At 62.4% G+C, this 54,936-nt stretch carries 55 protein-coding genes (2 of these 55 cut by a window edge); 20 read left to right on the forward strand and 35 right to left on the reverse strand.

Features of this window, described 5'->3' with window-relative positions:
- Both AB4037_RS28325 and AB4037_RS28330 read right to left on the reverse strand, forming a co-directional pair.
- Positions 1–256: the 5' portion of a YciI family protein gene (locus AB4037_RS28325; RefSeq protein ID WP_434955624.1), read on the reverse strand. The gene continues 134 nt to the left of window position 1, outside the view; 256 of the gene's 390 nt are visible here — the first part of the coding sequence; it begins with the start codon at positions 254–256; its stop codon lies beyond the left edge, outside the window.
- 147 nt (positions 257–403) lie between these two features.
- On the reverse strand, positions 404–1,390 hold the full coding sequence (locus tag AB4037_RS28330; protein ID WP_434955625.1) for a LysR substrate-binding domain-containing protein: 987 nt from the start codon (positions 1,388–1,390) through the stop codon (positions 404–406).
- A 191-nt stretch (positions 1,391–1,581) separates the two neighbouring features.
- On the opposite strand from AB4037_RS28330, the gene AB4037_RS28335 reads away from it, so the two are divergent.
- On the forward strand, positions 1,582–2,169 hold the full coding sequence (locus tag AB4037_RS28335) for a L,D-transpeptidase (protein WP_441773764.1): 588 nt from the start codon (positions 1,582–1,584) through the stop codon (positions 2,167–2,169).
- 8 nt (positions 2,170–2,177) lie between these two features.
- On the opposite strand, the gene AB4037_RS28340 is transcribed toward AB4037_RS28335, so the two are convergent.
- The gene (locus tag AB4037_RS28340; protein ID WP_441773765.1) at positions 2,178–2,834 is read right to left on the reverse strand and encodes a TetR/AcrR family transcriptional regulator; all 657 of its coding nucleotides are present in this window, start codon (positions 2,832–2,834) and stop codon (positions 2,178–2,180) included.
- Positions 2,835–2,918: 84 nt separating this feature from the next.
- Positions 2,919–3,437: a DUF1176 domain-containing protein gene (locus AB4037_RS28345; protein WP_441773766.1), complete on the reverse strand. Its 519-nt coding sequence runs from the start codon at positions 3,435–3,437 to the stop codon at positions 2,919–2,921.
- Positions 3,438–3,843: 406 nt separating this feature from the next.
- On the opposite strand from AB4037_RS28345, the gene AB4037_RS28350 reads away from it, so the two are divergent.
- The gene (locus tag AB4037_RS28350; protein WP_434955629.1) at positions 3,844–4,194 is read left to right on the forward strand and encodes a hypothetical protein; all 351 of its coding nucleotides are present in this window, start codon (positions 3,844–3,846) and stop codon (positions 4,192–4,194) included.
- Positions 4,195–4,340: 146 nt separating this feature from the next.
- On the opposite strand, the gene AB4037_RS28355 is transcribed toward AB4037_RS28350, so the two are convergent.
- From AB4037_RS28355 to AB4037_RS28375, 5 genes are all read right to left on the reverse strand, one after another.
- Positions 4,341–5,453, reverse strand: a complete 1,113-nt coding sequence (locus AB4037_RS28355) for an ABC transporter ATP-binding protein (protein WP_434959609.1) — start codon at positions 5,451–5,453, stop codon at positions 4,341–4,343.
- A 158-nt stretch (positions 5,454–5,611) separates the two neighbouring features.
- On the reverse strand, positions 5,612–6,436 hold the full coding sequence (locus AB4037_RS28360) for a sugar phosphate isomerase/epimerase family protein (protein WP_441773767.1): 825 nt from the start codon (positions 6,434–6,436) through the stop codon (positions 5,612–5,614).
- A 21-nt stretch (positions 6,437–6,457) separates the two neighbouring features.
- Positions 6,458–7,291 carry a carbohydrate ABC transporter permease gene (locus tag AB4037_RS28365; RefSeq protein WP_434955631.1) on the reverse strand — a complete coding sequence of 278 codons (834 nt, stop codon included), beginning with the start codon at positions 7,289–7,291 and terminating at the stop codon, positions 6,458–6,460.
- Positions 7,288–8,211 (reverse strand): carbohydrate ABC transporter permease, encoded by a 924-nt coding sequence (locus tag AB4037_RS28370; RefSeq protein WP_434955632.1) that lies wholly within the window; start codon positions 8,209–8,211, stop codon positions 7,288–7,290. Before AB4037_RS28370 ends, AB4037_RS28365 begins: the two co-directional genes overlap by 4 nt.
- Positions 8,212–8,215: 4 nt before the next feature.
- Positions 8,216–9,556: an ABC transporter substrate-binding protein gene (locus AB4037_RS28375; protein ID WP_441773768.1), complete on the reverse strand. Its 1,341-nt coding sequence runs from the start codon at positions 9,554–9,556 to the stop codon at positions 8,216–8,218.
- 192 nt (positions 9,557–9,748) lie between these two features.
- On the opposite strand from AB4037_RS28375, the gene AB4037_RS28380 reads away from it, so the two are divergent.
- Entirely contained in the window at positions 9,749–10,888 is a 1,140-nt protein-coding gene (locus AB4037_RS28380; RefSeq protein ID WP_441773769.1) for a Gfo/Idh/MocA family protein, read from the forward strand.
- Between the two features lie 20 nt (positions 10,889–10,908).
- Here the strand turns inward: AB4037_RS28380 and AB4037_RS28385 are convergent, their stop codons facing one another.
- Positions 10,909–11,658 (reverse strand): SDR family oxidoreductase, encoded by a 750-nt coding sequence (locus AB4037_RS28385; protein WP_441773770.1) that lies wholly within the window; start codon positions 11,656–11,658, stop codon positions 10,909–10,911.
- Between the two features lie 111 nt (positions 11,659–11,769).
- Here AB4037_RS28385 and AB4037_RS28390 point away from each other — a divergent pair, with 111 nt between their 5' ends.
- Both AB4037_RS28390 and AB4037_RS28395 read left to right on the forward strand, forming a co-directional pair.
- Positions 11,770–12,705 (forward strand): LysR family transcriptional regulator, encoded by a 936-nt coding sequence (locus tag AB4037_RS28390; RefSeq protein ID WP_441773771.1) that lies wholly within the window; start codon positions 11,770–11,772, stop codon positions 12,703–12,705.
- 119 nt (positions 12,706–12,824) lie between these two features.
- Complete coding sequence (locus AB4037_RS28395) at positions 12,825–13,733, forward strand: aldo/keto reductase (RefSeq protein WP_441773772.1); 909 nt, start codon at positions 12,825–12,827, stop codon at positions 13,731–13,733.
- 6 nt (positions 13,734–13,739) lie between these two features.
- Here AB4037_RS28395 and AB4037_RS28400 read toward each other — a convergent pair whose 3' ends face one another.
- Entirely contained in the window at positions 13,740–14,573 is an 834-nt protein-coding gene (locus AB4037_RS28400) for an aminoglycoside phosphotransferase family protein (protein ID WP_441773773.1), read from the reverse strand.
- A 254-nt stretch (positions 14,574–14,827) separates the two neighbouring features.
- Between AB4037_RS28400 and AB4037_RS28405 the strand changes: the two genes are divergently transcribed.
- The 5 genes from AB4037_RS28405 (at position 14,828) to AB4037_RS28425 (ending at position 24,361) form a co-directional block, all read left to right on the forward strand.
- Positions 14,828–18,844, forward strand: a complete 4,017-nt coding sequence (locus tag AB4037_RS28405; RefSeq protein WP_441773774.1) for a PAS domain-containing protein — start codon at positions 14,828–14,830, stop codon at positions 18,842–18,844.
- A gap of 307 nt (positions 18,845–19,151) precedes the next feature.
- Entirely contained in the window at positions 19,152–20,402 is a 1,251-nt protein-coding gene (locus AB4037_RS28410) for a sarcosine oxidase subunit beta family protein (protein ID WP_441773775.1), read from the forward strand.
- 110 nt (positions 20,403–20,512) lie between these two features.
- Positions 20,513–20,791: a sarcosine oxidase subunit delta gene (locus tag AB4037_RS28415; RefSeq protein WP_149251521.1), complete on the forward strand. Its 279-nt coding sequence runs from the start codon at positions 20,513–20,515 to the stop codon at positions 20,789–20,791.
- Complete coding sequence (locus AB4037_RS28420; RefSeq protein ID WP_441773776.1) at positions 20,788–23,769, forward strand: sarcosine oxidase subunit alpha family protein; 2,982 nt, start codon at positions 20,788–20,790, stop codon at positions 23,767–23,769. Before AB4037_RS28415 ends, AB4037_RS28420 begins: the two co-directional genes overlap by 4 nt.
- A complete protein-coding gene (locus tag AB4037_RS28425; protein WP_434955642.1) occupies positions 23,762–24,361 on the forward strand; it encodes a sarcosine oxidase subunit gamma in 600 nt (199 codons plus the stop codon). The genes AB4037_RS28420 and AB4037_RS28425 overlap by 8 nt, the downstream gene beginning before the upstream one ends.
- Positions 24,362–24,435: 74 nt before the next feature.
- Here the strand turns inward: AB4037_RS28425 and AB4037_RS28430 are convergent, their stop codons facing one another.
- The 3 genes from AB4037_RS28430 to AB4037_RS28440 form a co-directional block, all read right to left on the reverse strand.
- Positions 24,436–26,034, reverse strand: coding sequence for a peptide ABC transporter substrate-binding protein (locus AB4037_RS28430; RefSeq protein WP_441773777.1), 1,599 nt, complete (start codon positions 26,032–26,034; stop codon positions 24,436–24,438).
- Between the two features lie 123 nt (positions 26,035–26,157).
- Positions 26,158–27,030 (reverse strand): DMT family transporter, encoded by an 873-nt coding sequence (locus AB4037_RS28435; RefSeq protein ID WP_441773778.1) that lies wholly within the window; start codon positions 27,028–27,030, stop codon positions 26,158–26,160.
- A gap of 8 nt (positions 27,031–27,038) precedes the next feature.
- Positions 27,039–27,944 carry an SDR family oxidoreductase gene (locus tag AB4037_RS28440; RefSeq protein WP_441773779.1) on the reverse strand — a complete coding sequence of 302 codons (906 nt, stop codon included), beginning with the start codon at positions 27,942–27,944 and terminating at the stop codon, positions 27,039–27,041.
- Positions 27,945–28,036: 92 nt separating this feature from the next.
- On the opposite strand from AB4037_RS28440, the gene AB4037_RS28445 reads away from it, so the two are divergent.
- A complete protein-coding gene (locus tag AB4037_RS28445) occupies positions 28,037–28,612 on the forward strand; it encodes a TetR/AcrR family transcriptional regulator (RefSeq protein ID WP_441773805.1) in 576 nt (191 codons plus the stop codon).
- Between the two features lie 46 nt (positions 28,613–28,658).
- On the opposite strand, the gene AB4037_RS28450 is transcribed toward AB4037_RS28445, so the two are convergent.
- From AB4037_RS28450 to AB4037_RS28465, 4 genes are all read right to left on the reverse strand, one after another.
- Positions 28,659–28,994: an ArsR/SmtB family transcription factor gene (locus AB4037_RS28450; RefSeq protein ID WP_441773780.1), complete on the reverse strand. Its 336-nt coding sequence runs from the start codon at positions 28,992–28,994 to the stop codon at positions 28,659–28,661.
- Positions 28,995–29,770: 776 nt separating this feature from the next.
- Positions 29,771–30,085, reverse strand: coding sequence for a hypothetical protein (locus tag AB4037_RS28455; RefSeq protein WP_441773781.1), 315 nt, complete (start codon positions 30,083–30,085; stop codon positions 29,771–29,773).
- Positions 30,049–30,264, reverse strand: a complete 216-nt coding sequence (locus AB4037_RS28460; RefSeq protein ID WP_441773782.1) for a hypothetical protein — start codon at positions 30,262–30,264, stop codon at positions 30,049–30,051. The genes AB4037_RS28455 and AB4037_RS28460 overlap by 37 nt, the downstream gene beginning before the upstream one ends.
- 655 nt (positions 30,265–30,919) lie before the next feature.
- Positions 30,920–32,065, reverse strand: coding sequence for a DegT/DnrJ/EryC1/StrS family aminotransferase (locus tag AB4037_RS28465; protein ID WP_434955648.1), 1,146 nt, complete (start codon positions 32,063–32,065; stop codon positions 30,920–30,922).
- Between the two features lie 162 nt (positions 32,066–32,227).
- On the opposite strand from AB4037_RS28465, the gene AB4037_RS28470 reads away from it, so the two are divergent.
- Positions 32,228–33,106, forward strand: a complete 879-nt coding sequence (locus tag AB4037_RS28470) for a glycosyltransferase family 2 protein (RefSeq protein ID WP_441773783.1) — start codon at positions 32,228–32,230, stop codon at positions 33,104–33,106.
- A gap of 25 nt (positions 33,107–33,131) precedes the next feature.
- Here AB4037_RS28470 and AB4037_RS28475 read toward each other — a convergent pair whose 3' ends face one another.
- The 8 genes from AB4037_RS28475 to AB4037_RS28510 all read right to left on the reverse strand — a co-directional run bounded on the left by AB4037_RS28475 (position 33,132) and on the right by AB4037_RS28510 (position 39,279).
- Positions 33,132–33,722 carry a GNAT family N-acetyltransferase gene (locus AB4037_RS28475; protein WP_441773784.1) on the reverse strand — a complete coding sequence of 197 codons (591 nt, stop codon included), beginning with the start codon at positions 33,720–33,722 and terminating at the stop codon, positions 33,132–33,134.
- 45 nt (positions 33,723–33,767) lie between these two features.
- Positions 33,768–34,103 carry a WbqC family protein gene (locus AB4037_RS28480; RefSeq protein ID WP_441773785.1) on the reverse strand — a complete coding sequence of 112 codons (336 nt, stop codon included), beginning with the start codon at positions 34,101–34,103 and terminating at the stop codon, positions 33,768–33,770.
- A gap of 20 nt (positions 34,104–34,123) precedes the next feature.
- On the reverse strand, positions 34,124–34,813 hold the full coding sequence (locus AB4037_RS28485; protein WP_441773786.1) for a CatB-related O-acetyltransferase: 690 nt from the start codon (positions 34,811–34,813) through the stop codon (positions 34,124–34,126).
- A gap of 260 nt (positions 34,814–35,073) precedes the next feature.
- A complete protein-coding gene (locus AB4037_RS28490) occupies positions 35,074–35,901 on the reverse strand; it encodes a transporter substrate-binding domain-containing protein (protein WP_441773787.1) in 828 nt (275 codons plus the stop codon).
- Positions 35,902–35,929: 28 nt separating this feature from the next.
- Positions 35,930–36,580, reverse strand: coding sequence for an amino acid ABC transporter permease (locus AB4037_RS28495; RefSeq protein WP_434955654.1), 651 nt, complete (start codon positions 36,578–36,580; stop codon positions 35,930–35,932).
- Between the two features lie 8 nt (positions 36,581–36,588).
- Positions 36,589–37,260: an amino acid ABC transporter permease gene (locus tag AB4037_RS28500; protein WP_441773788.1), complete on the reverse strand. Its 672-nt coding sequence runs from the start codon at positions 37,258–37,260 to the stop codon at positions 36,589–36,591.
- A 196-nt stretch (positions 37,261–37,456) separates the two neighbouring features.
- Positions 37,457–38,095: a hypothetical protein gene (locus AB4037_RS28505; RefSeq protein WP_441773789.1), complete on the reverse strand. Its 639-nt coding sequence runs from the start codon at positions 38,093–38,095 to the stop codon at positions 37,457–37,459.
- A gap of 107 nt (positions 38,096–38,202) precedes the next feature.
- Complete coding sequence (locus tag AB4037_RS28510) at positions 38,203–39,279, reverse strand: substrate-binding domain-containing protein (protein ID WP_434955657.1); 1,077 nt, start codon at positions 39,277–39,279, stop codon at positions 38,203–38,205.
- Positions 39,280–39,519: 240 nt separating this feature from the next.
- Between AB4037_RS28510 and AB4037_RS28515 the strand changes: the two genes are divergently transcribed.
- Positions 39,520–40,974 (forward strand): aldehyde dehydrogenase family protein, encoded by a 1,455-nt coding sequence (locus AB4037_RS28515; RefSeq protein WP_441773790.1) that lies wholly within the window; start codon positions 39,520–39,522, stop codon positions 40,972–40,974.
- A gap of 202 nt (positions 40,975–41,176) precedes the next feature.
- A complete protein-coding gene (locus AB4037_RS28520) occupies positions 41,177–42,142 on the forward strand; it encodes a methionyl-tRNA formyltransferase (protein ID WP_434955659.1) in 966 nt (321 codons plus the stop codon).
- Between the two features lie 61 nt (positions 42,143–42,203).
- Here AB4037_RS28520 and hppD read toward each other — a convergent pair whose 3' ends face one another.
- Entirely contained in the window at positions 42,204–43,307 is a 1,104-nt protein-coding gene (gene hppD / locus AB4037_RS28525) for a 4-hydroxyphenylpyruvate dioxygenase (protein ID WP_441773791.1), read from the reverse strand.
- 243 nt (positions 43,308–43,550) lie between these two features.
- Between hppD and AB4037_RS28530 the strand changes: the two genes are divergently transcribed.
- A complete protein-coding gene (locus AB4037_RS28530; protein WP_434959612.1) occupies positions 43,551–44,033 on the forward strand; it encodes an Lrp/AsnC family transcriptional regulator in 483 nt (160 codons plus the stop codon).
- Positions 44,034–44,048: 15 nt separating this feature from the next.
- On the opposite strand, the gene AB4037_RS28535 is transcribed toward AB4037_RS28530, so the two are convergent.
- On the reverse strand, positions 44,049–44,906 hold the full coding sequence (locus AB4037_RS28535) for a LysR family transcriptional regulator (RefSeq protein WP_434955661.1): 858 nt from the start codon (positions 44,904–44,906) through the stop codon (positions 44,049–44,051).
- A gap of 151 nt (positions 44,907–45,057) precedes the next feature.
- Here AB4037_RS28535 and AB4037_RS28540 point away from each other — a divergent pair, with 151 nt between their 5' ends.
- Positions 45,058–46,632: an MFS transporter gene (locus AB4037_RS28540; protein ID WP_434955662.1), complete on the forward strand. Its 1,575-nt coding sequence runs from the start codon at positions 45,058–45,060 to the stop codon at positions 46,630–46,632.
- 219 nt (positions 46,633–46,851) lie between these two features.
- Here the strand turns inward: AB4037_RS28540 and AB4037_RS28545 are convergent, their stop codons facing one another.
- On the reverse strand, positions 46,852–47,283 hold the full coding sequence (locus tag AB4037_RS28545) for a winged helix-turn-helix transcriptional regulator (protein WP_434955663.1): 432 nt from the start codon (positions 47,281–47,283) through the stop codon (positions 46,852–46,854).
- An 89-nt stretch (positions 47,284–47,372) separates the two neighbouring features.
- Between AB4037_RS28545 and AB4037_RS28550 the strand changes: the two genes are divergently transcribed.
- From AB4037_RS28550 to AB4037_RS28560, 3 genes are read left to right on the forward strand one after another with little or no spacing between them, the layout of a single operon-like run.
- The gene (locus AB4037_RS28550) at positions 47,373–48,188 is read left to right on the forward strand and encodes an oxidoreductase (protein WP_441773792.1); all 816 of its coding nucleotides are present in this window, start codon (positions 47,373–47,375) and stop codon (positions 48,186–48,188) included.
- Positions 48,189–48,236: 48 nt separating this feature from the next.
- Complete coding sequence (locus tag AB4037_RS28555) at positions 48,237–49,238, forward strand: NADP-dependent oxidoreductase (RefSeq protein WP_441773793.1); 1,002 nt, start codon at positions 48,237–48,239, stop codon at positions 49,236–49,238.
- 47 nt (positions 49,239–49,285) lie between these two features.
- Positions 49,286–49,894 carry an HAD-IA family hydrolase gene (locus AB4037_RS28560; RefSeq protein WP_441773794.1) on the forward strand — a complete coding sequence of 203 codons (609 nt, stop codon included), beginning with the start codon at positions 49,286–49,288 and terminating at the stop codon, positions 49,892–49,894.
- On the opposite strand, the gene AB4037_RS28565 is transcribed toward AB4037_RS28560, so the two are convergent.
- The 3 genes from AB4037_RS28565 to AB4037_RS28575 are packed head-to-tail and all read right to left on the reverse strand — an operon-like array spanning position 49,891 to position 51,277.
- Positions 49,891–50,157, reverse strand: a complete 267-nt coding sequence (locus AB4037_RS28565) for a hypothetical protein (protein WP_441773795.1) — start codon at positions 50,155–50,157, stop codon at positions 49,891–49,893. The genes AB4037_RS28560 and AB4037_RS28565 overlap by 4 nt on opposite strands.
- Positions 50,158–50,183: 26 nt before the next feature.
- Entirely contained in the window at positions 50,184–50,714 is a 531-nt protein-coding gene (locus AB4037_RS28570; protein ID WP_434955668.1) for a chromate transporter, read from the reverse strand.
- A complete protein-coding gene (locus tag AB4037_RS28575; protein ID WP_434955669.1) occupies positions 50,714–51,277 on the reverse strand; it encodes a chromate transporter in 564 nt (187 codons plus the stop codon). The genes AB4037_RS28570 and AB4037_RS28575 overlap by 1 nt, the downstream gene beginning before the upstream one ends.
- A gap of 104 nt (positions 51,278–51,381) precedes the next feature.
- On the opposite strand from AB4037_RS28575, the gene AB4037_RS28580 reads away from it, so the two are divergent.
- Entirely contained in the window at positions 51,382–52,284 is a 903-nt protein-coding gene (locus AB4037_RS28580; protein ID WP_434955670.1) for a LysR family transcriptional regulator, read from the forward strand.
- Positions 52,285–52,301: 17 nt separating this feature from the next.
- Here the strand turns inward: AB4037_RS28580 and AB4037_RS28585 are convergent, their stop codons facing one another.
- The 3 genes from AB4037_RS28585 to AB4037_RS28595 all read right to left on the reverse strand — a co-directional run.
- Complete coding sequence (locus AB4037_RS28585; protein WP_434955671.1) at positions 52,302–53,045, reverse strand: SDR family oxidoreductase; 744 nt, start codon at positions 53,043–53,045, stop codon at positions 52,302–52,304.
- Positions 53,046–53,165: 120 nt separating this feature from the next.
- Positions 53,166–54,437 carry a sugar ABC transporter permease gene (locus tag AB4037_RS28590; protein WP_441773796.1) on the reverse strand — a complete coding sequence of 424 codons (1,272 nt, stop codon included), beginning with the start codon at positions 54,435–54,437 and terminating at the stop codon, positions 53,166–53,168.
- On the reverse strand, positions 54,434–54,936 hold the 3' portion of the coding sequence (locus AB4037_RS28595; protein WP_434955673.1) for an ATP-binding cassette domain-containing protein. Its footprint extends 349 nt past the window's final position; only the last 503 of its 852 coding nucleotides appear in the window; the start codon falls outside the window, past its right edge; its stop codon occupies positions 54,434–54,436. The genes AB4037_RS28590 and AB4037_RS28595 overlap by 4 nt, the downstream gene beginning before the upstream one ends.

Consider the following 54,936-nt stretch of genomic DNA (forward strand, 5'->3'; position numbering starts at 1 on the left):
AGTCGACCACGTAGAAGCCCAGTAGTTGTTCCTTGGTCTCGGCGAAGGGGCCGTCGATCACCAGGGGTTCGCCACCCGTCTTGCGCAACGTGGTGGCGGCGGTGGTTGGAAGCAGTCGCACCACCGGGCCGAGCTTGCCAGCTGCCGCGACCTTTTCGTGCACCTTGTGCAGACGTGCCATCACGGCATCGTCCTCCTCCTTGGTCCAGGCGCCGACGACGTCTTCGTAATTGTAGCAAAGGATCGTGTATTGCATTGTCTGCTTCCTCTTGAGCCAAGGACGAATGAGCCAAGAGGTATCCGACATGAGGAAGCAGGACAATTCATACTCTCTTGTCGGCAGCAACGGACGAGATTCTGCGGGCCCTTGCGGAAACGCACCGCTCGCAATCGAGGCGCAAGCTCAGATCGCAGCCTCGCTGCCGCAGGAAGCCAGGGCCGTGTCGTCGGGACCGAGAGAGAGCTGGAACGCGTCGTTTTCTGTCGAATCGATGCCATCGATCTTGCGTAGCGCCGCAATGGTGAAGTCGGTGAAGGCGCGCACCACCGGTCGCATATAACGCACCGAGGGGAAGGCCAGGAAAGCTTCCGTAGGCCGGACGACGTAGTCGGGCAGGATACGGACCAGACGCCCCTCGGCAAGCTCGCAATTCACCAGCAATTGCTGCACCGGCCCGGCCGCGTGCCCTTGTAGCAGCGTGGCGGTGATGACCTCGGCATCATTGGTGCGCAGGATGGGCTGAACAGGCAGGTCGAGCGTTTCGCCGTTGCGATGTTGCAATGTCAGGATGTCGCGCGGCGAAAGCAGTCTGGCACTGCTCACGATGCCGATGTCCGACAGCCGTTCCGGCGTGTCGATCGGCCCGGACCGGGCGAGGAAGCTCGGTGCCGCGACCAGGATACGCCGGATCAGGCCGAGACGGCGGATGATCAGTTCTTGGCCGGCAGGACGTCCATACCTCACCGCCAGATCGAAGTTTTCATAGACAAGGTCGATATCACGGTTCTCCAGGATGAGATCGACCGTAACGGCGGGATGGCGTTTCTGGAATGCCATGACGATTGGATGCAGGTGCCTGACGCCGATGCAGGAGGGTGCATGCAGCCGGAGCGGGCCTTCGATGGCCCCCATGTCACGCCGGACTCCTTCCAGGGCCGCGTCAATGGTGGCGAGCGCGCCTCGGCTGGCTTCGTACAGGGCCTGTCCCTGTGGTGTCGGGCGTACGATGCGCGAGGATCGTTCCAGCAGCCTGGCGCCGACATGCCGTTCGAGATTGCGCAGATGTTTGGTGACGGCGGGCTGGGAGACGGCAAGGTCACGCGCCGCGGCCGTTACCGAAGCGCGCTCGACGGTGCGGACGAAAGCGCGCAAGGCGACCGCGATGTCCATTCATGCCTCATGGTTATGGCTATCATAGCATCATAACATATGGACGTCAGCGGTGTCATCGGGCTCAATCGCCTCCGTGCCGTGTCGGTGGCGTTGCGGAAGGCGTGATGATGATAAGCAGGCGTAGTTTTATGGTTGGATTGCCTTTTTTGGTGGCCGGATGCGCGCAGGACCGCACACCGGATCTGAGCATGCGGGAAGTGCCTGTCGACCCGGATCAGGCCTTGCTCTATGGAGCCGTCGAGTCCGAGCCCTTTGCCGTGCCTGCTGTCGACCTGCGACGGGTGAAGCCGCAATATCTGCGCCGGGAGGTCGCCTACGAGACGCAGGAGCAACCCGGCACGATCGTGGTCGATCCGGCCGAGCGTCATGCCTATCTCGTGCTGGAGCATGGCAGAGCCCTGCGTTACGGCGTGGGTGTGGGCAAGGAAGAGGCTTTCAATTTCCAAGGCCGTGCAACCATCGCCCGCAAGGCCGAGTGGCCGCGTTGGACGCCGACGGCCAACATGATCCGGCGCCAGCCCGAACGCTATGCGAGATACGCCGCCGGGTTGCCGGGCGGAATCGGCAATCCTCTCGGCCCACGCGCGCTTTATCTGTACAAGGACGGGCGCGACACGCTGTACCGGCTGCACGGCACCATCGAGCCCTGGACGATCGGCACCATGGTGTCGTCAGGCTGCGTGCGCCTGCTTAATCAGGATATCATCGACCTCCACCGGCGCGTGCCCGTCGGGACAACCGTGGTCGTGCTCCCGGCCAGCGCCTCGACGGCTTAGAGCCTGTCTCAAAATCCCAGGCTGAGCTGCTGGGGTTTGTCCGTCTTCTTGGCCGGCTTGTCGTCGATCAGGGGCTTGAGCATCTGAGCCAGCCGCTTGGCCAGCGCCGACGGGTCGGCCTGGGCGAGGGAGGAACTGGCGATCACGTCGCGCATCAGCGCGACGCCGGCGATCAAGGCAAGGAACAGGGTGGCGCGTTCCGGCCGGTCCTTGCCGGGTAGGCTGGCGGCAAGCGGGCATTCGAATTGTTCAGTGACGACCTCACGCAGGATTTCAGCAGCCCTGGGATTGGAGGCCGAATGCAGCATCAGCCGGAACGGATCGACACCGGCGCTCTCGCCGGCAGGGTTGGCCACCATCGCCTGCGCCACGCGGTCGGCGAGGGAGGTGGCATCGCCTTCGAACAGGCTGGCATCGGCGCAGGCGATCTTGGCCGCCTCAGCGAACATCTCTTCCTTCGAACCGAAATAGCGGTTGACCAATATGGCGGTGACACCGGCTTCTCCCGCGATTTCTCGCAGGCCGACACCGTCATAGCCTGCGCGCGAGAAGGCGATCAGCGCCGATTGCAGAATAGCTTGCCGCGTCGCCGCGGCATTGCGCGGGCGCTTGGCTTGGGGGGCGGGGGTCGATTGGGAGGGAGGGGGTGTTTTCTTCCTGGCCATGCCCGCGCCTGCAATGTTTTCGGGGCCGCAGGAGTATACGTGCGTAGAGGCAGGCGCAAGTTTCTCTCTCCCGCGATCCACCGTTCATGTCGCGGGCTCGGCTGGAGGGGTGTTCTTGGCCAGGTGGTCGTCCATATAGAGCCAGGCGGCGGCAGCGCCCGCCAGCGAGACATTGACCGCCAGGCTGCCGTCTGCTGCCTGCAATTGCAGGGAGTGGTGCCGCCGCAGGGCCTGGGTCAAATATAACGTTGCGTCGGCGGGGAGGGTGGCCTCTGCCAGCCCACCTTCTTCCTCGGGATCGGAGAACGTCACTCGGCCGGCAACGTCGCCGATGGGCTTGCCGTCCGCCAGAAGGACGTAAGGGTGGCCGGCAAGGACACCGGTCGGATCGACCACCGAGAAACGGACCTCCACCGGTACCGAGGCCTCGATGCGGCGTTGGATGCTAAGATAGCCCTTCGCATCCGGGTCGCCTGCGGCCAGGCCGACGGCCTGGCATTGGCGGCTCGTATCGCAGGTCACCTGCCAGTCCTTGAAGGTCTCGGCTGTGGCCGAGCCGGCGAGCAAGGTGGTCATGACCAAGGCGATTGAAAGGCGGCGCATGGAGGCTTTTCCGGTTGTGATGACACTGACGGTATCATGCCGGCCGAGGCTTGCGTCCGGGAACGGCAAGGTCCGGTCATTGTTGGCCTTTTTGCGGGCGGGCTCGACTGTAATGTGCGGATTTGTCCGGTGGAAGGCGGCGACTCGAGACGGCGGAATTCACACCAGCTTGTTGGCCGGGAAGATGCTCATATGACGGATTTATGCAACTCTGCCCAGATTATGACTTATTTGCTCAATTTTTACGCGACGAAATACAGGTAAATGAATAAAATTTAAAAGATAAATCGATTTCTATACCTAGGTTACGACGACGATGCGCGCTATAGTTTTCGCACTGCCTTCACGGAACCATATGCACCCTGCCGCGTTCAATCGAGCGGGGTCAAAACGATAGGGTGGAGCCATGAAAGAAAGCCATGCCGCTGTCTTCTCGGTCGAGGAGCTCGAATTCCTGTGTACTCAGGCTGACGACTACGGTTGGTACATATGGACGGAACAGACCCGTCCGATGATTGAGGCCTTGTGTGCCCGTCGGTTGATGGCGGCCAATGGTGATTTCAAGGTGGTACCCAGGGATGGGCAGCACCATGCCAATCTCGAAGGACATGCTCCTCGCGCGGCCGATTCGGTGTTGCGTTATTATGAGCTGATCGGGGCGGGACGCATCGCCTACCATATGGTGCAGCATCCGCGCCCGACCATGACGGCGACGCCGCTTACGGAAGTGCGCGGTAGCCATAGCCTTCACGGTTGATCGAAGGACGATGCATTTGGATCGAGCCGGTCGTCGTCCCGGCTCCCCGGATTTCAGCGTGTATTTGCAATTGCCGGCCATACCGCCGGATTGCAAAACACAGCATTACTCATACTTGTCTTGGCGCCTCGCGAGACCTGTGCGGTCTACGCGATATTTGCGGCCAGGCGTGGCAGGGCAGTGCCATCAGGCCCGAAAACATGGGCTGAATCGCGATCGATCCGCAGGCGGACCTCAGTGTGGGCACGCACGGGGTTTTTGCCGTCGGTTTGCACCACCAGTGTCTGTCCGTCCGCGATAGCTGTATGAAACACGGTCAGCCCGCCCAGATGTTCGACGATGCTCGTCGTCCCGGCGATGGCTTCGCCTGTGTCATCCGCTCCATTCACCAGCGTGATGTGCTCGGGGCGGATGCCGAAGGTGACCTCGGAACCGACTTTCAGGCCACTGGCCGCAAAGGGCAGACGGATGCGCTTGTTCCCCGGCAGGGAAAGGCCCAAGCCTGTCGCGTCGGCTTCGACGATCCGGGCCGGCAGCGTGTTCATGCGCGGTGAGCCGATGAAGCCTGCCACGAACAGGTTGCGAGGGTGATTATAGAGCTCGAGCGGCGCGCCGATCTGCTCGATCCGCCCGCCATTCAGCACCACGATCTTGTCGGCCATGGTCATGGCCTCGACCTGGTCGTGGGTGACATAGATCATGGTGGCCTGGAGTTGCTCGTGCAGGCGCATCAGCTCGATGCGCATCTGCACGCGCAGGGCAGCATCGAGATTGGACAGCGGCTCGTCGAACAGGAAAACCTTGGGATTGCGCACGATGGCGCGGCCGATGGCGACGCGCTGGCGCTGACCACCGGAAAGCTCCTTGGGCCGGCGATGCAGCAGCGGGCCGAGCTGGAGGGTTTCGGCAGCAGCCTGCACCTTGGCGGCACGTTCGGCCCGGGGCACACCTTCGATGCGCAGGGCGAAGCCCATATTATCCGCGATGGTCATGTGGGGATAGAGCGCATAGCTCTGGAACACCATGGCGAGGCCGCGCTTGGCCGGCGCGATGTCGTTGGAAAGACGCCCGTCGATGAGGAGGTCGCCGCCGGTGATCTTCTCCAGCCCCGCGATCATGCGTAGCAGAGTCGATTTGCCGCAGCCGGAGGGGCCGACGAAGACCACGAACTCGCGATCCTCAACCTCCAGGTCGACGCCCTTGATGACCTCGACGGCGCCATAGGATTTGCGCAATCCCTTGAGATTGACGGTGGCCATCGTGGCGTTCTCCTTTGCGAGATGATGCAGGGATGGAGGGTCGATCTCCAGATCGACCATCTTGGAAACGTCGAGCGAAATAGAGAACAAAGACGGTCGATCTGGAGATCGACCCTCCATTATTCCGCGCTACTGTTCGCAAAGTGAGCGCTCATGGGTCAGATGCCGGCGCGGCGCAGCGTTTCGCGATTGACCCTGACGGCAGCTGCGGGGTCGGCGGCGGCGGTGTCGGATTCTTCCTCCAGCACCAGCCAGCCATTGAAGTTCGGCCCTGCGGCAACGATGTCGACCACGGCTCTGAGATCGCAGACGCCCTGTCCCAGCATGCGCCACTGGCCCTCGGCATCGACATCCTTCAGATGCAGATAGCGGATGCGATCCTGGTAGGTGCGCAACGTATCGAGGATGTCCTGGCCGCCGCGCAGGATGTGGCCGGTGTCGGGCACCCAGCCGACCAGGGCCGGGTCCAGAAGGGCCATGATGCGGTCATAGTCGGCTCGCGAGCTCAGCAGCGTGTCGTGATGCGAGCTCGGATGCACGGCGACATCGACGCCGACGATACGGCCGAGTTCGCCGGCGCCATTGTAGAAGCGGCCGGCAATGGCGAACTTGTCGTCGAGAGGGCCGGGACTCATGATCGTGGCGCTGCCCAGCGACAGGATGGCACCGGGGAAATGCGCGGTGAAGCGCAGGGCGCGGTCGACCATGGCGAGGTCGGCCTCGACGGCGTCGGCTTCGGTGAAACCGGAACTGCTGCCGCAGGCAAAGGCCACCAGCGTCAGGCCATGGTCTGCCAATGCTTTCGCAAAGTCCTGCGGGCGGTCGGCATAGGGCGGGATCATGGTGTCGGTGATCTCGATGCCGGCATAACCTGCCGCCGCGATGGCCGCGAGCAGGTCGTCGGCATTGCCGCTCCAGCCCTTGCCCAGCATTTCCCAGGTGAAGGTCTGGCAGCCGGCCTTCAGTTTTGCGGTCTCGTTCATGATGTCATTCCTTGGCGACGGTCATTCCTTGACCGCGCCTTGAGTCAGGCCCTCGATGATGTGGCGCTGGAAGAACAGTACCAGCGCGATCAGCGGCACGGTCACCACCACGGAGGCGGCCGCCACGTCGCCCCAGGGCACGTAATAGAGGTTGGTGAAATTGGCGATGCCGACCGGGATCGTCTGGTGCTCGATGGTCGAGGTGAAGGCCAGGGCGAACATGAATTCGTTCCAGGCAGCGATGAAGGCGAGCAGGCCGGTGGTGACGAGGCCGGGCAGCGACATCGGCAGGATGATGCGGACGAACAGACCTGTAACCCCGACTCCGTCCATGCGCGCGGCCTCGTCGATCTCGCGCGGCAGCGTGTCGAAATAGCCGAACAGCACCCAGGTCACCAGCGGCAGGCCGAGCGCCAGATAGACAATGACAAGGCCGCTATAGGTGTCGAGGAAGCCGTAATTGGAAGCGGTCAGGTAGAGCGGGCCGACGATGGCGATCTGCGGGAACATCGAGACCGAGAGCACGACCCCGAGGATGCCGAAGCGCCCCTTGACCTCCAGCCGCGACAGCGAGAAGGCGGCCAGCGCCCCGATGGCCAGGCAGAACAGGGTGGTGAGCCCCGCCACGATCACCGAGTTCAGCACATAGAGCTGGAACTTCTTGACGAAGAAGACATTCGCATAGTGTTCGAAGGTGACCGGCGAAGGCCAGAAGCTCGGTACCGGATCGGTCAGCGCCTTGTCGAGCTGCAACGAGGTGGAGAACTGCCACAGGAACGGGCCGGCCGACCACACGAGCAGCAGTGCCGCGCCGGTATAGACGACGATGAGGCGCAGGATCTCGCGGGCGTTCATCCCTGCCTCCTCAGCCGCGCCACGATGAAGATGCCGAAGCCGATGGCGATCAGGGTTTCGGTGATGAACATCGCGGTGGAGAGCGCAGAGCCATAGCCGAACTGCAGGGTGGAGAAGAGCACCTTGTAGCTCAGGGTGGACAAGGTCTCGGTGGAGTCGGCCGGGCCGCCGCCGGTGAGGACATAGACGAGGTCGAAGATGCGGAAGGCATCGAGGGCCCGAAACATGCCGGCGATCAGCAAGGTCGGCAGCAACAGGGGCAGGCGTACATGCCAGAAGATGCGCCAGGCCGAGGCACCGTCCATCTTGGCGGCCTCGGTGAGAGACCGAGGCACAGTCTGCAAGCCCGCCAGCAGCAGCAGGGCCATGAAGGGCGTGGTCTTCCAGACGTCCGCGATGATGATGGTGTCGAGGGCGTGGTCGACAGAGCCGTACCAGTTGATGTTGCCGTCGATCAGCCCGACGGATTTCAGCAGGTAGTTGATCAGCCCGTGCTGTCCGTCGAACAGCCAGCCGAACATTTTCGAGGTGACCACGGTGGGCATTGCCCAGGGCACCAGCATGGCGGCACGCACCAGGGAGCGGCCAATGAAGGGCTCGTACAGCAGCAGGGCCATGGCGAGCCCGAGCACGGTCTCGAGCGCCGTCGACACCGCCGTGAACAGCACCGTATGCCCCCAGGCGTTCCAGAAGCCGTCGTCACCGAGCAGCGTGCGATAATTGGCAAGGCCGACGAAGGCGTCTTCCTGGGTGACCAGGGAGGTATTGGTCAGCGACAGCCAGACCCCGTTGACGATGGGATAGACCGAGACCGAGCCGAGCGAGATCAGCAGCGGCAGGATCAGCAGCCAGGGCGCCAGGTCCAGGGACCGCAGGCCAGCCCCGAGGGGAGGGCTGGCCGCGGAGGCTTGCACGCTCATCGCGTCATCCTGCGACGATCGAATTGATCTTGGTGCTGGCGGCCTCCAACTCTGCCTTGATGTTGCCGCTGACCAGCGCCTTGGAGACGCCCGACTGGATGGCGAGGGTGACCTGGGCATATTTCGGGGTGACGGGGCGCGGCGTCGCGCCGGTGAACACCGATTTGAGCTGCTTCATGAAAGGCTGCTCCTTGCCGAGTTGGGCATCTTCGAACACTTCGGGGCGTGTAGGGGCGATCCCGAGCTGCAGGGCGAACTGGAGCTGGGTTGATGGCGAGGACATCCAGGTCAGGAATTCGATGGCCGCCTCCCGGTTCTTGGTGTTGGCGTTGACGCCATATTGATAGCCGCCGAGGCAGGCCGCGCTCTTGCCACCGGCGAAATGGGGCAGTGGCACCACGCCAACCTTGTCGACCACCGAAGATGCCGCCTTGTCCTGCGCGATGGCATAGACATAGGACCAGTTGCGCAGGAAGGGGGCGCGGCCCGCCGTGAAGGGCTGGCGCGAGGGTTCTTCGTCCCAGCTCAGGACATCGGAAGGGCTGATCTTCGTCTTGTTGATGGTGTCATAGAGGAATTGGACGGCCGCCACCGCCTTGTCGTCGCTGAGCGTCGAGGATTTGCCGTCGGGGGCGAGGATCGAGCCGCCATTGGAGGCAATCGCCTCCACGAGATCGCAGACCAGCACTTCAGCCTGCTTGCCTTGCCAGAGATAGCCGAAATCGGCCTTGCCGGATTTCTGGATCTCTTGGGCGGCGGCGGCCAGTTCGTCCCAGGTCTGCGGCGGCTTGGCACCAATGCCTTCGAGCAGGTCCTTGCGATAAAACAGCATGCCTGAATCGACATACCAGGGCAGGGCGGTGAGCTTGTTGTTGTACGTGCAGGCCGCCACCAGACCGGGGAAGAATTGGCTCTGCACCGAGGCATTGAAATATTCGTCCAGCGGCAAGGCCCAGCCGGCACCCGCGAATTCGGCGATCCAGACCACGTCTTGGGTGAAGACGTCGGGCGTGCCCGTGCGACGGGCGAGCTGCTGCACCAGGGCCGTGTGCACTTCGGTGGAGGAACTGGGCGGCGGCAGCTCGACATAAGTGACGTGGATCTTGCCCTGCGATTGGTTATAGGCGTCCACCACCTGCGCCATGGTCTGCTTGCCGAAGAATTTGGCGCTGGCGAAGGTGATCTCGGTGCGGTCCGCGGCATGGGCGCGCCGGGGCAGGCCGAGCGCCAGAGCACCTGCGGCAAGGCCGGCGCCCTGCAGGAAGGTGCGCCGGCTCGGCACTGCTGCCGACCCGGATTGCGAAGCCCCGGCAACCGGGGTCGAGCGTGACTGAACGTCCGACATCACAAGTCCTCCCTTTATGGTGAATGCTCACCTTGATTTTCGGGTCATGCTTGGCCTGAGGCCGCGTGCTGTCAAGGATAAATTGTCATTTTCGTTCAAAAAATTTCATTCAAACACAACGCTTCTCGTGTTTACTTTCTAAATTAATGCAAAAATGAGCAACCAAGCTGACTGGGATGGCGGAGGACGCGCATGGGTAAACTCGGCATCGGCGTGATCGGATGCGGCAATATCTCGATGACCTATCTGCGCAATGCTGCGCTTTTCTCCGGCGTGGAATTGAAAGCCTGTGCCGATATCTCGGCGGAAGCCGCCAAGGTCAGAGCCCGGGAATACGGCATTCGGGCACTCGGCGTGGAAGAACTGCTTGGCGATGACGAAATCGACCTCGTTCTCAACCTGACCATTCCAGCCGTCCATTTCGAGGTATCGATGGCGGCTCTTGCCGCCGGCAAGCACGTCTTCACCGAAAAGCCTCTCGCCGTTACGGCGGCGGAGGGCCGGAGGCTGGTCGAGGAGGCGCGTCGGCATAAGCTGGCGATCGGCTCCGCCCCCGATACTTTTCTCGGTGCGGCGGGGCGGACGGCCCGCCGCCTGATGGAAGAGGGAGCGATCGGCCGTCCGACCACCGGCACCGCCTTCATGATGACCCGCGGCATGGAGCATTGGCATCCCAATCCCCAATTCTATTATCAGCCCGGCGGTGGGCCGGTTCTCGACATGGGCCCCTATTACCTGACCATGCTGGTCAATTTGCTGGGGCCGGCGCGCCAGGTTGCGGCGATGGCGACGACCGGGCAGGCGGAACGGCTGATCACTGCGCCCGGGCCGAACCAGGGCACGAGCTTTGCCGTCGGCACGCCCACGACCTTGATGGCGCTGGTCGAGTTCGCCGGGGGCGCCATCGTCAATGTCGGCATGAGCTGGGACGTGTTCCGCCATTCCAACCAGCCCATCGAACTGCATGGCAGCCAAGGCTCGCTCAGCCTGCCCGATCCGGACACCTTCGGCGGCACCCTCGCCCTCAGCCGCAAGGGCGAGCCCTGGCAGGACATCGATACGGCGGCCATGACCTATGGCGGCCTGAACTGGCCCTATGCCGCGCCCGATCGCGCCAACTATCGGATGCTCGGAGTGGCCGACCTAGCCCGCAGCCTCGAGGAGGGGCGACGGTCGCGGGCTTCCGGCGAACTCGCGCTGCATGTGCTCGAGATCATGGAAGGCATCCTGGAAGCCGCGCGCCTGGGGCGGACGGTGTCGATCGAGCCTCGGGACGTACAGCCCTCGGCCCTGTCGGAAGACGAGGCGGCGAGCCTCGGCAGCACCGGATAGGAGCAGGTGTTCGGGAAGCCCTAAAGCGTGCCCATGCCACCGTCGATCATGAGCTCGCTGCCGACGGTATAGGTCGCTTCGTCGGAAGCCAGGAACACCACGGCCTTGGCGATTTCGCTGGCCTCGCCGAAGCGGCCGGCGGGCACTAGTCCCTTGATGCTATCGGCGACGCTCTTCAGGTCCTGCTCCGAGAAGCCGAGCTTGCCATAGAGCGGCGTGGCAATCGGGCCGGGGCTGACGGCGTTCAGGCGGATGCCCCGCCCGATCAATTCGCCCGACAAGGTGCGGATCAGCGATTGCAACGCGGCCTTCGACGCGGCGTAGACGCTGGAGTTCGGCATGCCGATATGGGCGTTGACCGAGGTGTTCAGCACGATCGACGCCGGATTGGCCAGGATCGGCAGCAGTGCCTGGATCAGGAAATAAGGCCCCTTCAGATTGATGTCGAAGACCTTGTCGAAATCGGCTTCGTTCCAGTCCGCCAGCGGCTTGAGCTGGGCAATGCCGGCATTGACGAAGAGGATGTCGAGCCCGCCGAAGGCTTGCGCGATGGTCTCGGCGAGCTGTTTTTGCTTGGCGATGTCGGCGGCATCCGACTGAATGACGAGGGCACCTTCGCCCAGTTCCTTGCGCGCGGCCTCCAGCGTTTGGGGATTGGTGCCCGTCACCGCGATGCGTGCGCCTTCCGCCAGGAATTGGCGGGCGGTTTCCAGGCCTATGCCGGTGGTACCGCCGGTAATGAGAGCGCGCTTGCCTGAGAGCCTTTTCATGATTGCAGTTCCTTGTTCATGGGAGACGCTTTGAATGAAGCGAATATGGCGCAGTCATCATGTTCGGGGTATCCTGCTTATATTGGATCTATCTTCCGGGATTTCCGAACAATGAAGCTGGACGGGATCGCGAGTTTCGTAGCGGTGGCAGAAGCAGGTTCGATCAGCGAGGCGGCACGCAGCCTCCGCCTGTCCAAGTCGGTGGTCAGCGAACGCCTGGGTGAACTGGAGCGGACCGTCGGTACGCGCCTGCTGCATCGTACCACCCGGCGCCTGTCGGTGACCGAGGACGGAGCTGCTTTTCTCGAGCGCGCCAGGCGGATCGTGCGCGAGGTGGAAGAGGCGGCTGCGGATCTGGCGGAGCGGCGCGGCACCCTGGCCGGCCCGATGCGGATTGCCGCGCCGATTACCTTTGGGCACATGCATCTCGGCCCGGCCCTGTTTCCGTTCCTGGCTGATCATCCGCAGGTCGAACTCATCCTGGACCTCGACGATCGCCGGGTCGACGTCGCCTCCGCTGCCTATGACGGCGTCATCCGCCACGGTGCCATTGCGGATTCACGGCTGATGGTCTGGCGCCTGGCTCCAAGCCGGCGCATTCTGGTGGCATCCGCGGACTATCTGGACCGCGAGGGCACGCCGCGTTCCATCGGCGAACTCGATCATCATAAGGGGCTGTTCTATTCGAACCGGGGGGCTGCCGATTGGCGGTTCCTCGGGCCTGACGGTGTCGAAATCGTGCGGGCGAAGGTCGCCTTGCGGGTCAACAATGGTGATATGATCCGTGACGCTGCGCTTGCCGGCCTCGGCATAGGCCTGCTGCCGACTTTCATCGCGGGCCCCGAGATCCGCGCCGGGAAGTTGAAGGTCGTCGATATCGGCGTGCGGCCGGAGCCGGAATTCATCTTCCTCGCTCATCCGGAAGGGCGCCGGCCGTCAGCCAAGCTGCGGGCACTGACCGAGCATCTGAAACGCAGCTTCGGCGACCCGCCTTATTGGGAGGAGGGGATGTCCATGGCCGCTTCCGCTTGCACGAGCGTCTTGTGATTTGATTGAATCATTTCAAATCGCAAAGACGCGTCGAACCAAAGAGTTAGAGCAAAAACCGTTCACACTTGAACGCGCTTTGCTCTAGAAGCGACGCATCGTCACTGTGAGGCCCTGAGATGAGCGATTTGCCGGCACCAGAGAAGATACGCCCCCTCGGCTGCAGCGGCATGTCGGTAAGCTCTGTCGCCTGGGGCATGTGGCGCTTCGGGGGCGAGAACCTCGCTTCGGCTCAACGACTGATCGAGACTGCGCTCGAGGCCGGGGTCACCTTGTTCGACACCGCCGACATCTATGGCCCGTCCGACCTCGGCGGCTTCGGGGTTGCCGAGAGCCAGCTCGGCCGGGTGCTCGAAGCCAGCCCCGGCTTGCGCCACCGCATGGTACTGGCAACCAAGGGCGGCATCGTCTTCGGCACCCCCTACAACTCCTCCGCCGCCTATCTTTCCTCGGCCATCGATGCGTCACTGAAGCGGATGCAGGTCGACCGCATCGATCTGTGGCAGATCCACCGGCCCGATATCCTCACCCACCCTAGCGAGATTGCCAGGGCCCTCGAAGACGCGCATCGGGCCGGCAAGATCGCTGCCATTGGCGTGTCGAATTATACGGTTGCCCAGACACAGGGATTGGCGGCTTGCCTCAGCCTGCCCATCGTCAGCCATCAGCCGGAATTTTCGGCCCTCAAGCTCGATCCGCTCGCAGACGGAATTCTGGACCAGGCGATCATGAATGACATGGCGGTGCTCGCCTGGTCGCCATTGGCCGGAGGCAGGCTGGCGCAGCCGCAGGACGAGCGGGCACGGGCGGTGGTGGCCCTGTTCGATGCCAAGGCCGCGCAGGCCGGCATTTCCCGCACCGCCGTCGCCCTGAGCTGGTTGATGGTCCATCCGGCACGGACCATCCCGATCGTGGGAACGCAGAATCTCGACCGCATCCGGGAGATCCCGCAAGCCTATCTGCCGCGCTGGAGCCGGGAGGAGTGGTATTCGGTGCTGGTGGCCTCGCGGGGAGAGCGCCTGCCCTGATGCGGCTCAGCCCTGATCGATTGCGCCGATGGCCAGCTTCATGATCGCAAAATCGATGGCGGGGCTCTCGTTGATTTCGATCTGCCATGTCGCGGACAGGCCGGTCCAAGCAATGATCCACTGCAGCATCCGCCTGCGTTCGACACGGGCATGTTCGGTCACGAGGGTCAGCCGGTGTGAAAAACGCTCGGGTGAGGAGGCGAAAGCGCCGCCGTCGCCCTTGCCGGGGTTGCAGAAGAGATTGGCATAGTCGAAGCCACGCTCGCCAAACAGGCCCTTGGGATCGATGACGAGCCAGCCGCGAGGCCCGAAATCGAGGACGTTGTCGTGATGGATGTCGCCATGCAGCACGGTCTCTTCACAGGGATCGGCCAGGAGGGCACGTGCTTCGGCGGCGCTGCGCGCCAGCAGGCCACCCTCCCGGGCCGCGGCTGGCTGCAGATCGGCAAACCAGGCCTGCAAGGGAACGAGGGAGGGAGGAGGATCGGAACGGGCTGCATGCAGCTTTGCCGCGACTTCGCAGAGAATGATCGTGGCTTCATCGTCCCGCCCGGCGGCGACCAAGGCAGAGAGCGGAGCGCCGCCGCGTTCCATCACGATGGCGTCTTCCTCGGCGGCAAAGATCTCGGCAGCGCCCTTAGCGTGCCACCAACTCATCAACAGGCCACCCTGACGCTCTTCTTCCGCCGTGGCCACTTTCAGCATGGCGGGACGTCCTTGCCAGCGCACTGGCAGCAGGCGCGCGGCATGGGTGACGATCGCCTCGCCATCCGGTGTGAGCCGCCAGCGCGCAAGCGCCTCGGCGAAAACGGCATGTTGCCGGAATTGAGACGAATGCATGGGATCTCTCAAAAATAGCTCGCCGTGGCCGCCCGGTGCCCGGAGGAAGAGCGACAGGTAGCCCGATGCCGGCGTCTGGGAAGTGTTTCCTCGGCTTACCGAATGTTCTCGGGCGCCTATTCCGGTGCGGGCGCAAATCACTGCTGAAAAAGGCAAAAATTCCTGCGACGACATTTGGCAATGACGTAGCTTCTCGGTACCATCATGGCAATTCCAATGCTGTTGATTTCGCTCGCGCAGTTGAGATCCGCCAGATGAAGATAGATGCCGGGCTGGGCTCCGATCGCTTCGATGCGGTCGTTCTTCCGGGCGATGTGGCTCTGCTTCGCCGCGTCATCGAGCAAGCCGGTGTCGCCATGGCACTGATCGGGCATGACGGCCGGTTTTGCTATGCCAATCCGGCCTTTTGTCGGCTCACCGGTTACCAGGCGGCAGACTATGTCGGCATGACTCTTGTCGACCTTGCTCATCCGGAGGACCGGGCCGGTCTTTCCTGGGATGGTTGGGACGAGGACGGTGTCAAGCGCCGCTATCGTCGCCATGACGGCACGGTCTTCACCGGCATGACCAGCCTCTCCCAACTGGCCAAGCCGGACGAGGCCTCGCCCTATGCCGCCATTGCGCAAATCGTGGCCGTGTCGGCCCAAATGCCGAACGAGACGAGCCTGGCCGAGGCGGAGTGGCGTTGGCGCCAGGCTCTGGAGGGGTCTAGGCAGGTCGTGTGGGACTTCGACGTGCCCACTGCGATGGTGTGGGTGTCGCCGCATTGGTGCACGATGCTCAACCTTCCGGACGACGAGTACGTGCTTTCGATCGGCAATTGGCAGAGCAGGATGCACCCGGACGATCTCGCCCGCACGGCGGAGGCCGCGGAGCGTGTTCGGCTCAATGGCGATCGTGATTTCGACGTCACCTACCGATTGAAGCACAGTGACGGCCATTGGATCTGGGTGATAAGCCGAGGCCGGACGGTCGAGTATGCACCCGACGGCACCGCCAGGCGCATGATCGGAACCATCACCGACATCACGCGGCAAAAGGAGATGGAGGCACGCCTTTCCACCGTCTCGGAGCGATTGGAAGTTGCCGTGCAGGCCGGTGGCATCGGCATCTTCCACGTCGATTATCCCTCGGGGCTCCGGCATTGGGATGCGCGAACCTACGCGCTTCACGGCGTCACGCCGGAGACGTTCGACAACACGATGGAAGCGTTCCGCAGCTTGCTTTCGCCCGAAGATGCTGCCCGGGTCGACCGTATCCGTCGGAGCGGTCTGCGGTCGGGCTCGCACTATCAGCTCGACTATCGCATCCGGCATCCGAAGACGGGCAGGGGGCGTCATATCCGCTCGACGGTTCGGCTGATCCGAGGAGAGGACGGCGCCCTGACGCATGGGATCGGTGTCTGCTGGGACGTCACCGACGATGTGGAACGCAATCAGAGGCTGCACGACACGCTGGTCCTGCTGCAGGCCGTGATGAACGGGACGCCCGACCTGATCTACGCCAAGGATCGCGACGGTCGCTACGCGCTGGTCAATCCCTCGGTCGAGAGGCTGATGGGGAAGACGAGCGATGAAATCCTGGGTCGATCCGACACCGAGATTTTTTCGGCCGAGGTGGCGGGCGCCCTGATCGAGAACGACCGCCACGTGATGGAGAGCGGGGAACCCTCCACCATGGAGGAAACGGCGATGCTCGAGGGCTTGCGGCGCACCTATTCCTCCACCAAGGCGCCCCGGCGCAACGAGCGTGGCGAGATTACCGGGCTGATCGGCATCTCCCGCGACATCACCGATGCCAAGGTCGCCGAGGCGGCTTTGCGGCAAAGTGAGATGCGCTGGCAGTTTGCTCTCTATGGATCGGGCGACGGGGTCTGGGACCAAAATCTCGAGACCGGGGAGGTGTTCTATTCGCATCAGTGGAAAGCAATGCTGGGCTACGGGGAGGGCGAGATCGGCACCAGCGCGAGCGAGTGGTCGGATCGCGTTCATCCCGAAGACCTGCCGTATTGCCAGGCGACTATCGAGGCGCATCTGCGTGGCGAGACGCCGGATTTCGTTTTCGAGAACCGTCTGCTCGCCAAGGATGGCAACTGGCGCTGGATCTATGACCGGGGCAAGGTGGTCGAACGGGCAGCGGACGGGCGTGCTTTGCGCATTATCGGAACCCATACCGACATCACCGCACGCAAGGAGGCCGAGAGCGCTATCCTGGCCCTCAATCAGCGGCTGCAACTGGCGATCGAGGCGGCTGGCGTCGGTGTCTTCGAGTATGATTTTGCCTCCCAGCGCTATAGCTGGGACGATCGCCTCCACCAGCTCTATGAAATGGCGCCGGGCAGCTATGACGGCAGCCGGGAGGCCTGGCTCGATCGCATTCATCCGGACGACGTCGTCGCGATCACGCGCGAATATGACAGGGCGATGCGCGAAGACTCGCTGTTCGACATGGAATTCCGCTTGCGGGTCCAGCGTTCCGGCAAGATCCGCCACATCCATTCGCTCGCCCGGGTGATCCGCGACGAGGCCGGCGCGCCTGTCCGCACGGTCGGCATGGATTGGGATGTCACCGAGCACAAGGAACTGGTGGAGGCACTGTTCGAGGAAAAGGAGCGATTGCGGATCACCCTGCATTCGATCGGGGACGCCGTGATCTCGACCGACGCTCACGCAAGGGTCACCTTCATGAACCCGGTCGCGGAAGAAATGACGGGATGGATGGGCCGGGATGCGGTCGGCAAGCGCCTGGCCGAGGTGTTTCGCATCGTCGATGAAACCACTGGCGAGATCCTTGCCGATCCGGTGGAGACCTGCCTGGCTCGGATGCGCCCCTATTATCTCAGCGACGGCGCCGTCCTGCTGCGGCGCGATGGTGAGCGACGCAGCGTGCGCGACTCGGCCGCTCCCGTGCGGACGGCCACGGGAGAAATCATCGGTGCGGTGCTGGTGTTCCAGGACGTGACAAAGGCCCGCGTCCTGCAGCAGGCACTCGAACACTCGGCCAATCACGACAGTCTGACCGGGCTTCCCAACCGGTCCGCCTTCGAGCGCGAGATCCGACTTTCGCTGGAGCGCGCGCGCCAGGGCGAACATTGGCACGTGCTGTGCTTCATCGACCTCGATCGTTTCAAGATCGTCAACGACAGTGCCGGGCATGCTGCCGGCGACGCGCTGCTGCGCGAGGTCGCCAATCTCATGCGCCGCGTCTGCCGGCCGGAGGATGTGCCGGCGCGCCTGGGCGGTGACGAGTTCGCACTGCTGCTGCGCGATTGCTCGATCGGCGACGGGGAGGCGGTTGCGCAGCGCTTTCTGCGTGGCCTGGCCGAATTGCGCTTCGCTTGGGATGGCCGGACCTATCAGATCGGGGCCAGCATGGGGCTGACCAAGATCGATGTGCACTCACCGCGGCAGGATGAGTTGATGAGCCAGGCCGACATCGCCTGCTACACGGCCAAGACCTCCGGCCGAAACCAGTTTGCGGTCTATGGTGACGGTGAGAGTGCGGCCCATCGCAATCACAGCGAGATGCGGGTGGCTGCGGGCATTCGCCATGCGATTGAAGCCAATCGCTTCCGCCTTTATGCCCAAGAGATCTTCGATCTTTCCGGACAGGGCGGCGGACAGCGGCATTTCGAGATCCTGCTCCGCATGCTCGACGATGCCGGCAACATCGTCGCGCCGGCTGCCTTCATCCCGGCCTCCGAACATTATGACCTGATGGGCAGCATCGACCGCTGGGTCATCCACACCACGTTCCGTCGCTATGGTGCCCATCTGCTGGGCGCCGACGACATCACCCTTGCCATCAATCTCTCGGCCAACTCCTTGAACGATCCCTTCCTCTGGCCGCTGCTGCAGGAGGAGTTTGCGCAATCGGGCCTGCCGCCCCGGCGGATCCATTTCGAGATTACCGAGACTGCCGTGATCAACAATCTGGCGGCCGCCCAGCAGTTTCTTTCCAGGGCGCGTGCTGCCGGCTGCGGTGTGATCCTCGACGATTTCGGCAAGGGACTGTCCTCCTTCACCTATCTCAGGCAATTCTCCGTCGACGGCCTGAAGATCGATGGCGATTTCATCCGGCAGATGACACAGAGCGAAGTCGATCGCGCCATCGTCGAATCGATCAATACGGTCGGTCATCGCCTGGGTGCCATTACGGTGGCCGAGCAGGTGGAGAATGAGGAGACTTTGGCTCTGTTGCGTGGCCTGGGCGTCGATCAGGCCCAGGGCTTCATCCTGGCTCGGCCGCAGCCGCTGGATGCCCTGTTTTGAGCCATTTGCGAGCGGTCGCTATTCGTGGTGAAACTTTTTTCCTGGCATTAAAGTAGCAAAAGATCTTGCACGCGCAGGAATAATCTTTCACTGTGGGTAACAGGCTGCTATGCCTATGAACGAGGCAGCCCATATTCGATGAGGGCAGAGGTACCCATGATTCTCGACGATAAGCGCTGATCGTGCCGGCGTGGCCTGGTCTTGGATGTGGGCGCTAGGGCAGCATGCTCTCGAATCCACCTCTCGCCAGGCGGCCAAGCGACCGGACGACCGAAGTTTTCCGAACTCTTCCCCGGCAAGAAGATCGATGCATTACTCTCTGTTCTCCCTTCTCAAGAATGCCCTGAACGGCCACCGTGGCTGGACGCCGACCTGGCGTGACGCCGAGCCGCGCCTCAACTACGACGTGATCATCATCGGCGGCGGTGGCCACGGTCTGGCCACGGCCTATTATCTCGCCAAGAATCACGGCATCACTAATGTCGCCGTGATCGAGAAGGGCTGGATCGGCGGCGGCAATGTCGGCCGCAACACCACGATCGTGCGCTCGAACTACATGTTGCAGGGCAATATTCCCTTCTACGAGCACGCCATGAAGCTGTGGGAGGGCCTGGAGCAGGATCTCAACTACAATGCGATGATGAGCCAGCGCGGCGTGCTGAACCTCTATCATTCCGACGCCCAGCGCGACGCCTTCGCCCGCCGCGGCAATGCCATGCGCCTGAACGGCGTCGATGCCGAACTGCTCGATCGCGATGGCGTGAAGGCGATGGCGCCTTTCCTCAACTTCGACAATGCCCGTTTCCCGATCCAGGGCGGCCTGCTGCAGCGGCGCGGCGGCACGGCGCGTCACGATGCGGTGGCCTGGGGCTATGCGCGTGCCGCCAGCGATCGCGGTGTCGATATCATCCAGAATTGCGAAGTGAAGGGCTTTGTCCGCGAAGGCGATGCCATCGTGGGTGTCGAGACCACCCGCGGCACCATCCGGGCCAAGAAGATCGGCATGGCGGTAGCGGGCAATACCTCCAAGGTCGGTACCATGGCGGGATTGCGCCTGCCGATCGAGAGCCATGTGCTGCAGGCCTTCGTCACCGAGGGGCTCAAGCCGCTGATCCCGGGCGTGATCACTTTCGGCGCCGGCCATTTCTATGTCAGCCAGTCCGACAAGGGCGGCCTGGTCTTCGGCGGCGACATCGATGGCTACAATTCCTATGCCCAGCGCGGCAATATGCCGGTGGTGGAGGATGTCTGCGAAGGCGGCATGGCGGTGATGCCGATGATCGGCCGTCTCAGGCTGCTGCGCAGCTGGGGCGGCATCATGGACATGTCGATGGATGGCTCGCCCATCATCGACAAGAGCGGCATCGACGGCCTCTATCTCAATTGCGGCTGGTGCTATGGCGGCTTCAAGGCGACGCCGGCTTCCGGTTGGTGCTTTGCCCATCTCATTGCCAAGGATCAGCCGCACGACGTGGCGGCGGCCTATCGGCTCAATCGCTTCGAGACAGGAGCGGTGATCGACGAAAAGGGCCAGGGCGCCCAACCCAATCTTCACTAGAGCACAACGCGGTTGGTAGAACGCGATTTTGCTCTAGCTCTTTGTTTCAACGCGTTTTTGCGATTCTTGGCGAAGCCGTCGGATCGCAAAACACTTCAAGGCACGGTTCAATGCGGATTGCCTGTCCTTATTGCGGTGCGCGCGGCGTGCACGAATTCACCTATCTCGGCGATGCCGGGCCGAGCCGTCCGGATGCCTCGGCGCCGGACGCCGGCAAGCACTTTTATGAATATGCCTACCTGCGCGACAACCCCGAGGGAGCGCATGAGGAGTTCTGGTATCACGGCTCGGGCTGCCGTTCCTGGCTCAAGGTCCGGCGCAACACCAAGACCCACGCAATCGAAAAGGCTGAACTGGTGATGCCTCAAGCTTTGGGAGCCGCATCATGAGCGAGGCCGTTTCCTTCCGTCTGCCCTCCGCCGGCCTGGTCGATCGTAACAGCACGGTGCGGTTCCGCTTCGACGGCAACAGCTATGAAGGGCTTGGTGGCGACACGCTGGCCTCGGCCCTGCTTGCCAACGGCATCCGCCTGGTCGGGCGCTCGTTCAAATATCACCGTCCACGCGGCATCTTCACCGCGGGCCCGGAGGAACCGAATGCGCTGGTGGAACTGCGCAGCGGCGCCCGACGCGAGCCCAATACCAAGGCCACTACGATCGAATTGTACGAAGGCCTGGAGGCGGCGAGCCAGAACCGTTGGCCCTCGCTGAAATTCGACCTCTTGTCGGTAAACCAGCTCGCTGGCCCGATCTTTGTCGGGGGCTTCTACTACAAGACTTTCATGTGGCCGGCGGCCCTGTGGGAGAAGCTCTATGAGCCGATGATCCGCCGTGCCGCGGGCCTCGGCAGCGCCAGTCAATTGCCGGATCCCGACACCTACGAGAAGGCCGCCGCCTTCTGCGACGTGCTGGTGATCGGTGCCGGGCCGGCTGGCCTGATGGCGGCGCTCGAGGCGGGCCGGGCCGGCGCGCGCGTGATCCTGTGCGACGATGATTTCCGGCTTGGCGGGCGGTTGTTGGCCGAGCGGCATGAGGTCGGCGGCAAGCCGGCCGCTGCCTTTGCCGCCGATATCGAGGCGGAACTCGCTTCCATGCCCGAGGTGCGCATCTTCAGACGCACCCAGGTGTTCGGCGTCTATGACACGGGTACCTATGGTGCCCTGGAGCGGGTTGCCGATCACCTGCCCGTACCGCCCGCCCATCAGCCGCGTCAGCGCCTGTGGCACATCATGGCCAAGCGCTGCATCAACGCCATGGGCGCCATCGAGCGACCCATCGTCTTCGGCGGCAATGACCGTCCGGGCGTGATGCTCGCCTCAGCAGCGCGCAGCTACCTCAACCGTTATGGCGTAGCGCCGGGCCGCCAAGCGGTGGTGTTCACCACCAGCGACGATGGCTGGCGCACGGCGGCCGATCTCGTGGCTGCCGGTGTAACCGTGGCAGCGGTCGTTGATCCGCGCCGTGAGGTCGATGCGGCGGTGTCCGGCTGGGCCGGCAAGGCGGGAACGCGCACTTTGCTCGGTGCGAGCGTGACCGACGCCAAGGGCGGCGCCCAGGGCGTCAAGTCGGTCGAGGTGATCGCCGAGCGCAAGCGCGAGACTATTCCCGCCGATTTCCTGGCGGTGTCCGGTGGCTGGAACCCGCAGGTCGCACTCACCACCCATAAGGGCGCCCGGCCGCGCTGGTCGGATGAGCTTGCGGCTTTCGTGCCGGGCGATCTGCCTGATGGCATGACGGTGGCCGGGGCCGCCAATGGCGACTTTTCCCTGGGTGCTTGCCTGCGGGCGGGCGCGCAAGCGGGCCGGGCCGCGGCTGGCGATCTCGGCTTTTCCGCCGGGCAGGCTCCGATCCCGGCCTGTGACGACGAGCCGACGGGCCTCAAGCCGCTCTGGCATGTCGCCGAGACGAAGAGCAAGGCTTTCGTCGACCAGCAGAACGACGTCACGGCCAAGGACATCGAGATCGCCCATCGCGAAGGCTTCCGCTCGGTCGAACATCTCAAGCGCTACACCACGCTCGGCATGGCGACCGACCAGGGCAAGACCTCGAACATCTCGGGCCATGCCATGATGGCGGGCCTGCTCGGCCGTTCGATGACGGAGGTCGGCACCACGGTTTCGCGTCCGCCGCATTTCCCGGTGGCGATCGGCGCTTTGGCCGGGCCACATCGCGACAAGCATTTCAAGGCAACGCGCCTTACGGCGGGTCATGAATGGGCGATGGCCAACGGCGCCACCATGGTGGAGGCCGGCCAGTGGCTGCGCCCACAATGGTTCTCACGTCCGGGCGAGAAAGACTGGCTGGAGAGCGTCTGCCGCGAGGTCAAGACCACTCGCTCGATTGTCGGCGTGTGCGATGTCTCGACCCTCGGCAAGATCGACATCAAGGGGGCCGATGCCGGCGCTTTCCTCGACCGCGTCTATATCAATACCTTCTCGACTGTTGCTGTCGGTAAATGCCGCTACGGCCTGATGCTGCGCGAAGACGGCTTCGTCATGGATGACGGCACGGCGGCCCGCTTTGCGCCCGATCATTATGTGATCTCGACCACCACGGCGAATGCCGTGAAGGTGATGCAGCATCTCGAATTTTGCCGCCAGACGCTCTGGCCCGAACTCGACGTCTCGCTATCCTCGATCACCGAGCAGTGGTCGCAATATGCGGTGGCCGGGCCGAAGGCGCGGGAACTGCTGCAGAAGCTCTACGGCGCCAGCGCCGATCTGTCGAACGAAGCCTTCCCCTATATGGGATGTGCAACGCTGCAGCTCGGCAATGTCGGCTCGCGGCTCTACCGGCTCTCCTTCTCGGGTGAACTCGCCTTTGAGATCGCGGTACCAGCCCATTACGGCCTTGCGCTGCTCCAGGCGCTGATGACCCTGGCCGAGGAAATCGGCGGCTGCGCCTACGGCACCGAGGCTCTCGGCGTCATGCGCGTGGAGAAGGGGCATGTCGCCGGCAACGAGCTCAACGGCCAGACCACGGCCCGCGATCTTGGCCTCGGCAAGATGATGTCGACCAAGAAGGACTATATCGGCCGTGTCCTGGCCCAGCGTCCGGCCTTGGTGGCGCCCGATCGTCCCGGCCTCGTCGGCGTCAAGCCGGTCAATCCGGCGGATCGGCTGCGTGCCGGCTCGCATTTCCTCAAGAAGGGGGCCGCGGCTGTCGCGGCCAACGATGAGGGCTTTGCGACTTCCGTGGTCTATTCGCCGATGCTCGAAAGCTGGATCGGCCTTGGTCTTCTTGCCAATGGCCCATCCCGCCACGGCGAGGTGATCCGGGCCTATGACCCGGTGCGCAACGGCGACATCGAGGTCGAAGTCCTCTCGCCCATCTTCTTTGATCCTGAAGGGAGCCGTCTCCATGTTTGACGCCATCAGTGCCGGGCGTTTGGAGTCCCGTAGCGCCTTTGCCGGCTTGCTGAAACCGGTGGGAACGGGGGCGGGCGTCACCGTGCAGGATCGCTCAGGCCTGGAAATCGTCACCCTGGCCGCCCGCAAGGGGCAGGAGGGAGCGCTGGCGGCCCGCATGCAGGCCGCCTATGGCCTCGGGCTGCCGAATGGGCCCAAGCGCGCCGTCGCCGGCGCGCTCGCCGCCCTGGGCATCGGGCCGTCGGCCTGGCTGGTTACGCGCGAAGCTGGCGAGGCCAATTTGCTTGTCTCGGATCTGGTCGAAGCGGTTGGCACGCTGGCGTCAGTAACCGACCAGACCTCCGGTTATGCCGCGTTGCGGGTGTCAGGTCCGCGAGCCCGCGATATGTTCGCCAAGGGGCTGGACATCGACCTGCATCCGCGCGCGTTCGCCCCGGGCGACGTCGCGGTCACCGCATGCTCGCATATCGGCGTGACGCTGTGGCAGCTCGACGAAACGCCGACCTATGAGATCGCCCTGTTTCGGAGTATGGCCGGCAGCTTTTGGCACTGGCTTGGTGACAGCGCCGCGGAATTCGGCCTGGTGGCGTAACAGGGTTTCTGTTTGGGCACGTGCTCAGCCTTACCCTGTCCTCAACGGGGAAAGGGCAAGGCTGAGAGATTTCGTCACTCTTCCTTGCTGAGGAACCGCGTCAGATGCTCGTTGGCGGCGTTGTCCTGCCATCCCTTCACCTTGTTCGAGACCAACCAGAGATCGGCATTGGAGAGTAGCGGCGCGACGGGTTGGTCGCGCGCCAGCAGCGCCTCGGCATTCTCCAGAATCTTCAGGCGCTTGGCCGGATCGGCTTCCGTATAGGATTTGGCGACCAGCGCGTCATAGTCCGGACTGGCAAAATGGGAATAGTTGAACGCCTTGTTGGCCGTCATTGGTAGCGCCAGGAAGTTTTCGGCGTCGGCATAGTCGGCCACCCAGGCCGCGCGCGCCACCTCGAAGGTGCCGCCGTCGCGCAGGAAGGCGTAGTGGGACTTGCTGTCCGAATTGAGCAGCGAGACCTCCACGCCGAGCGCTTTCCACATATCGGCCACGGCGGTGGCGATCCGGCGATTGTTGTCGTTGGTGCCGAAACGGATGGTGAGCTTCAGTGGCTTGCCGCCCTCGCCGAAGCCGGCCTGCTTGAGCAGGTCCTTGGCGGCGTCCTCGCGGTCGAGCTGGGGCATCTGCGCGAAATCAGGCTTGGCGGATGTATAGCCTGGCAGGCCCGAAGGGACAAAGCTGTAGCTGCCGACGCGTGTTCCCGAGAAGATCTTCTCGGCCAGGAAATCGCGATCGACCGCCATCGACAGAGCGCGCCGAACCCTGGCATCGTTGAAGGGCGGGGTGCGGGTGTCGAAGGCATAATACTCATTGGTCAGGTTCGGCGAGACATGCACCTGATCGCCCACCTTCTCCTTGAGAAATTTCAACTGATCGGCCGCGAACTCGAAGGTCATATCGAGCTCGCCCGCAAGAAAGCGTCGCTGGGCTGCGGCCTGGTCATCGATCGGATAGGAGATCACCTTATCGATGCGAACATTGGCGGCATCCCAGTAACGCTGGTTCTTCACCAGCGTGACATGATCATTGGCAAGGTTCTCGGTCAGGGTGTAGGCACCGTTGGAGATCAAATTGCCGGGCTTGACAAAGTCGGCCTTGAGCTTCTCGACCGAGGCCTGATGCACCGGCAGGGCGCTTTGATTGGCAAGAAGTTGCAGGAGATAGGGCGTTGGCCGTTCCAGCGTGATCTCCAACGTTCTATCATCGAGGGCCTTGACGCCGAGCGTGTCGACGCCGGCCTTGCCGCTGTTCACGGCTTCGGCATTCTTGATCGGATAAAACAGATTGGCGAAGCTGGCGGCTTCCTTGGGATCCTCGAGCCGGCGGAAGCTGAAGACGAAGTCACCGGCGGTGACCGGATCGCCATTGGACCATTTGGCGTTGGGGCGCAGCTTGAAGGTATAGACGAGACCGTCGGACGACATCGACCAGCTCTCGGCTGTCCCCGATGTGATCTTGCCGGCAGCGTCGAAAACGGTGAGTCCCTCGAACAGGTCCTTGAGGATGAACTGTTCGGCAATGATCGAGCTGTGGGTTGGATCGAGCGTCTGCGCCTCGGCACCATTGCCTTTGTGAAGCACCGTCTCGGCCCAGGCAGGGTGGGCGGACCCACTCAAAAGGCCGGCCGTGAGGGGGAGGACGAGGGCGAATAGTCTCAGTGCGGGCTTCATGCGGACTTCCCCTTATGGGCGTCCCGGCTGTTGCCGAGATTCGTTATGGCACGAGTAAACGTGCTCGTTCCGCCCGCGACAACCCTGGATATTCGCGGGGGATAAGACCTTCGGGGCCTGGGTTCAGATTGCGGTCCGGCGCAACAACAAGATGAGTCCCGCCGCGATGATGAAGGCGGCTCCGAGCAGGGTCACCATGTCCGGTACGTCGCCGAAGGCGAAATAGCCGACGATGGCGGCGCCAACGAGTTCGGCATAGACGAGAGGTGCCAGGGTCGAGGCATCGGCGAAGCGAAAGGCGATGATGGAGAGCAGGTGGCAGACCGCCGAGATCAGGCCGAGGCCGGCGAAGAGCAGGAGATGATCGACTGCGGGGGCGGACCAGGAAAGCACAGCCTGCGGCGTAAGCAGCGCGGCACCGACGAAGCACTGAAAAGCCAGGGTCTTGACGGGATCACTCTGCTGGGCCGCCCGCCTGGTGGCGATCAGGTAGAAGGCAAAGCAGATGCCGGAGGCCAGGGCCAGCAGAATGCCGGGCTCGATGGCGCTGCCGGGCTGGAGAATGATGAGCGAGCCGGCGAAGCCCAAAGCGAGGCTGACGCCCTTGGCCAGCGTCATGCGTTCCTTGAGCACGACGACCGAAAGCGCGACGGCCAAGACCGGGCCTACGAAATAGGCGCAAAGCGCCGTCGCCAGCGGGATGCGGGCAATGGCCAGGAAATACAGGGTCATCGCCGCGACCAGGAAGACGGTGCGCGCGACATGGGAAGCAAGATGCTCGGCCGGGAACATCCTCTTGCCATGCAGGAGGGCCGAGAGAGGCAGTACCGCCAGACCGGCCACTGCATAGCGCGCCCAGCCGATGAAGAAAGGCGAGTAGTCGGCACTCAGATATTTGGCGATGCCGTCGACGGACGGCACGCTCACCATCGCAATGATCATGGCCAGGATGCCTCGGGTGGATCCTGAGGTTTCGGCGGAGGCAGGCATGGCCATGAAGGAACCTATCGATAACCGGTCGCGTCAGCCGGCTTCCCGGCTTCTTCGACCTCCGGAATGTAGCGCCAAGCGTCGGGCTGGGAGCCGTCAAGATCGGTGAAACCGTAGATTCGCGCCAGTTGTCCGCTCGAAAGAGACTGCCCGTTCCAGCGATTCTTTTCAGCATCGCCTGCAAGAGCCGCCACTGCACGCCCGACAAAGCGCGGCGTTTCCGAAATGACGAAATGCGGCACCGTCGCCATGGCATCCCGCCAGTTTTCTTCTGAGACGCCGAACGCCTCGAGCATCATTTCCGAACGCAGCCAGCCCGGGGTGAGTGCCACCGAGGTCGCGCCATGCTTGGCAAGGTCCTTGGCATGCGCCCAGGCGAGGCGGATCACCGATGTCTTCACCAGATCGTAAAAGGGCGAGAGACGATAGTGTTCGGCATTGTATGCCGCCGTCCCGTCCGTCATCTCCACGAGAAGACCGCCGGGGCGCTCGATCAGCAGGGGCAGGGCGTGGTGTGCGGTGATCAGATGGGTATCGATGCCCAGGCGCAGCAGGCGCAATCCCTTGTCGAGATCGTGCTCCCAGACGGCCTTGTTCCATTCGAACAATTTCTCGCCGCCCCAGATGTCGTTGACCAGGATGTCGAGGCGGCCATGTTCGGTCCGGATCCGTTCCACCAGACCGCGCACCTCGTCGGGTACGAGATGGTCGACGCGGACGGCAATGCCCTTGCCGCCCGCCGCATTGATCAGTTCGGCCGTCTCCTCGATGGTTTCCGGCCGGTCATATTCCGAGCGATGGCCGCGCGTGCTGCGTCCGGTGACATAGACGGTTGCGCCTGCCGCACCGAGTTCGACGGCAACGCCTCGGCCGGCTCCTCGCGTGCCGCCCGTGACCAGTGCGATCTTTCTGTCCAGCATGAGAACAACTCCCAGTTTCGATAGCGAGCACCTTTTCTCGTTGCTCGAAACAATATATATAAATGATCGTTCGGTTATAAATGGTTGTCAAGATGCCTAGACACAAGACTCTGTCCGATGAGGCCGTGCTGGAGGCGGCCCTCAAGCTGCTTCACAGCAAGGGGCCGGAGGCTCTGACATTTGCGGGTTTGGCGCAGGCCTGCGGACTGGCCGCGGCCACTCTCGTGCAACGCTTCGGCAGCAAGGTTCACCTGAAACAGGCCGCCTTGCTGTATGCCTGGGATCGTCTAGATGAAAAAACCGCACAATTGGCAGCACGGGCATCGCGCACGCCGGAGGGCGCGATCGACCTGCTGGTCGCCCTTTCCGGGGATTATGGCGGTATCGAATCCTATGCCGAGGGATTGCTGATCCTGCGGGAGGATCTGCGCGATCCTCTATTGCGGGCCCGCGGCGCGCGCTGGCGCGCGGTTCTCGTCGGCATCCTCGATGCTTGTCTGGCGAAGCAGAGCGACGGGCAGGTGGGGCTTGGCCAGTTGATGGCCTCACAGTGGCAAGGCTCGCTGGCGTGGTGGGGCTTCGAGCCCAAATGCAGCATCGCCGACCAGGTCGGATGCGATCTCAGGCATTTCATGGCTGCACTGCAGCATCGTCGAGTGGGCGCCTGACGGGCGCCCACTCTATCACTTTAAGCCTCCTCGCGGAGGTCCAAGATCACCGGGCTTCGACGGAGCGAAGCTGCGTCACCTGAGCACGCTCCGGCAGCTTTACCGGCAGCGGCGCGTCGTCGCCTGCGTGGTCGAGCAAGGCCATGCGTTCTGCGACCCAGCTTTCCGCCAGTGCAAGCGCATGCGGCGTCATGCGATAGGTGCGCACGCGGCCGGCCTTCTCGGAGACGACGATACCCCCTGCTTCGAGCACACCGAGATGCTTGAGCACCGCAGGCATGCCCATCGAGAGGGGGAGTGCGAGTTCACTGACAGAGGCTGGTCCGCGGGCAAGACGATCGACCATGGAGCGACGGCTGGTATCGGCGAGCGCATGGAACATTCTGTCGAGTATAAGAGGATCGAGGCGAGCTTCCACGTCAGGCTACTTTCTTAGTCGGAGGAGGAAACCGGCCAGCAACGTGCCGGCCGGTGTGGCGTCAAGCCAGGGAAAACAATCGCGGGAATACCAGTCTGGCGGGTCCCGGGCCTGGAAAGGGGAGGCATCGGCGTTGAGTTTCGATGGATGGTTTGGTTCGGCGAATGCCTGGGTTTCACATGCGCGATCCGGCTCCCGATCTTGCCGGTGAATCAGCTGATACGATGAAGGAGAGAGCGTCATCGTCAGGCCTCAAAATGCCAATGATCTTCCAAACCGCGCTGGGCTGCCCAAGGAGCCTATCGAATTGATATCTTTCGAAATTCCAAACTTCTGTCCGTCTTGCCGATCACAAAAAGAAGCCCGCTGCGCGGGCTTGGGAGGGTATCGAGAGAACCGAGCGAAGGTGCGAACAGCACAGCATGGAGGGGATCTGTTTGGAGATCGCTGCGCCGTTCGCAAGAGCAATCTAGACGGGCGGCGCTAGGAGCACACTCCGTCAAATATGACGTGTCGAATTTGACGGATTGGCTGGGAGGCGCGAATAGCGCGCAGGCCTCGCGGCGTGTGAAGGCGAGGCTTTTTTGCATAAAGATGCGTAGATTGGAATAGATTTAGCAGGTTCGAGCGCTGGCAGGAAGCCGATCCTGATACCTCTTTAGTAGCAGGCTTGGCATTTGCCATGGGAAAGAGCCGATTCGGCCGCGATCGAAACAGCCGTCGAGCCGCGGTGGCTGGCCTTATTCTGCCGGCGCGGCAATCTCCTTCTCGGTCAAGGTCCGCCTAGCCAGAATCAGCGCCGCGATGGCGCAGAGGGCGATGATGGTGACCATCGGCAAGGCCGTGCCGTTGAAGAACAGGCTGGCGATCGCGATCATGACAGCCCCGGTCACCATCTGCAGCGTGCCGCCAAGGGCCGAAGCCATGCCCGCGATGGGGCCGTGACGTTCCAGCGAAAGTACCATGCTGGTCGGAATGACCAGGCCGAGGAAGGCAAAGGTGATGAACAGCATCACGATCAGGACGGGCAGGCTATCGACACCGCTGGTAACCACCGCGAAGTGACGCCGAAACCCAGAAAGAAGGCCATCAGGGTCATTTGCGCGGCGGCGGTGCTGGTCTGGAGATGCTCCGCCATCGAAGGGAGGGCGGGAATATACATATCGATTGCAAACGGGCCGATGGCGGCCAGCAGGCCGAGCACCAGAGCGTTGCGAGCAAAGCTATGCGGCATGGCAAATCCTGTGATGACCGGCGAGTTCGAGAGCCTCGAAGACGCGCCCGATGCGGGCGGGAGGCATGAACCTGAAGGTCTGCTTGCCGCTCACGTGGTTATCGCGGGCCGACTCGTCAAGCAAGAGCCTGAAATAGACAGACCAGTCCGTCCGCCGGCCGTTCTGCCGCGAAATCGCGCCTGCCGGCCGCTCGAGAAAGGAATTACGGTATGTAGGTGCTGTAGATGGTTCGAGCTGAAAAAGCTGGCAGCGACAACCGGCAACGAAAACGGGGGAAGAAGTAATACTTCTTCCCCCGTTCACCGATTTCTCGAAACGCCAAGCTTTCGCAAGCGAAATCTGCACTTGGTTATTACGTTAAACAACTCCCAGCAGAAATGGCACCCACAAACTCAATAGCGTCTTTGTTAACAAGGTAGAATGCTACAATCAATTTCGGCTCTGTCCAGCACGAAATTGAACCAGGCTATCCGTTGCGGAAGTTATATCGATTTACTTTTTTTAGACGAGCATAAGTATCAAAGCGGGTAGCTTTGGAGACTATTCGATGTTGACGTTTCACGCGTCGCAATGTGGCTCGAGTGACTGGTGATAGGCGAGCTCACCACACGAGCCATCCGTCGTGACGGCCGCGCCATCCGTCTTTTCGGCGCATCAGGCCCGGCCCGCAAGAATTTCGCGCAAGGCGCCCGCCACGATATCCGCCTTGTCTTCGGTCATGTTGTAGCCCGACGGCAGATTGATGCCGTGCCTGGCGATCGCCTGTCCCTTGTCGTGCGGGGTGACCAGGCGCTTGGCGGCCGGGCGATCGGCGAAAGCTTGCATGCTCGACAGGGGCGAGAAGAAAGGGCGCGTATCGATGTTACGCTTGTCGAATTCGGCCATCAGGCTGAACTTGTCGAGACCGAGTGCCGGATCGAGCACTACCGTCACCATCCAGAAGGAGTTCTCGCTATCTTCCGGTTCGGCATTGAGTGTGATGCCGTTAAGCCCGCCGAGCCGTTGCCGATACCAGTCGAAAATGGCGCGCTTATGGGCGATCAGCGTGTCGATGCGTTCCATCTGCGCGACGCCGAGCGCTGCCGTCACGCCGTTCATGCGATATTTGAAGGCGATTTCCTGATTGATGAAAAGGCGGTGATCTCCGGGTGCCCGGCCATGATCGCGCAGGCAGAGCACGCGCTGGTGAAGAGCGTCGTCATCGGTCACCAGCATGCCGCCCTCGCCGGTGGCGACCGTTTTCGAACCATGGAAGCTAAAGGCAGCGGCCCGTCCGAAGCTGCCCGCCCGGCGTCCGCGATAACGAGAGCCGAGAGCCTCGGCCGAATCCTCGATGAGATGGATGCCGTGCCGGTCGGCAATCTCCTGCAAGGCCTGCCAGTCACACATCGAACCATAGAGATCCACGCCCAGGATTGCCTTGGTCTTGGGGCCGATGGCGGCCTCTGCGGCGCGCGGATCGATGCACCAGGTATCCGGCAGAATGTCGACGAGCACCGGCTCGGCGCCGACATAGGTGATCGGTGCCACCGAGGCGATCCAGGTCACGTCGGGCACGATCACCTCGTCGCCCGGGCCGATGCCGAGCGCGGCCAGGATGAGATGCAGCGCCGCTGTCGCATGCGGCACGCTGACGGCATGCTTCACACCGACATAATCGGCCATCATGCGCTCGAAGCGGGCATTATAGGCATAGTGATTGGCATACCATGCCGTGCGGGCAGCCTCCGCGGCGAGTTCCGCTTCTCTCTCGGTGATGGAGGGACCTGCGACGGGAATGCGTTCGGGAGCAATGATCACGGGGACTCGGCTCTACTTGATTGGCAGTCGATACATACCGCGCTCGCCTACGCGACGCCAGCGTGATCAAAACGCTCGGACCAGCGCGAGATTTGGTAGTTGCAGCTGTTGCTGCAAAGGAATAGGACATCCCTTGATTGTTGCTGTTAGGAGCCCGCGAGCGTGTCAGAGCCCTGCGTAACTATAGGGATTCCTGTCTACAATGCAGAAGACATGATTGCGGAATGTCTGGACTGTTTATTGAGCCAGACATACAAGAATATTCATGTCGTTATTTCGGATAACGCTTCAACAGACGGCACTCGAGCCATCATTGAGCGATATGCGGCAATCGATAATCGAATTACATATTTGCGGCGGCCTGAGAATGTCGGGCCTGTGAAGAATTTTCGTGGTCTGGTGGACGCTGCGGAGACGCCGTTCTTCCTGTGGCGAGCGCATGATGATTTGTCGTCCGCCGATTATGTCGAGCGGTTGGTAGCCGCTTTTGATAGAACGCCGGATGCCCTACTGGCGGTTCCTACCGTCATGACCTATCGAAACGACCGGCCTGTTACCATTGCGCGTCCTCGAGAGCCGCAGGGAACGCAACTCCGACAGATCGCGGATCTTCTTTATGACTCTCACGCAAGCTGGTTTTACGGAATGTGGCGAACGGATGCCTTGCGTGGAATATTGGACTATGTGAATCGGGCGTACCCGGACCCCTGGGGGTCCGATCATCTGGTGATGTATCCAGTTTTCATACGCAGAGCCGTTGCGATGGCGCCGGAGGCTCAGTTTTCTCAGCGAGTCATCTGGAAGGAGGCCAATCGCTCGATGAGGATCGTGCCGGCTATGCATCTGATCCGGCTGCGGCGAGCCTATTGGAAAGCTTGCCTCCATAATATCGATGAAGCCGGATTTAGCGGAGCAAGGAAGCTTGCCCTGAAGGGAATTACTTTTTTCTATGTCGGTAAAAGGGTTGCCCGAGTTGGGAAGATTACCCGTGTCGCCATCAGACAGGTTTTAGCCTTGTTCAAGAGCAAAACTCGAAAATAAAGAAACTTTGAATTCCAATATAATTCTATAATTGTTTCTCCATCAATATTACATCATAAGATTTATCATCCGTATGAAAATGATTCAGTAGTGTGCCTACAATTCGAAAATTCATCGACTGGTAAAGCGAGAGCGCAGCGAGATTATCTGCTCTGACTTCCAGGAGTATTTTCTCCAGTTGGTATTTTTCCTTTGCCACGGCAACGAGATTCGCCATTGCAAGGCGCCCCAGACCTTGGCCTCGGGCGCTCTGCGCAAGAGCGATCCCAACAAAGCCATACCGGTTGCGATGGTGAATGTTGGTAATCTGGGCAAAGCCTATTGGTTCGTCCGTCGTATCGTCGGCAATGACCATGAAACTGCCATCGGGGTCGCTTTTCCGGCGGTCTAACCATCCCGCGACTGCATCATCATCCGTCGATGCCACCACATTGAGAAGCAGGGCCTGCAGCACGGAATCTCTCCGAAGCGAGGCAAGAAACTCAAAATCGCTGTTTTCCGGAGATCTCAAGCTTACTCGCTTCAATATCGTATTCCTGTTTGCTTGACTGCGTTTCCCAAGAACCCGGTAATACGAAAATGCATGAAGAGTTAGCAGCCTTTTCGTCACTCCCATGAACCATCGCCAGTAGTCGATAGGGGGAGTCTGCCGGTCAACGCGTCATGGCTCCTGCTTTGCCAGAAATTCGCGCCAATGCGTGGTTCGGGGTTGCAGATATTGATGGGCATCGCGGCCGACATGGCCGATCAGGTTGAGGACGGAGAGATGAGGGGTAAAGGCGACATCGCCCTGTGGCCATGGTGTTAGGCTGTAGTCCATATACTCGACGCTCACGCCATTCGATTCGAACGCCTCATGGTCCATATATCGCGCGGCCCCATGTCCGGTAAGATATCGTGTCCCTCCCAAACTGAGGACGATGTCCAGCACGCGCCTCAACCAATGACCTAGCAGGGCGACGATACCCCGCCATTGGTTGAGGCGCTCGCGTTTCATCGTCCAGATGCCTCGGGTACTCAAAGCTGGGCGAGGAACGCGGCTGGGTCCAGCAATAGCGATGCCCTGGCTCGGATGGCCGCATCCGGCCAGGTCCACCAAGCACTGGCCAGCAATTTTTCGATGGTAGCGTCATCGAAGCGGTAGCGGATCAGTTTGGCGGGCACGCCACCCATGATGGCATAGGGAGGCACGTCCCTGGCCACCACCGCGCCGCCGGCGATCACGGCGCCGTGCCCGATGGTGATGCCGGTCATCAGGGTCGCACCCATGCCGATCCAGACATCGTGTCCGATCACGATCGGTTCGTTCTTAGGATAAGGGCGATCGATCGTCTCGTCGACGATTCCCCAGCCTTTGAGGTAGGTGGCGGGGCTGGTCGAGACAAGGTCGAGAGGGTGGTTGCCGCCGGAGACCTTGATCTCGGTCGCAATCGAGCAAAAAGCGCCGATCTCGGCAATCATGGATTGCTTGGTGCAGAGGGGGCGGTATCCGTAACTGTATTTGCCGACGGAGATGCCGAAACGCTGCTTGACCAGTGCCCGCATGAAATCGTCCCGCGGGCCATAGCGGTGGCGCGACCATTTGGCGGCTTTGCGCAAGGCAAAGCGCGGCAGGCCGATTTGTAGTACCCGCCGATGCAGGGCGGAGCGAATGACGATATCATCGGGAGCGTAGGTCAGGGTCGTCGCTTTGGGGGAAATTGCCACGGCAGACTTTCGTTTCTTCGCTATCGTCTCTCTCGGCCAAGTCAGCCCCTATGCGGCGATCGAGAGTGGGACCGCCGGAGCTCCCGTTGCCTACACCAACTCTACCGACTTCCTCAACGGCTTCTTCGAAGGCTGCCGGCTCCTCTTCATCGCGCCACGGAGACAATCGAGAGGAGGCTGCATGACACCAAACATTGGCGGAATTTCCCGGCGCGGCCTATCCGTCGGCCTGGCCAGGAAACTCTGGTTAGGCGCTCATGTCAGAACTTCGGCATCGGCGGCAAGGGGGCCAGCGCAGAGCCGAACCATTTCTGGTTGATCTGGCTGAGCTGTCCGTCAGCCACGATCTCGGCAATGAAACCGTTGCACCATTCCTGCAGGGCGGTGTCGGCCTTGCGGAAGGCCATGCCGTTGGCCTGCTCCTTCATCTTGAACTTGGCCTCGATGCCGAGGCTGGCATAGTCCTTGGTGAGCTGGGCGAGCACGGTATTGGAGGCGCCGATCGACTGCACCTGGCCCGATATCAGAGCCTGAGTGGTGGTGGCGTCGTCGTCAAAACGCATGATCTGGGTGCCGGAGGGGGCGATCTGCGAGACGGTGATGTCCTGCGTCGAGGCGCGGGCCACGCCCACGGTGACGCCGACGAGCTCTTCGGGTTTGGTTACCTTCAGGTCTTTCGGCCCCATGATATAGGTGGTCAGCGTGCTATAAGGATTGGAGAACAACACCTGCTTCATACGCTCGGGCGTGATGCCGAAAGTGGCGATCAAAAGGTCGACCTTGTTGGTGAGCAGATAGGGGATGCGGTTGGGCCCGGTCACCGGCACCAGCTCCAGCGAGACGCCGAGCTTCTTGGCCATCAGGGCGGCGACGTCGGCATCATAACCGGCCGGTTTCTGTTCGGAATCGGTGCCGCCGAAGGGTGGATAGTCGGTAAGGACGCCAACGATCAGCTTGCCGCGCGCCTTGATTTCATCGGGTGTCGCGGCGGCTGCCGGCTCGGCGGCGAGGGGCAGGGCCAAGGCAGCCATGCTGGCGGCGAGGCACAGCCCCAGCCTTCGGCGCGAAATCAGATATGTCAAAGCCATGATCGTGTCCTCCCGTTGATTGAAAATTTCAGCGTCTTGCCACCGTCAGCCGCCGCTCCATGGCGCGGCTCCAGAGCGACAGGGGCCAGCACACCAGGAAATAGGCGAGCGCCACCAGGCCGAAGATGGTGAAGGGCCTGAAGGCGGCGTTGTTGATGATCTGGGCGGCGCGGGTGATCTCGACGAAGCCGATGATCGAGGCGAGCGAAGTGCCCTTGATCAACTGTACCAGGAAGCCGATGGTCGGTGGGATGGCGATGCGTATGGCCTGGGGAATGACCACCTTGAACATGCGCGGCACATAGGTGAGGGCGAGTGCCCGGGCGGCCTCGCTCTGGCCGGGTGGCACCACCTCGATGGCGCCGCGCCAGATCTCGCCGAGGAACGCACTGGCGTTGAGGGAAAGGCCGATCGCCGCCGCCGTCCAGGGATTGACGTCGATGCCGAAGATGCCGGGCACGAAAAAGGCCAGAAAAAGCTGCATCAACAGCGGGGTGCCCTGGAACAGCTTGATATAGCCCATGGCCAGCCAGCGCAGGGGCCGGATTTCGGCCGTGCGCGCCAAGGCGACGAGGAGGCCGCCGAGGCCGCCACCGATGAAGGCGACCACCGAAAGCAGCAGCGTCCAGCGCACGGCCAGCAGGATGTAGAGAATGTCGGCTTCGCTGAGGGTGCGCATGCTGCCTCCTACCGCCGGCTCGGTTGGCGCAGGAAGGCGCGCTCGATGCCAGCGAACAGGCACCAGAACACGATCGACAGGGCCAGATAGACGCTGGTCGCCACGAAATAGACCTCGAAACTGCGGAAGGTACGCGACTGGATGTCACCCGCCGCTGCCGTCAGTTCGCTGGCGGCGATGGCCGAACAGACGCTGGAGTTGAGCATGAGCAGGATGAACTGGCTGGTCAGCGAGGGATAGATCGCCTGAATCGCCGGTTTGAGGATGACGAGGCGGAAGATCTGCAGCGGCTTGAGGCCGAGCGATTTGCCGGCCTCGATCTGGCCCTTGGAGATGCTCTCGATGCCGGCGCGGATGATCTCGATGCCATAGGCGCCGACATTCACCACCAGCGCCAGCAGCGCCGCGCTGTTCGAGGAAAAGCGCAGGCCGAGCGAAGGCAGCCCGAAGAAGATCACGAAGACCTGGATGAGGAAGGGGGTGTTGCGGATCAGCTCGATATAGGCGTCGACGACGTAACGCAGCCAGGTTGGGCTGGAGGTCTTGGCGAGCGCGCCGACCACCGCCACCACCATGCCGATCGCCATCGCCAGCCCGGAGAGGACGAGAGTGTGCAGGGCGCCGGCGGCAAGCTCCGGCCAATAGGCGAAGACGTCAGCGAACTCGAATTCGTAACTCATGCCGTCCGCTCTCGCGGCAGTCCAGTATCGGCTCGGACGGAACGGCCCACGCGGCGTCTCCCTCTGACGTTCCCGTTAAGCGCCCGATCTTCGTGGGCCTCGATCGATGGAACGCAGCTTTGCATGGATGGCCGGCAGGGTGAAGCGCCAGCCGGGAAGATATCCAAGGATATTGGAAAGACCGCGCGTTGGGCGGTCAGTGAGCCTTGCCGGGCAGGATCAGGCCGGGTGAGACGGCGCCGAGCACGATCGGCTTGTCCTTGCCACAATGGAACGAGCGGGCGTGCTCGTCAGCGATCTTACGCGCCAGGGCATTGGCGCCGGCATTGGCCCGGGCATCGACATAGCCGAGGTGACAGGTGCCATCCTTGCCGAGCCGGGTGACGACGAGCACGCGGCCGGAGGCGGGCGAGGGACCCTTGGCATCGGATTTGTGGTCGGCTTCCGTCATCACCTGCCATTGCAGGATGGTGGCGAATGGTTGTTGCTCGCCGGCAGCGAGACGCCATTCCACTGTACCCTGATAGGCACTGTTGAAACCGGTGAAGGTTTCGTTGGCCGCGATGTCGTTGGCGCCGGCCTTGCCGAAGCTCACGAACATGCGCTGGTCGCCGGCGGCAAGCCGCACCGGCAGGCCTCTATAGCCCGGGCAGCGCCAGGTGCCGTAGTCCTCCTCGTCGCTTCCCGGCTGGTGGGGGCATTTGGCGGTATCGAAGCTGGTATAGGCGCTGGTGAAGGGCTCGGCCGCAAGGACGCCGGAAGAGAGCAGCAGCAGGACGGCCAGCCCCAGCAGGAAGCTGGCGAAAAGGGTCTCCGCGATGTCGTTGCGTGTCATGGCGCTCCTCCTGTCTTCCCGGTTTCGCTGACGCCCTTCTAGGGCCGCCTCGACGAAGACACTGTGCAGGATGACACGGAGCCGGCTCGGCGAGCGGCAGAGCAGGACTACTCCGACCGGCGGAAGACATCCCGGATGGTCTTGATCGCGCCGGCTTCCTTCACGCGATAGCCCGGCAATTGCGAGATGGCGGTGTGAAATTCCTGGCCGCGCATGACCGCCAGCACGCGCTGCATGGCGGGCTGGTCGAGGATCTGCTTGTGGCACACGAAGACATAGTCTTCGGTGAGGAGGCGCACGAAGTCGAGGCCGAACTGCCGGGCGGCTGCCTCGACCCCGAAGGCCACGTCGGCGAGACCGCTGGCGACATAGGCGGCGACGGCGGCATGGGTGAATTCGGAATGTTCATAGCCGTTGATCCGGCTGCCATCGATGGCATGCTGGGCCAGAAGCTGTTCGAAGACGAGCCTCGTGCCTGAATCCGGATCCCGATTGACGAAACGGATCGATGGTTCGAGCAGCTTTTCCAGCCCGTCTATCCCGCGCGGATTGCCACGCTGCACGATAAGGCCGACCTCGCGCGTTACGAAGGAGATCACTCGGTGCAGATTCGGGTTGAGCCAGCCCTTGCTGGCAGCGATCGCGCGCTTGCGCAACTCACCCTGCGGCAGATGCATGCCGGCGAGGTCGCAGCCGTCATGGACCAGCGAGACCAGTGAGCTCTGGTTGCTGACATAGCGAAAATCGATGTCGATATCCGGCTCTCGGCTGAGAAGCTCGCGCAGCTTGGGCACAGCGAAGCCGTGGCTGGCATGGATGCGCAGCACCAGCGGCCCGTGCGGCAGCATCTGGTTGATTTCGGTTTCCAGTTCCTGCGAGAGATTTTGCAGCAGCGGTCCCAGCCGCGCTTCCAGCCGCTGTCCCGCCCAGACCAGTTTCTCCCCGAAGGGTGTGAGGCTGGTGCCGCTGCCTTGCTTGCGGACGACTATGGGCGTGCTGAAGAATTCGGACCATTTCTCGATCAGGTTCCAGGCGTGGCGATAGGAAACACGCGCCTTGTCCGCGGCGGCGGTGATCTTTCCGGTGGCGCGGATCTCGGCGAGGAAGTCCAACATGATCTGGAGCGATTGCGCATCTTCCTGCCGGCGAAAACGCCAAACGGGCTCGATCTCGATCCGGATCATGCTCTCCCTCCGACTCGAAGCTTTGCGGCGAGTGCGCCAGCATATGAAATTGAATTCATATTATATCCGTCACAACATAGGATCGTTCGTTCATAACTCTAGCGGTGTTTATAAGCAGAAGATTTCATATTCCCATGATTTTATTAGGTAACTAGCATCATTTCTGTCCTGCGGCCGACGGCCTTCGTCGCCGACAACAAGATAAAATATGAACTATAATACATATATGGGAGCTCTAGCGTGCTTAAACGGGTTTATGGCGACATACATGATCTCTTGATCGACGGCCGCCGGGTCGCGGCCGCATCCGGTCGCAGTTTCGAGACACTCAATCCCGCGACCGGCGAAGTCGTGGCCCGGGTGGCGGAGGCAGATGCCGGTGATGTCGATGCCGCCGTCCGTTCGGCTCGTGCGGCCTTCGAGGGCAGTTGGTCGCGGATGAAGGCCAGCGAGAGAGGAGCGTTGCTCCTGAAACTGGCAGATCTCATCCGCCGCGATGCGGATGAATTGGCACGGTTGGAGAGCCTCGATTCCGGCAAGACAGTTTCCGCCATTCGCCGCCAGGACCTGCCCGCCGTTCTCGACACGCTCACCTATTATGCCGGCATGGCCGACAAGATTAATGGCCAGGTCATACCGGCTCGCACTGACGCTTTGACCTATACGATGCGTGAGCCGCTGGGGGTTGTCGGCGCCATCATTCCCTGGAACTTCCCGCTGATGATCGGCATGTGGAAGATCGCGCCCGCGCTGGCCTGCGGTTGCACCGTGGTGCTCAAGCCCGCCGAACTGACGCCCCTCACGGCCCTGAAGATCGGCGAACTCGCGCTGGAGGCAGGCTTTCCCGCCGGCGTTCTCAACGTCGTGCCGGGGTTTGGCAAGATTGCCGGCCAGGCGCTCGTCGATCACATGGATGTCGACAAGATCACCTTCACCGGCTCACCTGTGGTCGGACGCCAGATCCTGCAGGGGGCGATCGGCAATCTCAAGCGCGTGACGCTCGAACTGGGCGGCAAGTCGGCCAACGTCATCTTCCCGGACGCCGACCTCGACGCCGCTGCCAAGGCCGCGGGAGCCGGAATCTTCTTCAATACGGGGCAGGTCTGTTCGGCCGGCTCGCGCATTCTCGTGCATGAGAGCGTCTATGACGAGATGGTCGAGCGGCTGGCGGCGCGCGCCCGCTCTATCCACCTCGGGGATCCCCTGGAGGCATCGACCACGATGGGGCCACTGGTCTCGGAAGTGCAGATGAAGCGGGTGCTTGATTATATCGACATCGGCCGCAAGGAAGGGGCTTCTATTGTCACCGGCGGTGCCAGGCATGGCAAGACCGGCTATTTCGTCGAGCCGACCGTCTTTGCCGGCGTCCAGCATGAGATGCGTATCTCCCAGGAGGAAATCTTCGGGCCTGTCGCGGCCGTCATCCCATTCAAGGACGAGGAAGATGCCATCCGCCTGGCCAATGGCACGGTCTACAGCCTGGCTGCTGGTGTCTGGACCGGGGATATCGGCCGGGCGCACCGCTTTACCCGGCGGCTGAAGGCCGGCACGGTCTGGGTCAATACCTATGGTCCCACCGACGTCCGCCTGCCCTGGGGTGGCACGCGCGATTCAGGCTTTGGCCGCGAGCATGGCGATGCCGCCATCGACAATTTCACCGAGCCCAAGGTGGTGTGGATCAACACCGGCGCCTGACCAAAGCAGGTGCCGGAAAACCATGTTGCGGTTTTCCGGCAAGAATCTGCGTCAAGACAAGAATCTAAGCAGACGAAGCGGCGGCGGAGCCACGCAAGTTTGCTTGGCGCCGGCCTGAATGCCGGGTCCCCGAGACATGGAGCGTTTTCCAACCCCGCGCGAGCGGGGACGGAGCTTCTTTGCCTGAATTCATGGAGAAATCATGCGTATCGCAATCATTGGCCAGCAAGCGTTCGGCAAGAGCGTGCTGGAAGCCTTTCTGGCCCGCGGCGACGAGGTGGCGGCCGTCTTCTGTGCTCCCGAAAAGCCGGGTGCACGGCCCGATCCGCTCCGCCTCGCCGCCGAGGAGCGGGGGCTCAAGCTGTTCCAACTGCCCAATCTCAAGAGCCCGGCAGCCGAAGGCGCCTTGCGCGCGCTCGATGTCGATCTCGCCGTCATGGCCTATGTGCTGCAATTCGCGCCGCAGTCCTTCGTCAACATCCCAAGGCACGGCACGATCCAGTACCATCCGTCCCTGCTGCCGCTATATCGGGGCCCGAGTTCAATCAACTGGCCGATCATCAAGGGGGACAGACAGACGGGCCTCACCATCTTCCGCCCGACGGACGGACTCGACGAGGGACCGGTGATCCTGCAGAAGACCGTCGCGATCGGCCCGAATGACACGCTCGGCAGCATCTATTTCGACCATCTCTTTCCCTTCGGCGTCGAGGCCATGCTGGAGGCGGCGGACGTGGTCGTGGCTGGTCGCCATGCGGAACACACCCAGGACGAGAACCTCGCCTCCTATGAGGGCTGGTGCCGGGATGCCGAGGCCAGGGTCAATTGGAATGCCCATGCCGAGGCCATTCACAATCTCATCCGAGGCTGCGATCCTGCTCCCGGTGCCTGGACGACGGTGCAGGGCCGGAAGGTCCGCCTGTTCGGCAGCGTGATGCGGCGGGTACGCCGTTTTGGCGATGTTGCCGGAAAGGCCGGGGAGATCACTGCCATCGGTGAGCAGGGCATTGCGATTGCGGCGCAAGGAGGCATGATCGAGATTGCCACCGTCCGCAACGATGCCGGGCAGAAGCAATCGGCCGCCGCCTTTGCAAAGTCGCACGGTCTTTCGGTCGGGGATCGCTTCGAATCCGGTGCCGATGTCGATCTCGCTGCTGCTGCGGGCTGAAAGCTGAGACAAGAGTGCCGACGCCGCAACGGCGTCGGTTTCCCGGCGCTGCCGGAAGGGCCTATTCGGCAGCCAGCGCGCCGCGTCGGATCTGGTCCTCCTCGATCGACTCGAATAAGGCACGGAAATTGCCCTCGCCGAAGCCTTCGTCGCCCTTGCGCTGGATGAATTCGAAGAAGATCGGGCCGATCACGGTCTTGGAGAAGATCTGCAAGAGGATCTTGGTCATGCCACCGTCGCGCACGCCTTCTCCGTCGATCAGGATGCCGTGCTTCTTCATGCGCTCTATCGGCTCGTCATGGCCGTTCACCCTGGCATGGGAGCGCTCGTAATAGGTGTTGGGCGGGCCCGGCATGAATTTCAGGTTGTTGGCGGCCAGTTTGTCGACCGAGTCGTAGATTCCCTCGGTGCCGACGGCGATGTGCTGGATGCCTTCGCCATGATATTTCTTGAGGAATTCCTCGATCTGGCTGGTGTCATCCTTGGACTCGTTGAGCGGGATGCGGATCTTGCCACAGGGCGAGGTGATGGCGCGGCTGACGAGGCCGGTGATGCGGCCGTCGATGTTGAAGAAGTGGATCTGCTTGAAGCCGAACAGTTCACGGTAGAAGGCCCACCATTTGTCCATGTTGCCGCGATAGACATTGTGGGTGAGGTGGTCGAGATAATAGAAGCCGACACCGGCCGGCTTTGGATCGTGCTCGCCCAGCCAGTCGAATTCCCGGGCGTAGGCCGAGCCTTTTTCGCCATAGGCGTCGATGAAATAGAGCAGGGAACCGCCAATGCCGACGATGGCCGGCACGTCGAGCGTCTTGTCGTTGCCTTCATAGGGCGTGGCGCCCCGGGCCACCGCATGCTCGAAGGCGTGCTTGGCATCGACCACGCGCCAGGCCATGGAGGGCGCGCAGGGGCCATGGGTTTCGACGAAGCGCAAGGCGTGGCTGCCAGGCTCGGCATTGACGATGTAGTTGATGTCGCCCTGACGCCAGACCGTGATGTCCTTGGTCTTATGGGTGGCGACAGGCACATAGCCCATGCTGGTGAACAGCGCCTGGAGCTTGGCGGGGTCGGGATGAGCGAATTCGACGAATTCGAACCCATCCGTTCCGGCGGGATTGTCGGTGGTAATGGCCGCCGGCGGCGCGTCATGCGGGAAAGGGCCCATATTTTCCTCCTGCCATAGCGTTTTGCGATTTGACGGAGCCGGCAAGGATCGCAAAGACGTGTCGTAACAAATAGCTAGAGCAAAGAGGCGTTCAGCCATGAATGCGCTTTGCTCTAGGAGGGCGATGATGCGCCCTCCGCTTTGTGAGGAATTGTGCCACTGAGCGCATGCAATGTGCTTGCATCTTTCGCGTGATCGGCAAAAACTATGCACGAAACGCGCATGAAATCACGGATTGATGCAATGATCGATCTCGACGCTTATGATCTCCGAATCCTGTGGGAGCTGCAGCGCGACGGTCGCCTGACCAATATCGAACTGTCCGAGAAGATCGCGCTATCAGCCTCGCAATGCTCGCGCCGGCGCTCTCGCCTGGAGGCGACAGGGGTGATCTGCGGCTATCAGGCCAGCCTCGATCCGCACAAGATCGGGCTCGACCTCCTGGTGGTGATTTCAGTGACGCTCGCCACCCACAACCGCGACAATGCCCGCAAATTCGCCCAGCTGGTCAATGACCTGCCCGAGGTGCTGGAGGCCTATGCCCTCACCGGTGAGATGGACTACCACCTCAAAGTGGCGACACGCGGGCTTGCCGGCCTGTCGCGCTTCGTCAACGAGGTGCTGCTGCCCCATGATTCCGTGCAGCACGTGAAGACCTCGATCGTCCTGGACACGCTGAAGCGTTTCGAAGGGCTGCCGCTCTCCAGCCCGCACGAGGAAGAATGATGCTTGCTCCGTGCCTCAGCTCGTTCGGTGTTCCCGGAAGGCCGTGGTGAGGATGCGCAGGGCATCCCGCGCCCGCGGCGACAGGGCGTTGCAATGCAAGATAATCTGCGATGGCGGCAAGGGGGGCAGGCCGAGCTTGGCGCTGACTTCGATCACGCCGGGCGGGGCGACGCGGTGGGCGAGGGCCGCGACCGCGACGCCGGCGGAAACGGCAAGGTTAAGGGCCGAGCCACCGCCGCCGACGAAGGTCTCGCTCCAGGCCAGGCCCGCTTGCTCGAGAGCTTCCGTGGAGCGCAGGCGATCGGGGCAGGTTTCGCACATGCTCAACATGGCGAGCGGCAAGGGATCTTCGCGCCGCCATTCGAAGCTGGGTGAGGCGTACCAGCCGTAGTGGGTCGCCGAAAGTGGCGTGCCCGGCCGTCGATCGTCCTCGTTATGGACGATGACGGCGTCGAGCCCGCCTTCGTCGAGAGCGGCCATCAGCATGGTGGTGGTGTCGATCTTCACCTTCAAGGTGAGCGTCGGGTCGTGGGCGTTGAGCTGCGCCAACAGGGCGGGCAGTTCGGGGCCGGCGACATGATCGACGAAGCCGAGTGACAGCCGGCAGGGCGCCGAAGCGAATTCGGCGATCGCCCGCTCATGGGCTGCGATGAAGTCGCGGGCGGCTGGCAGGAAGGCGGCGCCGCGCGGTGACAGGCGCACCCGCCGCGGCGTGCGCTCGATCAGCCTTGCGCCGAGCTTTTCTTCCAGCCGCCTCAGCTTGACGCTGATGGTGGCCTGCGTGCTGGCCAGCGCCTCGGCGGCCCTGGTGAAACTCTGCAGGTCTGCCACCATCACGAAGGCCTTGACGGCGTCGACATCCAGCGTCGTCATCGTATCAATTCCATTTTGTCATTTCTGAAATAGATGATGATCGTCTTTTTATATGATCAGCCATCTTCTATGTGAGGACAACCGTCTTTTTCAAGAGCCGGGGGAGGAGTGCGCGGCCATCGCCGCCGGCCCCGGACCGGGTTGTTCGATCATGACTTTTCAGACAGGGCGCAATGCTGTCGCATTGGCGGGCGTATGTCTCGCTTCCCTCTTGTTCGGGCTGGAGATTTCCAGCGTGCCGGTCATCTTGCCGACCCTTGAAACCGCGCTCAAGGCGGATTTCAAGGATCTGCAGTGGATCATGAATGCCTATACCATCGCCTGCACCACCGTCTTGATGGCGACTGGCACCCTGGCCGATCGTTTCGGCCGCAAGCGCGTGACGGTGATCACCACCATCGCCTTCGCCATGGCCTCGTTGATCTGCGGCCTTGCCCAGGATTCGTTGGTGCTAATCGTTGCCCGTTTCTTGCAGGGCCTGGCAGGCGGGGCGATGTTGCTGTGCACCGTGGCTGTGCTCTCGCACCAGTTCCAGGACGGCACCGAGCGCGGCCGGGCCTTCACGGCCTGGGGCATCGTCTCGGGTATCGGCCTCGGTTTCGGGCCGCTGATCGGCGGCCTGATCGTCTCGCTTTCCAACTGGCAGTGGGTGTTCCTCATCCATGTGCCGCTTGCGGCCGTGGCGCTGCTTCTCATCGGTGTCGGCGTCAGGGAATCGCGCGATCCCCAGGCCAAGCGCATCGATTTGGCCGGTATCGTCACGCTGTCCCTGGCCGTGTTCGGTTTCTCCTATCTGATCACCCAGGGAGCCGACCTGGCACCGGCCATGCGCTGGGGCGCCGCGGCAGTGGCCATCGTCGCCTTCGTTGCCTTTCTGGTGGCCGAAAAGATCAGCCCGCATCCGATGTTCGACTTCTCGGTGTTTCGCATCCGGCAGTTCTCGGGCGCGATCATGGGCTGCATCGGCATGAATTTCAGCTATTGGCCCTTCATCATCTATCTGCCGATCTATGTCTCCAGCGGTCTTGGCTATGATGCCACCCAGGCCGGTTTGCTGCTCTTGGCCTATACATTGCCCTTCATGGTCGGCCCGCCACTCGGGGAGGCCTTGCGTCGGCGCTATCAGGCGCGGATCGCCATTCCCCTCGGCCTGCTGACGATCGGCCTCGGTTTCATCGCCATGAAGATCGGTGCCGGCGTCGAGGGTGCCAATTGGCTGACCCTGCTGCCGGGCCTCCTGATCGCCGGCCTCGGCATCGGCATCACCTCGACGCCCACCACCAATACCACCACCGCTTCGGTATCGCCGGATAGGGCCGGCATGGCCTCCGGCATCGATATCAGTGCCCGCCTGATCACCCTGGCCCTCAATATCGCGGTGATGGGTCTCGTCCTGGTCGAGGGCATCCGGGCCTCGCTGCAGGCGAGCCTTGGGGCGGCGCTGGGAACCGAGGAATTGCGGACGCTGGCGGAGAAGGTTGCCGCCGGCAATCTCGCCAGCCTGACCCAGGCCGTGCCCAAACTCGCCGGGGCGGATCCGACCGGCGCTCTCGTCCACGCCGCGCTAGTCGACGGCTTCGGGCTGGTGATGCTCTATGGCGGCATCGGCGTGATCGTGCTGGCCATTCTCAGCTATCTGATCTTCGGATCCGGACAGGCACAGACGGTGGGCAAGGCCGAACGCGAAGTTGCGCCTTCGCCTGCTGTCGCTCTGAAAGGGGAATGAAGTATTCGACCGTATACAGAAGGCAAAATAGTCGAGCGGCGCCGTTGAACCTATCGGCGCCGCAATGCTTTTCTAGGCTCAGAACCTAAGAGTCCGACATCCGCATTTGGCAGCAACTCCCTGAGACGTCGCTCGACGACCGGAGCGTCACCGGCCCCCCAACTGGAAGCGAGCTTTCAACAGGAGTTGTCAGGCGCGGCTTTATCTGCCGTGGGCAGACTATTCGGGCGCGGCGATACGAATAGGACGTGTTCCGACAGGAGCGCCGGTCTGGCGGTCGATGGTGACGGGATCGATCTCCGTTCCGGTCTCAGCGTCGAAGAACCGGGTCACCTTGCCTCCGCCGCGATGTTTGCGTCCCCAGGCACCGATCGCAAACAGCACCGGCAGAAAGTCGCGGCCGGCTTCCGTCAACACATATTCGTCCCGCGGCGGACGGTCGGAATAGCGGCGTTTCTCCAGCAGCCCGTCGTCGGTCAGGGCTGAAAGCCGCCCCGTCAGCATCGTCGGCGCGATACCGAGGCTCTTGCGAAAATCATCGAAGCGGGTCAGCCCCGCATGGGCATCGCGCAGGATCAGCATGCTCCATGCGTCACCCACAAGCGCCAGGCTGCGGGCGATCAGACATGGCTGATCCGAAAGCTTTTTCATGTCAGTATCTTTTTAGTAGTGACTTACTATCGAATTGATAGTAATGGATCGCTCATCGATGTTCCACGATAAAATGAAAGCCGAACCTGATGAGCAAGACAGAACGCGGCATTGCCCTGGTCACGGGGGCCTCCTCCGGCATCGGGCTGGTGACCGCACAGGCGCTGCGTCGCGATGGCTACCGTGTCTTCGGCACCAGCCGAAAGCCGATGCCCGACACTGCGGACGGAATCACGATGCTGATCTGCGACGTAACCAGCGATGCCTCCGTTCAGAGCCTCGTCGACGAGGTCCTGAGCCGCGCGGGGCGGATCGATCTTCTGGTCAATAACGCTGGTCTCGGCCTCCTAGGGGGCGCTGAGGAATCCTCGGTTGCACAGGTGCAAGCCCTGTTCGACGTCAATCTGTTCGGCGTCATCCGCATGACCAATGCCGTGTTGCCGTCGATGCGGCGGCACGGCAAAGGACGCATCATCAACATCGGCTCGATCTTGGGCCTCATACCTGCGCCGTATGCGGCTCATTATTCAGCGGCAAAACACGCAATCGAGGGCTATTCGGAATCACTGGATCACGAAGTTCGTGCCTTCAATATTCGCGTCTCGGTTATCGAGCCGGCGTTCGTCCGCACTGTCTTCGACCAGAATGGGATTAAGCCGGATTCCATCTTGAATGAATATGATGGCGCTCGAGCTGGCCTCCACGCGCTCCTTCGCGACGTGATGCCCAAAGCCGATCTGCCAGATGTCGTGGCCGCTGTGGTGGTCAAGGCCGCGACCGACGCCCGTCCGCGACGCCGCTATACCGCTGGCAAGGCGGCGCAGCAGATCGGCATACTGCGCCGGTTTGCCCCTTCAGATGTATTCGACAAGAGTTTGCGCAAACAGTTTCGTTTGCCGGTCTGACGGCATTGCTCGGTCTGCCTGCTTTCCATAGAAACGAAAGTCAATCTAATGAGATCATTCCTGATTGACCGCTACACGAAAGGCGGTGTTCTGCGGCTCAGCGAAAGTCCCGAGCCAGCGTTGCTTGCGAATGACGTCATGGTGGAGATTCGAGCCGCCGGCGTGAACCTCCTCGACAGCAAGATCAGGGACGGGGAGTTCAAGTTGATCCTGCCCTACCGCGTTCCCCTGGTGCTGGGCAACGATGTAGCTGGCGTGGTGGTGCGGGTCGGGGCCAATGTCCGGCGCTTCAAGCCTGGCGACGAGGTCTACGCACGTCCGGCCCAGGATCGCATCGGGACTTTTGCCGAGTATATCGCCATGGACGAGGCCGATGTAGCGATCAAGCCGAACAATCTGAGTATGATCGAGGCTGCATCCATTCCGCTTGTCGCCCTGACGGCCTGGCAGACGCTGGTCGAGCGGGCCGAGTTGCAGAAGGGGCAGAAGGTTCTGATCCATGCCGGCTCGGGCGGGGTGGGCACGATCGCGATCCAGCTTGCCAAGCATCTGGGGGCTCATGTGGCCACGACCACGAGTACGGCCAATATCGCTCTTGTGAAAAGTCTCGGCGCGGACGTCGTGGTCGACTACAAGAAGGATGATTTCGAGAAAGTGCTGCAGGGTTACGATGTCGTGCTGAACAGCCTCGGGAAGGATACGCTGGAAAAATCCCTTGCTGTGCTGAAGCCGGGCGGCAAGCTCATCTCGATTTCTGGTCCGCCGGATCCGGACTTCGCGAGACAGAATGGCTCGGGCTGGCTGCTTCAACAGGTCATGCGCCTGCTGAGCTCCGGTATTAGGAGAAAATCGAGACGGCAAAAAATCAGCTATTCGTTTCTCTTTATGACAGCCAACGGCGGGCAACTTGGTAAGATCACTTCCCTGATCGAGGCGGGCGGCATACGCCCGGTAATTGACTCGGTTTTCCCGTTCGAGAGGACCAACGAAGCACTGAACTATGTCGAAACGGGTCGTGCGAAGGGGAAGGTCGTCGTCGCTGTGAAGTGACGTCTAGAGACCAATAGAGGTCAGCGGATTTGAAAGCAGGAAGCATCATGTCGTCTTCGCCGTTCCAAGCGCTCGTCTTCGATCTCGGCGGCGTCGTGGTGGAGCACGACAATGCCGTGCTGTTCGAGCGCCTGGCTTCACGCTGCCATCCCTCCTGGACGCCCGAGGAGGTGGTGGGCTTGTTCCGGCAATCGCGTTGGGGCACGGGAACAGCGATCCGCCTGTTTCACCAGCAATTGGCCGAGGCTGGCGGGTATGAGGCTTCATGGGACGTTTTCGTCGAGGACTGGAGCTGCCATCTCGCCGTCAATCCCTCCATGCTTGCCGTCATGGAGCGCCTGGCGAAGCGCAACCGGGTGATGATCTTCTCGAACACCAATCAAGAGCATTGGGATTTCGTCAAGAAGGCATCGGGCGGCGTACTGGCCGGTTTCGAGCCCTATCTCAGCCATGAGATAGGGCATGAGAAACCCTCGCTGCGTTCCTTCCAGGTGGTGGCCGAGAAGGCCGGCATCGATCCTGCCAGCTCCATCTTCTTCGACGACCTGTCCGCCAATGTGGACGGCGCCCGGCAGGCTGGTTTCCAGGCCGAAGTGTTTCTGGGTGAACCTTGGCTCCTGTCTTACCTGGAAGCCCGCGGTGTTGCCTTGGGCTAAGCCTCGAAGTCAGCGGCGGATCGGACACCACGCTCCTGCTTCAGGAACAGCCTGCCTGCTTCGGTCACGCCGACCATGGCATTGCCATCGATCCAGTTGCGCGCAACGAAACCTCGATCATTGGCCTCTTCCCATACCGGTAGTCGCGGACACGATGTCCGCCAGGCGTCCATGACCTCGGCATAGGGGCGGTCATTGTGCGACAGCCAGGCCAGGAGGTCACACAGCAGGGGAACGAGTGTGTCGGATGCCGGTGTTGCCATGATCGAAAACCCTCTTCGTCCTCGCCTCAGAATTGGGCAAGCCCGCTCAGTCCGATCGCGGCGCCTCCCGCCAGTACCAGAAGCGGATGTATGCGCGTCGTCGCGGTGAGCAAGGCGGAAACCGCGATGATGCCGGCCAGCAGCCAGGTCTCGGCGGAGGCTTCGGCGATCACCGAGGCACTCGCCGTGACCAGTCCCACCGTCATCGGCAGCAGGCCCGCCTGCACCTTCTGCCGCCAGGGCCGGTCGCGAAAGCGGTCCCAGAGCCTGAGGGCAACACCGGTGATGAGGGAGGAGGGGCCGAATTTGGCCAGCGAGGTCACCAATACCCCCGGCAATCCGGCGACATGCCAGCCCACGAGCGGCACGATCATCATGTTCGGGCCGGGGGCGGCCTGCGCCAGGGCGAACATTGCGCCGAATTGCTGCGCCGACATCCAGTGATGGATATCGACTACCTGCCGGTGCATCTCGGGCAGGATGGTATTGCCGCCGCCGAAAGCGAGCAGCGAAAGCTCGGTGAAGATCAAAACGAGGCTCAGCAGGGTCGACGCCATCACGCTTTCCTCCAGGCCAGGAGGATGCCGAGGGGGGCCAGGACCAGCATGGTCGCGAGCAGGGGCAGGCGCAGGATGGCGATCGCAAGGAAGCACGCGCAGGCGATCACGATACCAGCGGGGTCGCGCCGCAGCGGACGGGCGACCTTGATCGCCATCGAGACGAGAAGTCCCGCCGCGGCCGCCGAAAGCCCCGCGAAGAGGTGGTGGACATGCGGATCGGCGTGGAAGCGATCATAGAGCACGCCGAGACCGATGACGATTGCCGTCGGAGCGGCGATCAAGCCCAGCAGGGCCGCGCAGGCGCCGGCTACGCCGCGAAAGCGCAAACCGATGGCGACCGACATGTTGATGATGTTGCCGCCTGGCAGGAATTGGCACAGGCCCAGGAGGTCGGCGAATTCCTGCGCGCTCAACCAGCGGCGCTCTTCCACGACCATGCGGCGTGCCAGCGGCAGTACGCCGCCGAAGCCGATCAGGCCCAGAGTGAGGAAACCACCGAAGAGGTCGGCAATGTCGGGGGATCTTCTCTCCATCGGGAGGGAAGGGGTTGCTGCGTCCATGATGATGTCGGGCCTAGCTTCGAGAATTTGCGCTGAAGTTAGGCTTCTCGACCCATCACGTCCAATATATGGTAACGGTATTATTCATATCTAAAGGATATGGCATGATCGAACTACGCCATCTTCGCTATGCCGTGACCGTTGCGGATGAGGGGCATGTGACACGCGCGGCCGAGCGCCTCGGCATCCAGCAGCCGCCGCTCAGCCAGCAGATCCGTGCGCTGGAGCGTGAGGTCGGCGCGCCCCTGTTTCAGCGCCTGCCCCGCGGTGTGCGCTTGACCGAGCCGGGGCGGGTGCTGGTGGAGCGAGCCCGGCTCGTCCTGCAGGATGTTGATGCGGCATTGGAGGCGGCGAGAAGGGCGGCGCGGGGCGAACAGGGCAGGCTTGCGGTCGGCTATACGACCTCGGCTGCCTTCCATCCGCTGGTCTCCGCCGTCATGCGTGGGCTGCGGGAGGCGGCGCCCGGTATCGCGCTCTCATTGGAGGAAGGCAGCACGGGCGATCTTATCGAGCTGCTGCGCGCCGATCGGCTGGACGCGGCCTTCGTCCGGGCACCGGCCGCGAGCCCCGACGGACTTATCGTGGAGCCTCTCCACATCGAGGAGATGCTGGTTGCCCTGCCGGACCATCATCCGCTTGCCGCAGCTTCCTTGCGCCGGCAACGCTTGTCGCTCGGCGCTCTTGCAAACGAGACCTTCGTTCTCAATCGCCGGCCCTCCGGCCCGGGCCTCTATGACGACATCATCGCGGCCTGCCGCGCCGCAGGGTTCAGCCCGATGGTAGGGCAGGAAACGCCGCGGATGGTCTCGACGCTGAGCCTGGTCTCGGCCGGTCTCGGCCTCTCGATCGTGCCGGCTTCCATGGCGAAATTGGAGACGAACGGCATCGTCTATCGCCGGCTCGATAAGACGACGCGGCTGGCCGCGCCGCTCTATCTCGCCCGCCGCGAGGATGCACCGAGCCCCGTCTTGGCGAGGTTCCTGGATATGATACGTCGACAGGCCTGACTCTTGGTATGCCGACGTCAGAGATCGTTGGCCTGGGGGAGGATCACCAGGTCGCGGATGGTGACGTTGCGGGGACGGCTGAGCATGAACATCACTGCATCAGCCACTTCCGTCGGCTGCATAAGATCGCCGGCCGCCAGGGCCGCGTCGAGCTTGGCCTTGGGCCAGTCGCTGATCAGGGCGGTGACCACGGGTCCGGGCTGGACGGCGCCGACACGGATGCCGTGCTTGGCGACCTGGCGCCTGACCGTATGGACGAAGGCCTGCACCGCATGCTTGGAAGCGGTGTAAACAGGCTCCCACACCACTGGGATCATGCCGGCGACCGACGAGGTGACGATGATGTCGCCGGTCTTGCGTTCCACCATATGCGGCAGCACTTCGCGTATCGTGCGGAAGGCGGCATTGATGTTGAGATTGAGCATGCGATCCCAGGCGTCGGGATCGCCCTCGACGACCTCGCCGCCGATATAGGAGCCGGCATTGGCGTGGAAGATGTCGAGCTGGCCTGTTTTGTCGAGAATCTCAGGCATCATCCGCGACACGCTGGTCGGATCGAGCAGGTTGGTCACCACCGGGATGGCGTTCGGGCCGAGTTCCTCGCAGATCGTCTTGAGGGCATCCTCGGCGCGGTCGACGAAGACGACGCGGGCGCCGGCCGCGAGCAGGGCCTTGGCGCATTCGAGGCCTATGCCCGAAGCTGCGCCGGTGATGGCCGCGACCTTCCCCGAGAAATTCTGGCTGTTGAAATTCTGTTCCATGAACGGCGTCTCCTCGATCAGTTCCGGGACGGCGCATGCCTCCCGCTGGGACTTTGAGTATCTCGGGAAAATGAGCCGGCGAGCTCTTGATCGGTAACAGTTCGCCGGCTCGGGACAGGGTCAGGCGCGGCCGTGGGAGACGCGGGACCTGCGGGCCAGGGAGTCGACGATCACGGCGATGGCGAGCACGGCGCCGGTGATCATGTAGCGCAGCGAGGAGGACAGATCGAGCAGCGTCAGGCCGCTCGAAATCGCCTGGATGACGATTATGCCGAGCAGGGCCGAATAGGCACTGCCACGGCCGCCGAACAGGCTGGTGCCGCCGATGACCGCCGAGGCGATGGCATTGAGGTTCACCTCGCCAGTGCCGGCCTGCTGGCTGGCGGAAGCCAGGCGCGCCGCGGCCAGGATGCCGCCGATGGCCGCCAGGCCTGCGCAGGTCACGAAGGCGGAGGCATAGATGAAGCGGACATTGATACCGGCGCGCCGCGCCGCCTCGCGATTGCCGCCGACGGCGGTCATCGAGCGGCCCCATTTGGTGCGGGTCAGCGCGTAGTTCATCACCACGACCAGGACGACGAACAAGGTGAACATCCACGGCACGCCGCGGTCCTGGTTGAGATAGAACACCACGAGTTCCAGCGCCACGATGATCGCGGCAGCGCGCAGCAGGATGAAGGCGAAGGGACGGGCGGATAGCCCGGCTTCGCGGCGGCGGGCTGCGGTGCGAAAATCGGCATAGAAGATCACCACGCCGGCGATGGCGGCGAGGGCGTAGGAGATGATGTGAGGCATCACCAAGGTCTGGCCGAAATCCACCACGCCGGAGCCATAAGGCAGGTTGATGGAGCCGGTCGAGCCGAGCAGATAGAGCTGCAGGCCGAGCACGGCGAGCAGGCCCGCCAGGGTAGCGACGAAGCTCGGCATACCGAAACGGTTGAACAGGAATGCGTAGACGGCGCCGATCGCCATGCCTGCCAGGACCGCGGCGGGAATGGCGAGCGCCACCGGCCAGTTCATGTTAACCCACAGCACGCCGAGCAAAGCCGAGGACAGGCCGCTCACCGAGCCGACCGAAAGGTCGATCTCGCCCAGCATCAGGATGCAGACGATGCCGAGGGCGATCACGCCGACTGTCGAGCAGTCGAACAGCAGGTTGACCAGATTGTTGGCCGAGAGAAACACCGGACTCAGGCTCTGGAACACGATGCAGATCAGGATCAGGCCGACGATCACCGGTAGGAAGCCGAGATCGCCCGAGCGTATGCGTTCCAGGAAGGCGCTGATGGCGCCGCCGATGCTGTCGTCATGCTTCACGCGGACATCGGCGCGGTCGAGCGGCGTTTTGGCGGTAGCCGGTTCAGACCGACTTTGGTCGATGTTGCTGCTCATGGCCGGCTCTCCTGGCTCTGGCTCTGCCTACCCTCGGTGGCGCCTTGTCCCTGAAGCCGCGTGGCGCGCCGGGACACTGAATTCTCCGCGGTGCCGGTAATGGCGCTGATGAGGTCTTGATGAGAATCCTCAGGCGTGAAGACCCCGTTGTTGCGCCCGAGCCGGAGCACCACGATGCGGTCGGCGACGGCGCGGACGTCGTCCATATTGTGGCTGATCATCACCACGCCGAGGCCGCGATCGCGGACGCGCTCGATGAGATCGAGCACTTCGGCGGTCTGTGCGACGCCGAGGGCTGCCGTCGGCTCGTCGAGCAGGATGATCCTGGGTTCGAGCAGGAGCGAGCGGGCGATGGCGACGGTCTGGCGCTGGCCGCCGGACAGCGAGGCGATGGGTTCGCGCACGCTCGGAATGCGCGCCGACAATTCGTTCAGCAGCTTCCAGGCCTTGATCTCCATCGAGACCTCGTCGAGCCGGTAAGGTTCGAGTTCGCGACCGA

This window comes from Labrys sp. KB_33_2, assembly GCF_052114505.1.
In the GTDB taxonomy this organism is placed as follows: Bacteria; Pseudomonadota; Alphaproteobacteria; order Rhizobiales; family Labraceae; genus Labrys.

Excerpts from the sequence above, each read along its gene's own strand:
- AB4037_RS28565 (WP_441773795.1), bottom strand. The coding sequence starts at position 50,157 with ATGGCAACACCGGCATCCGACACACTCGTTCCCCTGCTGTGTGACCTC.
- AB4037_RS28360 (WP_441773767.1), bottom strand. The coding sequence starts at position 6,436 with ATGAACGAGACCGCAAAACTGAAGGCCGGCTGCCAGACCTTCACCTGG.
- AB4037_RS28495 (WP_434955654.1), bottom strand. The coding sequence starts at position 36,580 with ATGCGCACCCTCAGCGAAGCCGACATTCTCTACATCCTGCTGGCCGTG.
- AB4037_RS28345 (WP_441773766.1), bottom strand. The coding sequence starts at position 3,437 with ATGCGCCGCCTTTCAATCGCCTTGGTCATGACCACCTTGCTCGCCGGC.
- AB4037_RS28490 (WP_441773787.1), bottom strand. The coding sequence starts at position 35,901 with ATGGCTTTGACATATCTGATTTCGCGCCGAAGGCTGGGGCTGTGCCTC.
- AB4037_RS28475 (WP_441773784.1), bottom strand. The coding sequence starts at position 33,722 with ATGGGAGTGACGAAAAGGCTGCTAACTCTTCATGCATTTTCGTATTAC.
- AB4037_RS28460 (WP_441773782.1), bottom strand. The coding sequence starts at position 30,264 with ATGCCGCATAGCTTTGCTCGCAACGCTCTGGTGCTCGGCCTGCTGGCC.
- AB4037_RS28545 (WP_434955663.1), bottom strand. The coding sequence starts at position 47,283 with ATGAAAAAGCTTTCGGATCAGCCATGTCTGATCGCCCGCAGCCTGGCG.
- AB4037_RS28410 (WP_441773775.1), top strand. The coding sequence starts at position 19,152 with ATGCATTACTCTCTGTTCTCCCTTCTCAAGAATGCCCTGAACGGCCAC.
- AB4037_RS28560 (WP_441773794.1), top strand. The coding sequence starts at position 49,286 with ATGTCGTCTTCGCCGTTCCAAGCGCTCGTCTTCGATCTCGGCGGCGTC.
- AB4037_RS28380 (WP_441773769.1), top strand. The coding sequence starts at position 9,749 with ATGGGTAAACTCGGCATCGGCGTGATCGGATGCGGCAATATCTCGATG.
- AB4037_RS28450 (WP_441773780.1), bottom strand. The coding sequence starts at position 28,994 with ATGTTCCATGCGCTCGCCGATACCAGCCGTCGCTCCATGGTCGATCGT.
- AB4037_RS28385 (WP_441773770.1), bottom strand. The coding sequence starts at position 11,658 with ATGAAAAGGCTCTCAGGCAAGCGCGCTCTCATTACCGGCGGTACCACC.
- AB4037_RS28575 (WP_434955669.1), bottom strand. The coding sequence starts at position 51,277 with ATGGACGCAGCAACCCCTTCCCTCCCGATGGAGAGAAGATCCCCCGAC.
- AB4037_RS28540 (WP_434955662.1), top strand. The coding sequence starts at position 45,058 with ATGACTTTTCAGACAGGGCGCAATGCTGTCGCATTGGCGGGCGTATGT.
- AB4037_RS28430 (WP_441773777.1), bottom strand. The coding sequence starts at position 26,034 with ATGAAGCCCGCACTGAGACTATTCGCCCTCGTCCTCCCCCTCACGGCC.
- AB4037_RS28555 (WP_441773793.1), top strand. The coding sequence starts at position 48,237 with ATGAGATCATTCCTGATTGACCGCTACACGAAAGGCGGTGTTCTGCGG.
- AB4037_RS28590 (WP_441773796.1), bottom strand. The coding sequence starts at position 54,437 with ATGAGCAGCAACATCGACCAAAGTCGGTCTGAACCGGCTACCGCCAAA.
- AB4037_RS28330 (WP_434955625.1), bottom strand. The coding sequence starts at position 1,390 with ATGGACATCGCGGTCGCCTTGCGCGCTTTCGTCCGCACCGTCGAGCGC.
- AB4037_RS28415 (WP_149251521.1), top strand. The coding sequence starts at position 20,513 with ATGCGGATTGCCTGTCCTTATTGCGGTGCGCGCGGCGTGCACGAATTC.
- AB4037_RS28570 (WP_434955668.1), bottom strand. The coding sequence starts at position 50,714 with ATGGCGTCGACCCTGCTGAGCCTCGTTTTGATCTTCACCGAGCTTTCG.
- AB4037_RS28400 (WP_441773773.1), bottom strand. The coding sequence starts at position 14,573 with ATGCATTCGTCTCAATTCCGGCAACATGCCGTTTTCGCCGAGGCGCTT.
- AB4037_RS28420 (WP_441773776.1), top strand. The coding sequence starts at position 20,788 with ATGAGCGAGGCCGTTTCCTTCCGTCTGCCCTCCGCCGGCCTGGTCGAT.
- AB4037_RS28335 (WP_441773764.1), top strand. The coding sequence starts at position 1,582 with ATGCGGGAAGTGCCTGTCGACCCGGATCAGGCCTTGCTCTATGGAGCC.
- AB4037_RS28585 (WP_434955671.1), bottom strand. The coding sequence starts at position 53,045 with ATGGAACAGAATTTCAACAGCCAGAATTTCTCGGGGAAGGTCGCGGCC.
- AB4037_RS28520 (WP_434955659.1), top strand. The coding sequence starts at position 41,177 with ATGCGTATCGCAATCATTGGCCAGCAAGCGTTCGGCAAGAGCGTGCTG.
- AB4037_RS28580 (WP_434955670.1), top strand. The coding sequence starts at position 51,382 with ATGATCGAACTACGCCATCTTCGCTATGCCGTGACCGTTGCGGATGAG.
- AB4037_RS28365 (WP_434955631.1), bottom strand. The coding sequence starts at position 7,291 with ATGAACGCCCGCGAGATCCTGCGCCTCATCGTCGTCTATACCGGCGCG.
- AB4037_RS28500 (WP_441773788.1), bottom strand. The coding sequence starts at position 37,260 with ATGAGTTACGAATTCGAGTTCGCTGACGTCTTCGCCTATTGGCCGGAG.
- AB4037_RS28505 (WP_441773789.1), bottom strand. The coding sequence starts at position 38,095 with ATGACACGCAACGACATCGCGGAGACCCTTTTCGCCAGCTTCCTGCTG.
- AB4037_RS28425 (WP_434955642.1), top strand. The coding sequence starts at position 23,762 with ATGTTTGACGCCATCAGTGCCGGGCGTTTGGAGTCCCGTAGCGCCTTT.
- AB4037_RS28435 (WP_441773778.1), bottom strand. The coding sequence starts at position 27,030 with ATGGCCATGCCTGCCTCCGCCGAAACCTCAGGATCCACCCGAGGCATC.
- AB4037_RS28355 (WP_434959609.1), bottom strand. The coding sequence starts at position 5,453 with ATGGCCACCGTCAATCTCAAGGGATTGCGCAAATCCTATGGCGCCGTC.
- AB4037_RS28550 (WP_441773792.1), top strand. The coding sequence starts at position 47,373 with ATGAGCAAGACAGAACGCGGCATTGCCCTGGTCACGGGGGCCTCCTCC.
- AB4037_RS28510 (WP_434955657.1), bottom strand. The coding sequence starts at position 39,279 with ATGATCCGGATCGAGATCGAGCCCGTTTGGCGTTTTCGCCGGCAGGAA.
- AB4037_RS28530 (WP_434959612.1), top strand. The coding sequence starts at position 43,551 with ATGATCGATCTCGACGCTTATGATCTCCGAATCCTGTGGGAGCTGCAG.
- AB4037_RS28370 (WP_434955632.1), bottom strand. The coding sequence starts at position 8,211 with ATGAGCGTGCAAGCCTCCGCGGCCAGCCCTCCCCTCGGGGCTGGCCTG.
- AB4037_RS28390 (WP_441773771.1), top strand. The coding sequence starts at position 11,770 with ATGAAGCTGGACGGGATCGCGAGTTTCGTAGCGGTGGCAGAAGCAGGT.
- AB4037_RS28350 (WP_434955629.1), top strand. The coding sequence starts at position 3,844 with ATGAAAGAAAGCCATGCCGCTGTCTTCTCGGTCGAGGAGCTCGAATTC.
- AB4037_RS28480 (WP_441773785.1), bottom strand. The coding sequence starts at position 34,103 with ATGAAACGCGAGCGCCTCAACCAATGGCGGGGTATCGTCGCCCTGCTA.
- AB4037_RS28405 (WP_441773774.1), top strand. The coding sequence starts at position 14,828 with ATGAAGATAGATGCCGGGCTGGGCTCCGATCGCTTCGATGCGGTCGTT.
- AB4037_RS28535 (WP_434955661.1), bottom strand. The coding sequence starts at position 44,906 with ATGACGACGCTGGATGTCGACGCCGTCAAGGCCTTCGTGATGGTGGCA.
- AB4037_RS28445 (WP_441773805.1), top strand. The coding sequence starts at position 28,037 with ATGCCTAGACACAAGACTCTGTCCGATGAGGCCGTGCTGGAGGCGGCC.
- hppD (WP_441773791.1), bottom strand. The coding sequence starts at position 43,307 with ATGGGCCCTTTCCCGCATGACGCGCCGCCGGCGGCCATTACCACCGAC.
- AB4037_RS28340 (WP_441773765.1), bottom strand. The coding sequence starts at position 2,834 with ATGGCCAGGAAGAAAACACCCCCTCCCTCCCAATCGACCCCCGCCCCC.
- AB4037_RS28375 (WP_441773768.1), bottom strand. The coding sequence starts at position 9,556 with ATGTCGGACGTTCAGTCACGCTCGACCCCGGTTGCCGGGGCTTCGCAA.
- AB4037_RS28395 (WP_441773772.1), top strand. The coding sequence starts at position 12,825 with ATGAGCGATTTGCCGGCACCAGAGAAGATACGCCCCCTCGGCTGCAGC.
- AB4037_RS28440 (WP_441773779.1), bottom strand. The coding sequence starts at position 27,944 with ATGCTGGACAGAAAGATCGCACTGGTCACGGGCGGCACGCGAGGAGCC.